This is a genomic window from Corynebacterium sp. NML180780, from assembly GCF_007786415.1.
Classification (GTDB): domain Bacteria; phylum Actinomycetota; class Actinomycetes; order Mycobacteriales; family Mycobacteriaceae; genus Corynebacterium; species Corynebacterium gottingense.
The window spans coordinates 1-57,671 of the sequence record NZ_VNKN01000014.1 but is presented as its reverse complement, the minus strand read 5'-3'; the positions used below and the strand labels follow the sequence as shown (position 1 = coordinate 57,671).

Sequence of the window (57,671 nt, the reverse complement as noted above, 5' to 3'; positions counted from 1 at the left end):
CACGACGGCGGCGCGTTCACCCCGGAGCACGGCTCGTACGAAGCCACGATCGAGCTCGAGCTTGTCGACGGCGAGTGGCGCATTTCCTCGCTTCCGTCCGGCGTGGTGCTGGAGCGCAGCGAGATGCGCGACGAGTACCAGCCCTACGACCTCTACTTCTTCGACCCCGCCGGCAACGAGCTCATCACGGATCGTCGCTGGGTCTACGCCCGCCGCGAGTCGCTGCCGAGCGCCCTGATCTCCCTGATCACGCAGGGGCCGTCGGACCGCCTCCAGCCCGCGGTGTCCAGCCCGAACGCGCTCGCCTCTGCGGAGGAGGAGGACGCGACGATCGCGTACACCGGCTTCAACGACGGCGCGTACCAGTTCACCGGCTTCGGCGGCATGGACGAACAGACGCGCAAGCAGTTCGCCGCGCAGGTGGTCTGGACGCTCGCCTCCGCCGGCGTGACCGGGCCCTATAACCTGCAGGCCGACGGGGAAGCGCTCTTCGACGGCGCCGACAAGCTCACCGTCGACGACTTCGCCGAGTTCAGCCCCCTCGTGGACCTCGTGGGCGACAGCACGCTCTATTCGCTTACCGACGGCCACGTGTCCCGCGTCAGCGGCGGCACCGCCAGCCAAGTCGACGGCCCGCTTGGGCAGGACGGCAACGTCATGACCGCCGACATCTACGGCGAGGACGCCTGGGCCGGCGTCTTCGGCGACGGACCCGAGGGCGAGGACGACGCGTTCCGCGTCGGCCGCTTCGGCGGAGGAGACGAAGAGGTAGTGAAGGGAAAGACGTTCTCCAGGCCCACCTTCGAGCCGAACGCGGCCGCCGTGTGGATCGTTGCGGAAGGCAAGAACGTACTGCGCACGTGGCGGTCCACCGCCACCGGCGAGTACACCACGAGCGAGATCACCGTCGACCTGCCGGAAGGCGTGGAAGGCAACATTTCGGTGCTACGCCTGTCGCGAAGCTCGGCGCGCGTCCTCATGATCATCGACGGCCACCTGTACACCGGCATCGTGCAGCGCGGGCAGACCGGCGATCGCTCCATCGTGAACGTGATGGAGTACGCCTCCGAGCTCGGCGGGTCGTTCATCACCGCCGAGTGGCAGCCGGACGGGTCGCTGCTGGCCGGCACCTCCAGCGCGGCCGCGCCGGTGCTGCGGGTGGAGCAGGACGGTTCCTCCACGACCACGCTATCCGCGGGCAACATTTCCGCGCCGGTGGTGGCCGTGGGCACTTCGCCGAACATGCTCTACGTCACCGACGCCAACGCGTTGCTGCAGATGCCCATCTCCGGTGCGGACAACCCGCTGTGGCGCGAGGTCCCGGGCCTGCTGGGCACCCGCGCGCTGCCGATTGTGGCCCGCCACTAGGCAGCGGTGCCTGGGGAGGGGGAAGACAATGCTTGGGGGCGTCGCCGACCTGATCCTGCCGCGCTACTGCGCCGGCTGCGGCGAGCCGGGCGCGGTCCTGTGCGGGCGTTGCCGCACCCTGCTGGCGGCGCCGCCGACCCGCGTGTTCCCCAACGTCGCCGTCCACGCGCCCGTCTTCGCGCTCGGCCCGTACGCGGACGCGCACCGCGGCGTCATCCTGGCGATGAAGGAGCGCAAGAACCTCGCGGTGCGCCGCCACGTCGGCGCCGTCATCGGGGCCGCGGTGGAATTCCTCGAGGTGCGCGGTGACCTCGCGGACGTGGACGTGCTCGTCCCCGCGCCGACGCGTGCCGCGAGCGCGCGAGAGCGCGGCGGCGACCCGGTGCAGGCCGTGTGCCAAGCGAGCGGGCGCGCGACGGTGCCCGCGCTGGAGTTGGACCCGCGCACCGCGGACCAATCCGAGCTGGACGAGGCGGGCCGTAGGGCCAATCTGGCGGGGGCAGTGCGGGTGACGGCTACCCCCGCTGGAAACGTGGTGGTCGTAGATGACGTGGTGACTACGGGGGCAACGCTGGGGGCGAGCGTGGCCGGGCTGCTGGCCCACGGGGTACGGGTCGTCGGCTGCCTCACGCTGGCCGAGGCGTGAATGAAAGTGCAGGCAAGGGTGGGTTCTGCGTGGTATACGTGCCACCGGCTGCGTGGCGCGGGCGCGTTCAGGAAATTGGGCGGGAGTTCTTTGGAAAAACAGACATATTGGTTATGACCAGTTGTATAGTGGACGTAGACCGAGTTCCTACTACTCAAGGGAGGACGCAGATGACTTCTGCAGACCAACACGACAGCCTGAGCCCCAACGCGCAGGTGACCATCACCGGCCGAAATGTCGATGTCCCTGAGCACTTCCAAGAGCGCGTGAACGCCAAGCTTGCCAAGGTGGAAAAGCTTGACCCGTCGCTTACCTTCTTCCACGTCGAGCTGCAGCACGAGCCCAACCCGCGCCGCGAGGCGCAGGCGCAGCGCGTGCAGATCACCGCAACCGGCAAGGGCCACCTCGCCCGCGCCGAGGCGAAGGAGGACAGCTTCTACGCCGCGCTCGAGTCCGCGCTGGGCAAGATGGAGCGCTCCCTGCGCAAGGTGAAGGTCCGTCGCCAGGTTGCCCGGTCCGGCCACCGCGCGCCGAAGTCCACCGGCCAGATCGCCGCTGAGCTGGCGCAGGAGGCCGAGGAGGCACGCAACAAGGCGGAGAATAACTACGACGTTGACCCGTACGCGGCCACCATTGAGGACGTGGAGCCGGGCCAGGTCGTGCGTCGCAAGGAGCACCCCGCCACCCCGATGAGCGTGGACGAGGCCCTCTCCGAGATGGAGCTGGTGGGCCACGACTTCTTCCTCTTTGTGGATGAGGAGTCCAAGCGCCCGTCCGTGGTGTACCGCCGCCACGCCTACGATTACGGCCTGATCGTCCTCGCGGACGCCGAGGCCTAAGCGCTGACGCCGGCTGTACCGCCCGCGCATCCCGAGTTCGCACGGGGTGCGCGGGCGGTTGTTGTGTGCGGTGGCGGAGGGGAGGGGGCTCGGGGGCGTCGATAAGCATGCGCCCTTGCGCTCACATCAACCTTTTACCGGACAGTCAGGCCGGTGGTTGCCAACAGCTGGAGGAATATGCGTACAATTGCCCGTTGGTACACCATAATGAACTCCACGTAGAACGCGTTTTTCGCATTCGCTACGCCAAGAACTGACTCAAGAAGGATTCGCACAACGTGTTTGGACTTTCCAAGTTGCTCCGCGCCGGTGAAGGGCGCACCGTCAAGCGCTTAGCCAAGATTGCTGACCAGGTCATGGCGCTGGAAGGGGAATACGAGGCCCTGACCGACGAGGAGCTCAAGGCGAAGACTGACGTGTTCAAGCAGCAGGTCGAAGAGGGCGCGTCGCTGGACGACATCCTCGTCGACGCGTTTGCCACCGCCCGCGAGGCGTCGTGGCGCGTGCTGGGGCAGAAGCACTACAAGGTGCAGATTATGGGTGGCGCGGCGCTGCACTTTGGCTCCGTCGCCGAGATGAAGACCGGTGAGGGCAAGACCCTGACCTCGGTGCTGCCCGCATACCTCAACGGCCTGTCCGGCAAGGGCGTGCACATCGTCACGGTCAACGATTACCTGGCCAAGCGTGACGCGGAAATGATGGGCCGTGTGCACCACTTCCTCGGCCTGGACGTGGGCGTGATCCTCTCCGAGATGCGCCCGGACGAGCGCAAGAAGGCCTACGCGGCCGCGATTACGTACGGCACCAACAACGAGCTGGGCTTTGACTACCTGCGCGACAACATGACGCGCTCCATGAACGACATGGTGCAGCGCGGCCACAACTACGCCATCGTGGATGAGGTCGACTCGATCCTCATCGATGAGGCGCGTACACCGTTGATTATTTCCGGCCCCGTCGACGGCTCGAGCCAGTACTACACCGTCTTCGCACAGCTGGCGCCGCGCATGCGCGAAGGGAAGCACTACGAGGTGGACCACCGCAAGCGCACCATCGGTATTACTGAGGACGGCGTGGAGTTCGTGGAGGACCAGCTGGGCATTACCAACCTCTACGCGCCGGAGCACTCGCAGCTGGTGAGCTACCTCAACAACGCCATCAAGGCGAAGGAGCTCTTCGAGCGCGACAAGGACTACATCGTCCGCCAGGGCGAGGTCATGATCGTGGACGGCTTCACCGGCCGCGTGCTGGCCGGCCGCCGCTACAACGAGGGCATGCACCAGGCCATTGAGGCCAAGGAGCAGGTGGAGATCAAGAACGAGAACCAGACGCTGGCTACCGTCACGCTCCAGAACTACTTCCGCCTGTACGACAAGCTGGCGGGCATGACCGGTACCGCCGAGACCGAGGCGGCCGAGCTGCACCAGATTTACAAGATGGACGTCGTGCAGATCCCGCCGAACCGTCCGAACCAGCGCCAGGACCGCGATGACCTGATCTACAAGACGCAGGAGGCCAAGTTCGCGGCCGTGGCCGAGGACATTGCAGAGCACTCGGAGAAGGGCCAGCCGGTGCTGGTGGGCACCACCTCGGTGGAGCGTTCCGAGTACCTGTCGCAGCTGCTTACCCGCAAGGGCGTGAAGCACAACGTGCTCAACGCGAAGCACCACGAGGAAGAGGGCCGCATCATCGCCGAGGCCGGCCTGCCGGGCCGCGTGACCGTGTCCACCAACATGGCCGGCCGCGGTACGGACATCGTGCTGGGCGGCAACCCGGAAATTCTGCTGGACGCGAAGCTGCAGGCGCAGGGCCTGGACCCGTTTGAGAACGAGGAGGGCTACCAGGAGGCGTGGGACGCACAGCTCCCGGCCGCAAAGGAGCGCTCCAAGCAGCTTGGTGATGAAGTCCGCGCCGCCGGCGGCCTCTACGTCATCGGCACCGAGCGCCACGAGTCGCGCCGCATTGACAACCAGCTGCGCGGCCGCTCCGGCCGCCAGGGTGACCCGGGCGAGACCCGCTTCTACCTCTCCATGCGCGACGAGCTCATGGTGCGCTTCATGGGCCAGTCCATGGAGAACATGATGAACCGCCTCAACGTGCCGGACGACGTGCCGATCGAGGCGAAGATGGTCTCCAACGCCGTGAAGGGCGCGCAGGCCCGCGTGGAGAACCAGAACTTTGAGATGCGCAAGAACGTGCTCAAGTACGACGAGGTGCTCAACGAGCAGCGCAAGGTGGTCTACCGCGAGCGCCAGGAAATCCTGGGCTCCAAGGACATCAAGGACCAGGTCCGCCGCATGATCGATGACACCGTCGGCGCCTACGTCGAGGGAGCCACCATGAACGGTTACGTGGAGGACTGGGACCTGCGCGAGCTGTGGAACGCGCTCGACTCCCTCTACGGCCCGACGGTGTCCTCCGAAGAGCTCGTCGAGGGCTCCACCTACGGCAGCCCGGGCGAGATCAGCGCCTCCGAGCTGCGCCAGGCGCTTATCGACGATGCGCAGGCCCAGTACGACAAGCTCGAGGAGAACGTCGCCGCGATCGGCGGGGATGACCAGATGCGCAACATCGAGCGTTCCGTGATCCTGCCGATCATCGACACCAAGTGGCGCGAGCACCTCTACGAGATGGACTACCTGAAGGAAGGCATCGGCCTGCGCGCGATGGCGCAGCGTGACCCGCTGGTGGAGTACCAGAAGGAAGGTGGCGACATGTTCGCCGCCATGAACGAGGCCGTCCAGGAGGAGACGGTGCGCCAGCTCTTCCTCATCCGCAAGCAGTTCGAGGGGCAGAACGGCACTGAGGGCTCCGGCGACGCACCGCAGGGTCAGCAGGCCTAAATTCCCGTACACTACCGGGAGTGAAGAAAGGAGAGAGGCAATGCAGGGACTGATTATTGATTACGCCGGCGTCCTGGACCAGGACCCGGAGGATGTCGCCCGCTGGCGCGAGCTCATCGCCGAGGTGAAGAAGCAGGAGATCTCCGTCGGCATCCTGTCCAACGAGGAGGCGGACAGCCCGATGGCGGAGGCCATCCGCGAGTGGGAGTTCCGCGGCGACGTGGACGCCGTCGTCCTCTCCGGCGAGGTCGGGGTGGGCAAGCCTGACCGCGCCGCGTTCCAGGCCGCGGCCGACGCCATCGACGTGATCATCAACGACTGCGTGATGATCGACGACGACATTGTCAACGTCCGCGCGGCCGTCGAGTTCGGCATGATCGGCATCCTGCACACCGCCTTCGAGCGCACCGCGGTGGAGATCCAGACCCTGTTCGGAGTTGAGGGCGAGTTCTAATGCGCGTCTACATCCCCGCCACCTTCGCCATGCTGGAACAGCTCAACGAGCAGGGCGTCCTGCACGCCCGCAACGGGTGGGGCTTCGCCGCCACCCCGGAGCTCACCGAGTTTTTCACCTCCGGTGACCAGGAGGAGATCGAGGCCATCGCGTTCGATGACGCGGCGCTCGCCTCGATCCGCTTGCTCGCCATCGGCGACGAGGAGCGTTTCCCGCACCGCCGCGTCGTCGTGTCCGCCGACGTTGACGCCACCGGCGAGCCGGACATGGGCGAGTCCGTGGTCAAGGTTGTCGGCCCCGTCGAGCTCAAGGACGTCGCCGCCGTCCACGTGGACGTGCGCGAGGCTGAGGACGCCACGAAGCGGGCCACCGAGCTCATCGACGCCGCCGATCTCGGCGACGAGGACGCCGAGCTGGCCGTGGGCGACGCCCAGGACAACTACATGGCGTTCTTCGACCCCAGCGAGCTACCGTTCCTCATCGAGCTGCTTTAGCTCCCACTCATTATTCGAGTGCAGCGCAGCCAACAGGTTGCGCACCGCCGCCGCTCGCCTGCCCACAGGCGAGTCGGCGGCGAAGTCGTCCCACGCGCACTCCGGGTCCGCGGGCGGTCCCAGGTGGGTGCAGCCGCGCGGGCAAGCGTCCGCGGCCTCGGACAGGTCCGGGAAGACGTCGATGATCTGCTCCGGCTGGACGTGCGCCAGCCCGAACGACCGGATGCCGGGGGTGTCGATGATCCAGCCGCCGCCCGGGCCGGTGAGCTCCAGGGCGACGGATTGGGTTGAGGTGTGGCGCCCCTTGCCCACGCCGGAGACGTCGCCGGTTTCGCGCTGGGCGTCCGGCACGATGCGGTTGACCAGGGTGGACTTGCCCACGCCGGAGTGGCCGATGAGGGCGGAGACGTGGGCGTCGAGAAGCTGCTTGAGCGTCGCCAGGTCGTCGTCCGTGCCCGTGCGGAGCACCTGCACGTCCAGGTCTGCGATCTCGCGCTCAAAGTCGGTGGGGTCGTCGAGGTCGGACTTGGTCACGCAGACCACGGGGCGCACCCCGCCGACGAACGCGGCAATGAGGGCGCGCTCGACAAAGCCGGTGCGCGGCGGAGGGTCGGCCGCGGCGACGACGATGAGCAGGAGCTCCGCGTTGGCCACGATGATCCGCTCGTAGGGGTCCGTGTCGTCGGCGGTGCGCCGCAGGACGGAGGTGCGGTCGGCGCGTTTGACGATGCGCGCGATCGTGTCCTTCTTGCCCGACGTATCGCCGACGACGCCGACGCGGTCGCCGACCTCCAGGCTCGTGCGCTTCAGCTGGCGGGCGCGGATGCAATTGACCACCGGGCCGTCATCGAGGACGACGCCCCAGCGGCCGCGGTCCTTGGTGACCACCATGCCGTAGACGGCGTCGTTGTGGCTGGGCCGGTCCTTCGAGCGGGGGCGCTTGCCCTTGCCGGGGCGGACGCGGACGTCGGACTCGTCGTAGTCGGAAAAGCGACGGCCCATTAGCCCTCCACCATCGCGGTCCACATGTCGGCGAACCCGGGCAGGGTCTTCGCGGTCGTGGCGATGTTTTCCACCTGCACGCCTTCCACGGCCAGGCCGAGGATGGCGCCGGCGGTGGCCATCCGGTGGTCCTCGTAGGAGTGCCAGGTACCGCCGTGCAGCGTGGCAGGGGAGATGCGCAGACCGTCCGACAGCTCCTCGCAGGAGCCGCCGAGCCGGTTGATCTCCGTGGTCAGTGCCTCGAGGCGGTTTGTCTCGTGGCCGCGCAGGTGTGCGATGCCGGTGAGCTCGGACGGGGTGGCCGCCAGGGCGGCCAGCGCCGCGACGGTCGGGGTGAGCTCGCCGATGTCGCTCATGTCCAGGCGGATGCCGCGCAGGTTGCCGCGCTGCGGGCCGCGCACCTGGAGGGTGTGGTCGGCGCCGGTGGCGTGCAGCTCGACCTCGCAGCCCATGCGCTCGAGGATGTCGCGGATCACGTCGCCCGGCTGCGTGGTCTGGATCGGCCAGTGCGGCACGGCGGCGACGCCGCCGGTGACGGCCGCGGCGGCGAGGAACGGGGTGGCGTTGGACAGGTCCGGCTCGATGACCCACCGGTTCGGCCGGATTGGTTGCGGCTCGACCTTCCAGGTGTGGGCGGTGGCGGTGGTGTGCACGTCGGCGTCGGCAAGCATGGCCACCGTCATCTCGATGTGGGGCATGGACGGCAAGGTGCCGCCGGAGTGGGTGATGGTCACGCCGCGGTCGAAGCGCGGCGCGGCCAGCAGGAGGCCGGAGACGAACTGGGAGGAACCGGACGCGTCGATGGTCACCGCGCCGCCGTCGGCGCGGCCGGTGCCGTGGACGGTGAAGGGGAGCGCGTCGCCCGCCACGGCGACGCCGAGGTGGCGGAGCGCGTCCAGGATGGTGCCCATGGGGCGGGCCTTGGCTTGCACGTCGCCGTCGAAAAGCACCGGGCCCTGCGCAAACGCGGCGACGGCGGGCACGAACCGCATGACGGTGCCCGCGAGGCCGCAGTCCACCTCTGCGCCGTGGAGTTCGCCGGGCGTGACGCGGATTTCCTCGCCGCTGTGGGTGAACGTGGTGCCCATCGCGGCGAGCGCGGATTCCATGAGTTCCGTGTCTCGCGAGCGCAGCGCGCCGACGACGGTGGACTCGCCGTTGGCGAGCGCGGCGAGGACGAGCGCGCGGTTGGTCATCGACTTCGACCCCGGCACCTGCTGCGTGTGCGAGATAGGGTCGGGCGAAAACGGTGCGGTCCACAGTTCAGTCATGCGGTCCATCATAATAGAGGCATGTGTGGACGTTTCGTGCTCTTCACCACCGGCGACGAGCTGCTTGACGCCGTCGGCACCCTGCCCGGGGCCGGCACCGTCGACGCTCCCGACGGCACGCCGCCCGCCCGCTACAACATCGCCCCGACCCAGCAGGTGCCGCTCGTGCGCTTCCAGGAGCAGGGGGCGCTTGTCGACGCCGCCCGCTGGGGCCTCCTCCCGTCCTGGAAAAAGGACGAAACGGGGCCGCCGTTGTTCAACGCCCGCGCCGAGACCGTGGCCGAAAAACCCTCGTTCCGCTCCGCCTTCAAGTCGCGCCGCGGACTGATGGTGCTGGACGGGTACTACGAGTGGAAGGGGGAGAAGGGCAGCAAGCAGCCCTACTTCGTCCGGCCCGAGTCCGGCCTGCTGTTCGCCGCGGCACTGTGGGAGACTGGTCTGGACCGGTTGTCCACCACGATGGTGACAACCGCGGCGGCCGAGAACATGGCGTGGCTGCACCACCGCCTACCGCTGTTCCTGGCCGCAGACGAGGTGGAGCAGTGGGTGTCCGGCACCCCGGAGGAGGCTGCGGAGCTGCTCGCGCCCTCGCGGGTGGCGGACACGCTGCGCTGGCGAGAGGCGGACCCGGCCGTGGGCAGCGTGCGCAACGAGTATGCGGAGCTGACCGGGGCCGGCGAGCTGACGGACGTGCCCGCGGAGTAGGGGCTTACTGCGCGGCGATGTCGGCGAAGTCCGCGCCGGTGAGGGCGGCGAGGTCCTGCGGGGCGAGCTCCGCGGAGAGTCCGCGTTGGCCCGCGGAGACGATGATGGTGGGGAAGGGGGAGACGGAGGCGTCGATAAGCACTGGCAAACGCTGCAGGGTACCGAGCGGCGAGATGCCCCCGACGACGTAGCCGGTCGCGTGCTGGGCTTTCTTGGGGTCCGCCATCGCCGCCTTCTTCCAGCCGAGTGCTTTGGCGGCGGCCTTGAGGGAGAGGTGGCCGGCGACGGGGACGCAGCACAGCGCCATCTCGCGCTCGTTGGTCTCGTTGCGGACAACGAGCGTCTTGAGCGCGGCGGCGGGGTCCACCCCGAGCTCGTCGACGGAGTGCTCGCCGAAGTGGTCCTGGCTGGCCGCATATTCCAAGATGGTGTGCTCGGTGCCTTCGAGCGCGGCGATCGCGCGCGTGCGTGCAGACATAATTGGTACTCCTTTTGGTTGCTCCCGCCCGATCGTACGCCCGGCGCGTTGCCCTACAATGGCGGGCATGCCCGAGACAGACCTGAAATCGCGCTTCACTGATGAAGCCATGCCCCTGCTTGACCAGCTCTATGGGGGTGCGCTACGGATGACGCGGAACCCACAGGACGCCGAGGACCTCGTGCAGGAGACGTACCTGAAGGCCTACAACGCGTTCGATCGGTTCAAGCCGGGCACGAACCTGAAGGCCTGGCTGTACCGGATTATGACCAACACGTATATCAATACGTACCGGAAAAAGCAGCGCCGACCGCTGGTGACCTCGGCGGATGACGTGACGGACAACCAGCTTTATACGTCCAGCTCGCACGAGTCGACGGGGCTGGAATCCGCCGAGGTGGAGGCGCTGAAGCTGATGCCCAATTCGCGGATTTCCCACGCGCTCAACGAGCTGAACGAGGACTACCGCATGGTCGTGTACTACGCGGACGTTGAGGGGCTGGCGTACAAGGAGATCGCCGAGGTCATGGACATTCCGCTCGGCACGGTGATGAGCCGGCTGCACCGTGGAAGAAAACAGTTGCGCGAGATGTTGAAAGACGTAGCGCGCGATCAGGGCATCGGACTGGATCACGCTGACATGCAGGACAGCGCCAAGAAAAGCGCCAAGAAAGCGGAGGAGAAGTGATGAGCACGCCCGGAAAGCACAACGACGCCGCTGGTCGGAGCCAGGACGGTGCAGGCGGATGCTCGGGGGACTGCAGCGACGTGCACCCGCTGCTGTGCGAGCTGTTCGATCCGGATACTCCACCCGCGCGTGTACTGGAAATTCGCGAGCAGATTGCGGCGTGCCCGCACTGCTTTGGCAGGCTTGAATCGGAGCAGGCCGTGCGCGATCTGGTCCGCGATTGTTGCGGGGAAGCGCGGGCGCCGGAGCCGCTGCGTGACCGGATCATCGCTTCCATCACGTCTGTGAGTTACACAGAAATTCGGTATAACTGACCATCAGCCAGTTTTTATTAATCCCGTGATCGCGCAGGTCACGGGATTTTTTGCGCCTAGATTTTGCTGAAATATGGGGGCATAGTAGTTCTTTGCTTAGAGCGTTCCACAGGTGCAAACGGGGGTGATTTTCGGGGGTGGCGATTGGTGAACAATTGCCGCCCCAGTCGGCTGAGGAAACCTAAGTATTTTTTGCCTAGGTGTTTCCTGATTGGTCTGTCTTAGGAAAACGTTCACTATTCGGAGGAATGTCCAAAAAGTCCAGGTTGCTGGGAGTGATAGCTGTGATTGCATGTATAACTATTCTTAGTAGGTATAATATGCAATCTTGTGGGCTGTTGAACAATTCTTATGGTTCTTAAATGTCGGCCGTATTTCGGGGGCGGTTGTAGAACAAATTACGTATGCACGTGACCACAAAGCCCAGCCAGACCCTGATAGCGTGTTGAACAATCAGTAAATAGAACGGGTAAAACGGTAAAAATTCGTAGCTGGATTTACACAGCTTCCCTCTGCATAGTCCTTGTGCATAAACTAAAGCCCGTAAACAATAGAACAGACACGCTGCGGACAGCGCACGGACACCATCCCCGCGACCCGCTGAACCGAGAAGAGGAACCAGTCATGAACGCCATCGCCCGCAAAGCACTTGCCGCCACTTGCGCGCTCGCAGTAATGGTTCCCGCCTTCCGGGTTCCCGCGGAGGCAAAGGTTGTTGACGACCCGAGCGTGGTCACCGTGACCGCCGACGAGGTCGGCCCCTTCTTCCACAACGTCGAGCTGGACAAGGGACGCATCTCCTCCTTTAAGTTCACCGACCCGGCTTCCGTCGGCGGCACCCAGGACTCTTCCTTCTACATCGACTTCCGCTTCGGCGGCCAGAAGCTTGAGATGAGCGGCGCGAACACAAAGGTGCAGACCCGCAAGGACGGCAAGGCTGACGTGATCACGATGCGCAACGAGGACCGCAACCTCGGCGTGCAGTTCACCCGCGAGTTCCGCATCGATGGCAACACGGCCACCGTCCGTACCGAAATCACGAACACCAGCGGCAGCGACTCCTACTACCAGCTGGACATGACCAACCAGATCAACACCGCGCGCGAGCTGCAGGGGTCGTACGAGGATGGCCGCTTCACGGTCGGCCCCGAGGCTCTGGGCTACGATACGGAGATCTCCTTCGATGGCGCGACCTACTCCGGCGCTGCGAGCTCCTTCAACGGCACGACCAACCCGGACGAGGTCGGCTTCGTCGACGAGTCCGGTGCCCAGTTCCAGCGAGGCCGCTGGTTCGACGACATCGCCGCCGGCCAGACCGTCGTTGCAGAGACCACGATGACGATGCGCACCCAGGACGGCGCCGAGGACACCGACGGCGACGGCCTCGCCAACGCGTGGGAGGAGCAGGGGCTCACGCTTAACGACGGCACCGAGCTCCCCCTTAACGCGTGGGGCGCAGATCCGAACCGCCCCGACATTTTCCTGCAGATGAACTGGATGCCGTCCGAATACGAGTCTCTCGGCTGCTTTGACAATCCGCAGCAGGCAGCCTGCGCGGACGCAAACACGAAGAGCTACCGCCCGAGCAACGACATCCTGCAGCAGCTTGTCGACCTTTTTGCGGACCACGACGTGAACCTGCACATCGACGCCGGCGAGTCCTACACCAACATCCCGAACTACTCGGAGCGCCACGGTGGCGTCTACGGCGACTATACGAAGTACTACTTCCAGAACGAGCCGCAGGGCGTCAAGCTCATGGACAACATCGATGAGATGCTGGGCGACCGCTCCGCAGTCTTCCGCAGCGGCATGGTCGGCGACCAGATGGACCCGAGCACCTACTCGGTGGGTGTCTCCACGGTTGGTGACAACGCGTTCTACGTGGCCAACCACGACCGGATGACCACTGACGAGCAGTTCCGCAACACCATCCTCCACGAGCTGGGCCACACCCTCGGCCTGGACCACAACGGCTCCACCAAGTTTGCCAACCAGGTCCCGGACTCCGACTACCTGCCCAACTACTACTCGGTGATGAACTACCTCTACCAGTTCAGCCACTTTGACTATTCCGACCACGAGTCCGTCTCCGGCGGCGAGCTGCCGCAGGAATGCTACAACCCGGGCGCAAACTGCTACACCGGTGACTACCGGGTCCCCGCCGACTGGGACAACCTGATCATCAACACCGGCCACATTGGCAAGCCCGTGGGCACCGTCGGCGTCAAGAGCACGAAGGTTGATGCCGCTGCCGCGAAGACTGCAGCCAAGTACCAGCAGGACCTGACCAAGGCGGAGAAGAACGAGGGCACCGTCGACGTCGAGGTGGCAAGCTCCAACCTCGAGGCGGGCAAGGCCGGCAAAGTCACCCTGAAGGTGAACAACAGGGGCGCGGACCTGAACCGCTACACCGTCCAGGTGGTCACCCCGCACGGCGACGCCTCCAAGGACATCGTCCTCGACGGCGCGCTGACCGACCGCGACGAGGCCACCGTCACCGTGCCGGTGACCGCTGGCGACGCAGCCATCATGCCGCTCGACGTGAAGGTCACCAACCAGAATGGCGAGACCGCCTTCGAAGATCGCTTCGCCGTTGACGTCAAGGCCGGCAAGGCATCCGCGAACCCTGCAGCGATGGCAGGCGCTACCAACGCGCCCGCAAAGACGACCAAGACCGCGAAGTCTCAGGAGGCTGCGACCGAGACCGTGACGGCAAATCCGACCGTCGAGGCGGCACCGTCCAAGGCGGCGCCGGCGAAGTCGGCACCGGCAAAGTCGAAGGAATCCACCAAGAACGACGACGGCGCAATGACCACGGTGGCGTCGCCGAAGACGCAGGACCAGCCGGAAAAGAAGGAGCTGCACACGGCTTCCGACGACAGCCGTACGGAAGGCGGCCCGAACATCGCCGCCATCATCGTGCCGATCATCGCGATCCTAGCCATTATCGGCGGCGCTGCCGCTGCCCTCGGCTCCGGGGTGCTCGGCTAAGCGTGTTCGGCTAAGCGAGACGGATTGTGCGGAAGGCCTGGCCATGTTGGCCAGGCCTTTGGCGTATCTACGCCAGGGTTTCTCGTGCGCGGAGGCGGAGTTTTCCGGGTTCTGGGGGGACTTGAGTTTGGGTGCGGTGAGGTGGCGTCTCTTGGTGAGGTGGCGTCTCTTGGTGAGGCGGCGCGCGGTCAGATGGAGCTAGCTCCGTTTGGGTGGTGGGTTGGGTGCCGACCTGGGGTTTTGTTGGTGTCGGCGGGCCAGATGGAGCTAGCTCCGTTTGATGCGTCCTTGCGGTTGGCGCGATCCTCACCGAGGTAGGCAGCGCGCCCGGACAGAGCAATCAGGCCAGCAACAAACCAAGCCAGCAACAAGCGCCGCCGACCCCGCGCATGACAACGCCCCCTCGCCGACATTGTGGGAAAGTCGGGGAGGGGGCGCTGCGCTGTTCTTAAGAGTTAGGACGCTTGCCGCGGTTTGCACTCTTCTTGCGACGGTCCTTGCGCTTACGACCACGCTTGCTCATGGGAGCCTCCTTAGTTCTGTTCGGTTCTGGGCGATCAAAGTTCAGGTACTCCACTTTATCGCTCGGACGTGCCTACAGGGAAATTGTCCCTGCTTCACGGGGATGTACGCCCGGGCGACGCGATGCGTGATGCGGAGTGGGGGAGTTCGCGTTACGCAGACAGGCGGGCGCGGTTGCGAGCCAGTGCCTTGTTGCGACGCTTGATGGCGCGACGCTCCTCCTCGGACAGGCCGCCCCACACGCCGGCGTCCTGGCCGGTTTCCAGGGCCCACTTCAGGCACTGGGAAGTGACGGGGCAGCGGTTGCAGACCATCTTAGCCTGGGCAATCTGGGACAGAGCCGGGCCGGAGTTACCGACAGGGAAGAACAGTTCCGGGTCCTCGTCGCGGCAAATTGCTTCGTGGCGCCAATCCATGATGAAATACTCCTTACATAAGCGTTGAACAGGTTTCGCGCACACCACTTCTTCGCCTCTTCGCGGGAGGCGAGCTGCAAACTAAGTTTGATTCCAGGTTCCGGGCGGTGTTCCCAGCGGTGGGATCCGGCTGCCGGTTTCCCTGGCGTTAACCCTGTGGTGTCTTGGGGTTAAGGGCTGTGTTACCAGCCCGTTGTTTTTGCTACCTGAGAATAATGGCACGAATTGCCAATGCGCGCTAGGGGTATAGGCCGAAATGTGACACTAATCATATGAATTTTTCCCCTCCGCGCAGTTCATATTGGGATTTCCAACGAATTTGGGAACGCGTCATCAACGGTTTGAACTGCGCAAATGGGAATTTTTGCGCACGCACACGCGGGTGGGAAGGTCAAATCAAGAAACTGTGATTCCGCCCCGGTTCTTCCGCGATGGCTGTGACGGTGCTGCTACTGCAGCCGGTGATGTCGCGGTGAAGTCGACCGCAAAGTGACGGTTAGACTAACAAGACGTGACTGAAAAGAAATCCCGTTCTCCTCGTCAACCACGCCCGCCAATGGACCTGGAAACGGCACGGCGTGCCTCCACGGTGGTTCCGCCCATCATGCGGTTCGGCGCCGTCGTCGTCCTCGTCCAATGCCTTGCCATATTTGTGTACGCGGGCAGCCTCCTCGTCGCCCAGGTCCGCGGGGTGCAGGACAGCTCGCTGGAATCCGATTCCGCAGCGACGCACTTCGTCCCCCTTGGCACTGCGGTCTTCCTGCTTATCATCTTCGGCTTTGTCGCGTTCGTGGCCATACGCACGCTGCAGGGCCGGCCGCGCAGCACGGGCGCAATCGTCCTGATCCAGGCGATCCTCATCGGTGTCGCCTTCTATATGGTGACCGGAGGCGCGGTCGCCCTGGGCATCGTTACCGGCATCTCCGCCGCACTCGTGTTGTTCACCGTGTTCCACCCGCAGACGGCGCAGTACAACGAAGCCCGTTACGAGCTGCGCAAAGCAGAGCGCTAATCGACGCCCCGGTGCCCGCGACTACTCGGCGCTGAGCGCGACGATCTCGTCGCCGCGCTTTTCCACCACGGTGGCGCCCGCGGAGTCGATGGAGATCGGCCCGTTGTAGTCGCCGCGGTCCACGGGGATGATCTTCTCCACGGAGTTTTTGTCCCAGTTGATGACCGCGACACCGGAATCCGAGGCGTAGAGGAGGCGGTCGTCGGCGGCAAAGCCGGTGCCCTTCGCGCCCTGGAACACGCCGGTGACGTTGAGCTCGGCGGGGTCCAGGAGCAGAAGGTAGTCGCCCACGTGGTACGTCATGTGGTGGGGGAGGTCGTGGACGGGGAGGATGCGGGTGGCGTCGTCAAGCTGCTCAGGCTCTGGCAGCTCCGGGACCTCCGAGACCTTGAGCTCCTTGCCGTCCTTGTTGTAGGAGCGTACTTCTGAAGACTGCGGGTCGTAGATCGCGGCGGCGTCCTGGGAGATACCGACGAGGTAGGCGCCCTCGGGGAGCTCGACGGAGCCGTTCATCTCCGGGGAGCGGGAGTCCTCCGGGGTGGCGTTTTGGAAGCGGAGGAACGTGCCGCCGTCGCACACCTCGGTGACGGCGAGGAGCTCGGTGCGGGTGAGCGCCGACGTGATCGGGCACTCGTTGGGCTGCATGTCGGGCTCCTGCGGGGCCTCGATGGTGCCGTACTCCACGGTGCGCACCAGGTCAGAGCGCCACAGCTCGACGTGCTGGGAACTGACGTACCCGACGCGGTCGTTGGAGGAGACGTTCGCCACCTGTTCGGGGCCTGGGGCGGAGCGTGTCGACGCGTACTCGCCGGTCTTCGCGTCAATCCCCACGACGTCGCCGCAGCCGCCATTGCCGCGGTAGTCCGCAACCACCTTGTCCCACGCTCCGGCGAGCGTGCACAGCTCTTTGTCGCGGGTATACGTCCAGGCGGTGTCGCCCTCCGGGGTGGTGGCGGTGATGGTGTGGTCGTTGTACGTGATGATGAGGCCGTTGACCACCAGCGGAGCCGAGTTGGGGGAGGAGTCGGGCAGGCGGAACGACTCGGTGAGCGACTCCGGCACGACCGCCAACTGGCCGTAGTCCTCCTGCTGCTCGGCAGCCGGGGTGAGCTCAGAGGAGCGAATCGGCGCGGTGAAGAACGCTGTGGCCAGGAGGCCTGCCGATACGGCGGTTATGACACCGGTGGCGATCAGATCGCCCCGGGTACGTCGCAACGGTCTATTCAACGCCGGTTCCTTCCCTGCTTTTTCTGGCTCTTTTCCGCTGGCCGTTTTGGCCGCGCCCCGAGAACTTTACGCGGGCGGCCCACGGTTGGTGCAGCCGAGTCCGGAATGTCCAGCGCCTCGAACAGTTCCGGGGAGGTGGAAAACCAGGTGGGCAGCTCCTTCTTGCCTAGCGAGAGCTCGGAATCGATGAGTTCCCACTTGTGTTGCTCGTCGAACCCGACCAGGGTGACCGCCGTGCCGGAGTGGCCGGCGCGCCCGGTGCGTCCGATGCGGTGGACGTACGTCATCGGGTCATCCGGGGTCTGGTAGTTCACCACGTGCGTGACGTCGTCGACGTCGATGCCCCGGGCCGCGACGTCTGTGGCCACGAGGATCTCCACCTCGCCGGTGCGGAACGCGTCGAGTGACTTCTGCCGCGCCTCCTGGCGAAGGTCACCGTGGACGGTGCCGACGGGGAAGCCGCGCTGCGCCAGGTCCTCGGCGACCTCGGCGGCGGTGCGCTTCGTCCGTGCGAAGATAATGGTGCGCCCGCGGTGCGGGGCCTGCAGGAGACGTGCGAGGACTTCCGGCTTGTCCATCCGGTGGGAGCGGAACACCACCTGTTTCGTGCTCGCATGGGTGGCCGACGCGTTCGGTGCCTCGGCGCGGATGTGCACGGGGGTGCGCATCATTGAGCGGGCGAGCGTGAGGATCGGCGCCGGCATCGTCGCGGAAAAGAGCATGGTTTGGATCTGTTGCGGCAGCGCCGACCAGAGCTTCTGGATGTCGGGAAGGAAGCCCATGTCCAGCATCTCGTCGGCCTCGTCGAGCACGAGGATGGCCACCTGGCTCAGCGAGAGGTCGCCGCGCTGCAGGAGGTCGAGCAGGCGTCCCGGGGTGCCGACGATGACGTCCACGCCGGCGTCGATAGCCGCGAGCTGCTCCTCGTACGGCGTGCCGCCGTAGATGGTGGCGACACGGACCGGGGTGTGTATGGAGGCGCGCTCGAGGTCCTCGCCGACCTGGGCGGCGAGCTCGCGCGTGGGCACGACGACGAGGGCGCGCGGCGTGCCGTCGAGTTCCGCAATCGCGGCGTCATCAAACACGCGGTCCAGCAGGGGGATGCCGAAGGCGTAGGTCTTGCCCATGCCGGTGCGGGCCTGCCCGATGAGGTCGCGCCCGTCGAGCGCGAGTGGGATGGCCAGCTCCTGGATGGAGAAGGTCCGCTCGATGCCCTGCTCTGCCAGCGCGTCGAGCAGCTCGGCGGCGACACCGAGTTCCTCGAATGTCGGGGCGGGGCGGTGTTCACTCTCAGCTGATCTAGGCACACGCTCATCTTAGCTTGGGGCCGTTACAATAGGGCCACCGCTTAACAACGAGCCGGTACAAGCAAAACTACTAGTGAAGGAACGTGACCCGCTTTTATGGACATCAAGTTTGGTCTGGCCGACACCGCGCGCGAACTCGTGATCAAGCTGCCGGAAGGGCAGGAGGACATCCTCAGCGTGGTTGAACAGGCGATTGAGTCCGGGCAGTCGACCCTGAAGGTGGTGGATGAGAAGGAGCGTACCTACCTCATCCGCACGGACCGGATCGCGTACGTGGAGCAGGGCTCGACCACCGCGCGCTCTGTCGGCTTCATGCGATAGATTGAGAGGTTATGACGACGAGGCAGAGCAACGCCGAGTGGCCCGACGCGAACGACCGGCGCGATGTGGACGCACCGGGTGCGGATGACGCAAACGCCAACGCGGAGGACTTCTTCGGTGAGTGGGATGGCGACGATGACGGCGGCGAAGGCCGCCTCGTCCGCTTTGCCCGCGAGTACGGGTGGCGTGCCTACGCAATCCCGGTCCTCGCGGTCCTGACGCTGCTCGTCGTAGTGAACATGTTCCAAAACCCGGGCTCTCCCGTGGTGGACGCTGCCGGTTCGGAGGGGCACTCCGAGCGCGGAATCGGCGCCGCGGGCCAGGATTCGAGCAGTGACGAGGGCGACGTCGAGCGCAAGCCCGCCGAACTGCCGGAGGGGGAGCAGAACGCGTTGGAGCTGCCGCCGGGCGGACCGATCGCGGAGGCCGGAGAGGGCACATACCGCGAGGTGGGCGCGCCGGGCGCCAACGGGGGCAATGGCGACGAGCTGACGCTGCGCTACGTCGTCGAGGTGGAAAATGGGGTGGATACCAACCTGTACGGCGGCGACCAAGCCGTCGCTGAAATGGTGGACGCGACGCTGCTGGATCCGCGCAGCTGGACCAACGACCCGCGCTTCCGCTTCGAGCACGTCTCCGGCGCTGACAACCCGGACGTGAAGATCCGCCTTACCTCGCTGAAGACCGCGCAGGAGATGTGCGGCATGGAGCTGGACATGGAGACGAGCTGCCGGACCAAGATCACGGGAGATGACACCGTCGTGCTCAATGAGGCCCGCTGGGTGCGCGGCGCAGCGCCGTTCGAGGGCGACCTGGGCCGCTACCGCCAGTACCTGATCAACCACGAGGTGGGGCACGCTCTTGGTTTCGCATCGCACGAGCCGTGCCCGGCGGATGGCGCCCTCGCGCCGGTGATGATGCAGCAGACCCTGAGCCTGAACAACGGCCAGCTGCACTCCTTTGACCCGGAAGAGGTCTACCCGGATAACCCGGACACGTGCCTGGCCAACCCGTGGCCCTACCCGCGCCCTGCGGCGAGCTAGGGGGCGCCTTGATTCCGGAGCACGTACTTTCCGCCTTCCAGTTGGAGGGGCGCGGCACGCCGACCTCGCCCGCGTGGGACAACGGCCTGCGCTTCGGCCACGTTGTCGTGGCTCGCGCGACGCAGACCGCCGCCTGGTCGGGCAAGGTGCGCGACAAGCTGGGCGATTCGCTCGGCGGCGTCCGCTTCGCGCGACCGGTGCGCTCCACCGACGGCCGCCTCGTGGTCAACGGGTTTTGCGCCAACGAGTTCGCGCCGGGGGAGCCGGCAGCGCGCGTCGATGAGGCGATCGCTGCGGCGTTGCTTATCGACGCCCCACTGACCCAGTTCAACGCCCCACCCGCACCCCGCGACGATGCATGGGCGGAGGCGGACCGCGCGGCCTGGCGAGGCTTCGACCTGGACCCCGCGGAGAACCAGCTGGTCACCGCACATATCGATTTCCTCGCCTGCTGCCTGTTTTCCGGCACGGATGCGCCGGTGGTGACGGAGCTGGTGCCCTCGGTGAGCCCGCGCCCCCGCGGGTATACCGCCGCGCTGACGATGGTGGACGGCCTGCTCGCCGGGGCGGTGGATGACGGCGTGGTGTCGCGCTGGGCGCACATCCCCGACGTGGGGTTCTTGGCGGAGCGGGCGCTCGAGTTCCGTGAAATCGCAGCCCGTACCGCGGGAGCGAACATAGGTTCGAGGGTTTCGTGGGTGCGTGAGGTCCTCGTGTCCGCCTAGCCTGGCAGACTAGGGCGCATGCCAACCCCACGCACCGACCCGATGACCCCCGCCGCGCGGATCCCCCGCGCGCGCCTTGTCCCGCGCCGCCGCACGACCGCGCAGCGCTCCTGGCCCGTTGCGCTTCCGGCGAGCGGGCTGTGGAAGGTCACCGGCGAGGCCGGCTCCGGCGTGTCCAGCTTCCTAGTGGATACGGCGGTGGCCGCGGCGCTTCGGCTGGCCGAGCAAGGCGGGGACGCCAGCGGCGTCGTCGTGGTCACGGACTCCAAGGAGGCGGCGGCCCGGCTGCGCGCAGAGATGTCCGACCGGCTCGCGCGCAGCGGGTTTGTCGCCAGCGAGCCGATGGTGCGCTCCGTCCATTCGCTCGCGTTCGCGGTGCTGCGGCAGCGCTTCGACGAGGAGATCCGCCTGATCTCCGGCGCCGAGCAGGACGCCGTGATCCGCGAGCTTCTTGCCGGCCAGGTGAAGGACGTACGCGGCACCTGGCCCGAGGAGCTGCGCCCCGCGATGGGCATGCTCGGCTTTGCCCGACAGCTGCGCGATGTGCTCCTGCGCGCGGTCGAGCGCGGGCTCACCGCCGACGAGCTGCGCGGACTCGGCGAGCGCTACGACGTGCCCATCTGGTGCGCCTCCGCCGACTTCCTGCGCGAGTACCAGCAGGTCATGGCGCTCACCCCGGCCACCAGATTCTCCGCGTCCGAGCTGGTCAGCGAGGTCCTGCGCGGGGAGGTGCCTAGGTGGGACGCAGTGCTTGTCGACGATGCCCAGCACCTCGCCCCCGCCCCCGCCGAATTCGTGCGGCGGCTCCTTTCCGGCGCAGACCTCGGCGTGGTCGGGGGAGACGTCGCCCAGTCCATCTTCCACTTCCGCGGCGCCTCCCCGCGCTTCTTCCACGACCTGGGCGGTCTCGACCACCAGGTGATCGACCTGGGGGAGTCGCGGCGCGACCCCGAGCGGCGCGTGGCCGTCACGCGGAGCGACGCCGCCCAGCACGCCGCGGTGGCGGACGCCCTGCGCCGCGCGCACTTGGAGGACGGGGTGGCCTACCGGGACATGGCCGTCGTGGTGCGCTCCACGCCGATGCTGGAGCCGGTGCGCCGCGCGCTGCTGCACGCCGGGGTGCCGGTGATGCTCAACCCCACCGACGTGGTGCTCGGGGAGCAGCGCATCGTCGCGGCCCTGCTCACCGGCCTGCGCGCGCTGGACCAGGAGCTCACCCCCGCGCAGTGGCGCGACTTCCTGCTCGGCCCCGTCGGCGGCGCCGACCCCGTCACCCTGCGCCGCCTGTTGCGCGGCCTGCGCCGCTGGGAACCCGAGGTGCGCGCGGAGGAGAGTCTGCGCCGCCTGCTGCTCAGCCCTGCGGAGCTGCCGGACTTCGGCCCCGTGCTCACGGACCGCGAGCTCTCGATCCTCACGCGCGTGCGGCGGGTGCTCGACGCCGCCAGGCGCGCGCAGGCGGACGGCGGCAGCGTGGAGGAGGTGCTCTGGGCGCTCTGGCACGCGACCGGGCTGTCGGACCACCTGCTCGCGGTCGCCCTGCGCGGCGGGGCGAGCGGCTCGCAGGCGGACCGGGACTTGGACGCGGTCATGGCGCTTTTCGACGCCGCCGGCGACTTCACCGAGCGCCGCGCAGCAGCAGGAGTGGACTCGTTCGTGGCGGACATCGACGCGCAGGAGCTGCCGACGGGCGTGCGCGACCGCCGCAGCGCGGCGCCCGACGCAGTGGCGCTGCTCACCGCGCACGGCGTGGCGGGCCGCGAGTTCGCGCGCGTCATCGTGGCCGGTGTGCAGGAGAACTCGTGGCCGAGCCTGGGAGAAACCGGCTCGCTCTTCCGCCAGGAGGACCTCATGGACCTGCTGGACAACGGGGTCGAGCCGAACGTGCCGATCTCGCGGACGGCCGAGCGCCTGGCCGAGGAGCGCCGCCTGTTCTGGGTGGCGGTCACGCGCGCGACGGATCGCGTTCTCGTCACCGCGGTGGACGATCAGGACGGTGACGAGCTGATCGTCCCCTCGCGGTTCATCGAGGAGTACTGTCGCGACTTCGACATCGAGGCCCAGGACGTGGAGCTCGCCCGAGAGACCAGCGGGGTCGGGGGCGACGCGGAGCCGGAGGCGCGGGTGCGCCTGCTCGCCCGGGACGAGATCGTCGCGGAGCTGCGCCGGGCGCTCGCCTCGCCCGAGAGCAGCGAGGCGGTGCGGGAGCAGGCGGTGCGCCAGCTGGTGCGGCTGGCCCGAGCCGGTGTGCCCGGGGCTGATCCTGGGCAGTGGTGGGGGATCGGAGGGGCGTCGGTAAGCACTGCCCTGGCGGAGGCGACGACGCTGTCACCGTCGCGCATCGAGCGGCTACTGCAGTGCCCGATGCGCGAGGTGCTTGAGCGGATGGTTGGGCTGGATGACAATCTGGCGATGATTTACGGGTCGATGGCGCACGCGTACCTGGAGGCGCTGGGGCGCGGCGTGGACGAGGCGGCGGCGCGCGCGGCGGCGGTGGCGGCGCGGCGCGACGCCGAGGATGGGCCGGCGTGGAAGGCGGAGCGCGACGTGGCGGACTTCGAGGCAATGCTGGAGCGGACCGCGCAGTGGCTGGAGGAATCCAGAAGCGCGTTTACCCAGGTTGGGGTGGAGATCCCGGTGAGCGTGGACGTGGACGATACGGTGCGCATCGCCGGGCGGCTGGACAGGCTCGAGCGCGAGGACTCCGGGAAGGTCCACATCGTGGACTTGAAGACGGGCAGCGCGGTGCCAACGAACGCCGACACGGCCGAGAACATGCAGCTCGCCGCCTACCAGCTGGCGCTGTCGCGGGGGCGGATCGACGGGAACGCCGTCACCACCGCGCGCGACGGCGACGAGCCGCTGGAGGTGGGCGGGGCCGTGCTGGTCTACCCGAATGCGGACAAAACGAAGCGCGCCACCCGCGAGCAGGCGCCGAAAACGCCCGAGGAGCTGGACGCACTCACACAGTTGTTGGAGCCGCTGCCGGCGGCGCTGGCGGGGCCCGAGCTGCGCGCCGTGGCCGGGCCGCATTGTGAGCGCTGCGCGGTGCGCGCCCTGTGCCCAGTACAACCGGAAGGAGAGGTGGTCACCCGTGTCGCAGACGACGCCTGATATGTCACCAACCGTGCTCTCGCGGTACCTGCAGCAAAAGTTCCCGCCCACCGAGCAACAGGCTGACGTGATCGGCGCGGCACCGGGCCCGCTGCTGGTGGTCGCCGGCGCTGGGGCCGGAAAGACGGAGACCATGGCCGCGCGCGTGGTGTGGCTCGTGGCCAACGGCTACGCCCGCCCCGACGAGATCCTGGGCCTGACGTTTACGCGCAAGGCGGCGCAGGAGCTGGGCAAACGCATCCGCGACCGGCTCGGCACGCTGGCCGCCAACCAGGACCTGGTGCGCCGCCTGGACCCGGGCGGGCAGCTCGCGGACGCGTTGCAGGTCATCGCCCCGACCGTAGCTACGTACGATGCGTACGCGGGGGACCTCGTCCGCGAGTTTGGGCTGCTCGTTCCTGTGGAACCGGACTCGCGGCTCATCACCGCGGCGGAACTGTACGCCATCGCCACGGAGGTGGTCACCGACTACCCCGGACGCATCATTTCCGCCGACGGGCGCAACCCGTCCGTGTCCACCGTGGTGGACGGGCTGCTGGCGCTGATGACCTCCATGGGCAACGAGCTGACCACGCCCGACGAGGTAGACCAGGAGGCGGTGGCGTTCCTCGCGGAAACCGAATCGCTGCCCTTGGCGCCGCGGGCGCGCACCGAATTCACCAAGAAGCTGCGCGGATGGCGCGCGACCCAGGAGGAACGCCGCGCATACCTGCCGCTGGCCCGGGCCCTGAACGAGGAGCTGCGGGCGCGCGGGGTCGTCACGTTTAATGAGCAGATGTCGGTTGCGGCCAAGCTGGCGCGCGACCACCAGAGCGTGGGCAAGGCGCAGCGCCAGCGCTTCCGTGTGGTCATGCTTGACGAGTACCAGGACACCTCACACGCCCAACGCGTGCTGCTGCGTAACCTGTTCGGGCAGGGCGCGGACCCAGACCTGACCGTGACCGCCGTCGGCGACCCGATGCAGGCCATCTACGGCTGGCGCGGGGCCACCGCCGCCAACCTCCAGGCCTTCGTCCACGATTTCCCGGCCGCGGGCGGCGCACCCGCGCCGAAGAAGCAGCTGACCACGTCCTGGCGCAACCCGCCTGAGGTCCTCGCGCTGGCGAACAGCATCTCCGACGCGGTCCTCGGGCGCGGGGACAACCGCGCCGTCGCGCCGTTGGCGGCCCGCCCCGGGGCGCAAGAAGGCGAGGTCGCACTCGGCTTCTTTGCCACCAACGACGAGGAACTCGCGTTCGTGGCGGACGATCTGGCCGCCCAATACGTACAATGCGCGCGAGACAACGCACCGTTTTCCGCCGCCGTGCTGGTGCGCAAGAACCGGCACTCCGCCGAGATGGCGGAGGCGCTCGCGGAGCGCGGCGTGCCCTTCGAAATCGTCGGCGTGGGCGGGCTGCTGGACATCCCTGAAGTCGCCGACACCCTCGCGGTGGCCACGATGCTGGTGCGGCCCGCGGACTCGGCAGCCGCGCTGCGCATCCTCGGCGGCCCCGCCGTCGGCCTGGGCCTGGCGGACCTCGCCGCGCTGGCCTCGCGTGCGGTGAACCTGCGCGCGACCGGGGCCAGCGCCGGCGCCGACCCCAGCGGGCCCGAGCACGCGGACCCGCAGACCGCGCAGGAGCGGCTGGCGGCCCAGCTGGACGAGCTCGTGGCCCGCGCCGCGGAACTCAATGCGTCTACCGATCGCCCCGCAGGCCTCGCCGACGCGGTGGCGGACCTGGGCGAGCCCGAGCGATACAGCGAGGAAGGACTGCGCCGCTTGCAGGACCTGGCGGCTAAGCTCCGCTCCCTGCGCACCAACAGCCTGGGCAAACGCCTGCCTGACCTGTTCGCGGACATCATCGACGTCTTTGGCATCCGCACCGAGGTCCTGGCCCGCCAGGGGATGGGCAACACCGCAGGCACCGTCCACCTGGACAGTCTGCTCTCCGCGGTCGCTGCCTACCCCGGCACCAGCGTGGAGGGGCTGCTGGATTATTTCGCGCTCGCCCGCGAGCACGAGGACGGCCTGGCACCCGGCAACGTGCCGACGCGCACGGACCGGGTGCAGATCCTCACAGCGCACAAGGCGAAAGGACTGGAGTGGGACACCGTCGCCGTCCTGCACGCAGACGCCAACACGTACGCGGCCAAGGCGGAGACATTCCTCACCTGGGTCCAGCGCGTGCCCGACGCGTCCTTTGGCAACCCCGAATACCTGCCGGACTTCGGTGAGGTAGAAAACCGCACCCAGTTTGAAAAGACCGCCGACGCCTGGCTCAAGCTCGTCCGCGCGGGCCTGGCGGAAGAATCGGCGCGCCTGTTCTACGTTGCCGTGACCCGCGCGGAGCGCAAGCTCCTCATCACCGGCTCGCGCCGCAAACCCGACGTGCGCCGCGACGCGAAGCCCTACGAGCACTTCGCCCCGCTGCGCCAGCTGGTCCCCGAGACGGTCGAGTGGGCCGAGGCAGCCGAGGCCGAGAAAACGCCCACCGAGGACGCCCCGACGCTTGTCGACGCCCCCGCCACCGGCACCTGGCCCGCCTACCAGCTCGCCCCGGGGGAGGTGGAGGCCGCGGGGCGGGTGCGTGGCGTCGAGAAGCTGCCCGAGCTCGCGGAGGGCGAACTCTTCTCGCTGTGGGAACGCGACGTCACCGCGCTCATCGAGGAACACGAGCGGGCGAAGTCCCCGGACACGCTGGTGGTCATGCCCGCGGAGCTGACGGCCTCGGACGTCGTCGCGCTGAAGGCGGACGAGGAGCAGTTCGCGCGCCGAGCGCGCAGGCCGGTCCCGTTCAAGCCGAACACCTACGCCAAGCGCGGCACCGCGTTCCACGAATGGCTGGAAGAGTTCTACGGGCAGCGCCCGCTGCTCACGGAGGACGAGCTGCCCGGCGGCGACGAGGCGGAGGTGGACGCCGCGACGCTGCGCCGACTCAAGGACTCCTTCGAGCGCAGCGAGTGGGCCGCCCGGACCCCGGCCCACGTGGAATACCCGTTTGAGCTGGCCCTGGGCACCTCCGTGGTGCGCGGCCGGATGGACGCCGTGTTCCGGGACGCGGGCGGCGCAGGGTGGGTCGTCGTGGATTGGAAGACCGGCGAAAAGCCGAAGCCGGCGCAGATGGAGGCAGCGAAACTGCAGTTGGCCGTCTACCAGGAAGCGTGGCGCCGGATCGCGGGCGATGGCGCCCCCGTGCGCGCGGTGTTCTTCTACGTGCGCACCGGCGAGACCTTCGCACCCGAGCACCTGCCGGGCGCGGACGAGCTGGAACAGCTCCTCGACGTTGACGGTGATAGTGTTTCGGATTCGGAGACAATTCCGTCCACCGACCCTGCCGTACCTGCGGCGGAGCGATAGAGCAGAAGGGAGCCCGATTCGATGCAGCTTCGCTACCCCTTTGCCTGGCGCGACCGGGTCCGCGACGACGAGGAGCGCGACGACATCCCAGTCCATACGCTCCTGGACGTCATCAATATCCCGACCGCGGAGCGCACGACGCCGTGGGTGCTCATTGCCCGCCGCTTTGGCTACGCGGCCGTGTTGGTCGTGGCCATGGCGCTCATCGTGTACCTGGACTCGAACGGCTACTCGGAGCCGCTGACGTTTGTGGACGCCCTGTATTACTCGGCCGTGTCGCTGTCCACCACCGGCTACGGCGACATCACGCCGGTGACGCAGGGGGCGCGGCTGGTCAACATCTTCGTGGTCACTCCGGCCCGCGTCGCCTTCCTGATGCTCTTGGTCGGCACGACCCTGTCCGTGCTTACGGAGGACTCCCGTAAGACACTCCAAATTCAGCAGTGGAGGAGAACTGTGCGTAATCACACCATCGTCGTCGGCTACGGCACGAAGGGGCGCTCCGCAGTGGACGCCCTGCTCGCCGGGGACACCGCGCCCACCAGCATCGTCGTCATCGATTCGGACCCGGTCACCCTGGGCCAGGCGGAGAAGCGCGGCCTGGTCACCGTCCACGGCGACGCTACCAAGTCCGACGTGCTGCGCGTCGCCGGCATCACCCGCGCCCGCTCCGTCGTGGTGGCCCCGAGCTCGGACGACACCGCGGTCCTGGTCACGCTGTCCGTGCGCGAGCTTGCCCCCAGCGCCATGATCGTGGCCAGTGCCCGCGAGAGCGAAAACCAGCACCTGCTCATGCAGTCCGGCGCGGACTCCGTGGTGGTCTCCGCGGAAACGACGGGCCGCCTGCTGGGACTCGCCACCGTCACCCCGCCGGTGGTGGAGATGATGGAAGACCTGCTCAGCCCCGACGAGGGCTTCGCCGTGGCGGAGCGCCCCATCGCAGACGACGAGGTCGGCTCCAACCCGCGCCACCTCGCCGACATCGTGCTCGGCGTCGTCCGCTCCGGCGAGCTCTACCGCATGGACGTGCCCGAGGCGGAAACCGTCGAGCCCGGCGACCGCCTGCTCTACGTGCGCATGACCCAGCCGCAGGAGTCGCCCGAGGCGCAGAAGCCGTCGGAGTAGCGCGCCCGTGCTCTTGCTTATCGACGCCACCTCGCACCTCCCCCTCACCGCCGAGGGCGCACCACTCCTGTTTCCGGAGCTTCCGGCGGGGATCGAGGTGACCACCCGGGTGCAGATCACGCCCGAGGTCACCGCCGCGCGACTGCGCTCCGCCAGCGCCGCCGACCTCGCCCCGCGCACCGGCCACGCGCGCAACCATGCGGACAACTACCTCGTCTCCCGGGCCGTCGGCCTGCTGGCTGCGCGGGAGCGTTACGCCTTCGACCCGACGGACGGCTCGCCGCTGACCTGGGGCGAGTCCGGGATCGTCGCCCGCGGCGCGTCCGGCACGCCGATCTTCCCGCGGATCGACCCGTGCGTGATCGGGGTCGTCGAGCACGCCGCCGGCGACCGCATCCTGCTGGGGGAAAACCGCCGCCGCCCGGGGTTCTTCACCTGCATCGCCGGCTACATGGACGTGGGCGAGAGCGCGGAGGACGCGTTCGCGCGCGAGGTCATGGAGGAGACGGGGCGGCGGGTCACCGACATCACGTATGTTGGGTCCCAGCCGTGGGCGCTGTCGGGCTCGCTGATGCTGGGCTTCCGCGCCCGCACCGTCAACGACGCCCAGGTGGGGGACACAGATGGAGAGCTCAGCCAGGTCATCTGGGCGACGCGCGAGGACCTGGGCGAGCTTACGCTCGCGCCCGAAGGCAGCATCGCCCGGCAGCTGATCGAGCGCTGGGCCGCAGGCGAGATCTAAGAGGGAAGGACAAAGGACGCACCGATGGCAGTGGACTTGAGTTTGTTGGATGAGGACCAGCGCGTGGCAGCCACCGCTCCGCGTGGCCCGGTGTGCATCCTCGCGGGTGCCGGCACGGGAAAGACGCGCACCATCACGTACCGCATTGCCAACCTGGTGGACCAGGGGATCGTGGCGCCCACGAAGGTGTTGGCGGTGACGTTCACGCAACGCGCCGCGGGCGAGATGCGCGACCGCCTGCGCACCATGGGGGTGGGCGGGGTGCAGGCCCGCACCTTCCACGCTGCGGCGCGCCGTCAGCTGCAGTACTTCTGGCCCCAGATCGCCGGTGACCTGCCGTGGAAGCTGCTGGACAACAAGTTCCCGCTCGTTGGCCGCGCGGCGCGCTCCGCCGGGCTGGATTCCGGCAAGGAAATGGTGCGCGACCTCCTCGGCGAGATCGAGTGGGCGAAGTCCAGCGTCATCGGCCCGGACGACTACGCCGAGCGCGTCGCGGGGACGAAGCGCACCCCGCCCGCGGACGCGGCGAAGGTGGCCCAGGTCTACCGCGCCTACGAGGAGTCGAAGACGTCGCCGGACGGCATGCTGCTCGACTTTGATGACCTCTTGCTGCACGTCGCGGGCGCGCTGGAGAACGCGCCCGCGGTGGCGGAGGAGTTCCGCGCCCAGTACCAGTCCTTCGTGGTGGACGAGTATCAGGACGTCACGCCGCTGCAGCAGCGCGTCCTGGAGGGGTGGCTGGGCCAGCGCGACGACCTCACCGTCGTCGGCGACGCCAACCAGACCATTTACTCGTTTACTGGCGCGACCCCGGAATACTTGTTGAACTTTTCGCGGACGTACGAGCACGCGACCGTCGTGAAGCTGCAGCGCGACTACCGCTCGACCCCGGAGATCACGGACTTGGCCAACACCGTGATTGGCAAGGCGAAGGGGCGCGAGGCGGGCACCCGACTCGAGCTGCAGGGCATGCGCGAGCACGGCCCGCAGCCCACGTTCACCGCGTACGATGACGAGCCGACCGAGGCGCGCGAGGTAGCCATCCAGATCAGGGAGCTTCTCGACGCCGGCGTGCCCGCCCGAGAAATCGCCGTCCTCTACCGCATCAACGCGCAGTCGGCGGCGTTCGAAGCGGCGCTCGCGGACGCGGGCATCATGTACCAGGTCCGCGGCGGGGAGGGCTTCTTCCAGCGCGGCGAGATCCGTGAGGCGATCCGCGCGCTCGTTGCTGCATCGCGCCGCGGAGACCTGCCGGACGATCCGGTGACGGTGGCCCGCGCCGCCCTCGGCCCCCTGGGGCTGACGCCGACCGAGCCGGAGGGCGCGAAGGCGCGCGAACGCTGGCAGACCCTCGGCGCGCTGGTGGACCTCATCGAGGAAATCGTCCGCAGCCACGAGGCGGAGACCCTGCCGGAGGTGCTGATGTCGCTGCGCCGCCGCGCGGACGCGAAGCAGCCGCCGTCGGTGGACGGCGTCACCCTGGCCAGCCTGCACGCTGCGAAGGGCCTGGAGTGGGACGCGGTATTCCTGGTCGGTCTGGTGGAGAACACGCTGCCGATCTCGCACGCGATCAAAGCGGGCGATGACCAGGTTGAAGAGGAGCGCCGCCTGTTCTACGTCGGCGTGACGCGCGCCCGCGAGCACCTGCGTCTGTCCTGGTCCTTCGCCAGGCAGGAGGGCGGGCGCAAGTCGCGCAGCCGCTCGCGCTTCCTCGACGGCATCGCCCCCGAGCTGGAGGTGGAGAAGGCCCCCGAGCGGCTGAAGCGCAACCGCCGCTGCCGCGTGTGCAACAACCTGCTGTTCACCCCCGCGGAGAAGACGCTGGGACGCCACGAGGACTGCGAGCCCAGCTACGACGAAGCCGTCTTCGGCGCCCTCAAGCGCTGGCGCAGGGACCAGGCGCGCGAGGCCGGCAAGCCCGCCTACATCGTGTTCACGGACGCCACGCTGCTTTCCATCGCGGAGGCCATGCCCGCCGACGAGCACGAGCTCCTCGGCATCTCCGGCGTCGGCCCCGCCAAGATTGAGCAGTACGGCCAGGGCGTGCTGGACACGCTCGCGGAGTTCCGGTGACGCGCGTGAGCGAGCAGCCCTACCGCGTCATCCGCTCGGCCCGCCGCACCCGGTCGGTGCAGGCACGCCTGGTCGGCGGCGTCGTGGAGATCCGCATCCCCGCGCGGTTCTCGCAGGCGCAAGAGGACCAGACGGTGGAGGAGATGCTCGCGCGCGTGGCGAAGAAGACGCAGGCGAGCGCGCTCAACGACGCCACCCTCACCGCCCGCGCCACGCAGCTGAACGACACCGTGCTCGACGGCCGCGCCCGCGTCGGCTCCATCCGCTGGGTGAACAACCAGCAGACGCGCTGGGGGTCGTGCACCACGACCACCGGCGACATCCGGATCAGCTCCCGCCTCAAAGACGTCCCCGACTACGTGCTCGACGCCGTGATCGTCCACGAGCTGGTGCACACGTTTATCGCCGGGCACTCCGCCGAGTTCTGGGAGTGGGCGGATCGGGCGCCGCGGGCGGAGCGGGCGAAGGGCTACTTGGAGGCCTACCAGCGCTTCGGGTGAGCGCTACTCGCCGCAACCGTGGACTTCCTTGCCCGCGGCGAAGTTGTCCATGGCGGTGACGGCGTCTTGCAGCGAGCCTACGCTCGCCACGGTCATGTCGCCGGGGTCGACGGTGCGGACCGCGTCGCAGTTGCCCTCCGGGGCGAGGAACAGCTCGACGTGCTGGTCGCGCGCTGCGGCGAGCTTGTGCTGGATCCCGCCGATCGGACCGACCTCGCCGTCCTCCGCGATAGTGCCGGTGCCGGCGACGAACTTGCCGTGGTTGAGCTCACCGGGGCTCAGTTTGTCTATCACGGCCAGCGAGAAGATCATGCCGGCGCTGGGGCCGCCGACGTCGTTGAGGTTGTAGTTGACCGTCACGTCGCCGCCGGGCTCCGAGGTCATGAGGACGCCCACCATCGGGGTGCCCTTGTCCTCGGGGCTCTCGCCGAGGCGGACGCGGACGTCCATCGGGGCGCGGTCACGCTCGATGCTCACGGTGATCTCGTCGCCGGGGGAGTGGGCGTGAACCTTTTCCTGCACCTCGCTGGGCTCGGTGACGGGGGCACCGTCGATGTGGGTGATCACGTCCTCTGCTTCTAGCACACCGGACGCGGGGGAGTCATCCACCAGGTCGTGGATCAGCACGCGGGTCGGTTTGCCCAGGTAGCGCATGGCGGCCACAGTCGCGTTGCCCTCCGAAGCGGCGAACTCGGCCTGGTTGTATTGGCGCATCTGCTCCTCGTCCACGTCAGGCGGGATGATCTGCTCCACCGGCACGATCGCGTCGTCTGTGCCGATCCACCGGCCGACCGCCTGCGCGAGCGACATGTTGGTGCGCACGGACACGGTGGTCATGTTGAGGTTGCCCGAGACGGGGTCCGTCTCAGTGCCCTCGATGTCAATCACCGGCTCTCCCTCGACCTCACCGAGGGTGTTGAACATCGGGCCGGGGCCCTCCGCCGCGTACGGCACGGCCAGGGAAATGTTGGTGCCGGGGACGTGGGTGATGGACATCATGGCGGCGAGTGCTGCCACGGGGATCGCTCCCCACACCACGGTTGACCAACGCCTGTTGAGCTTGGTCTCCTGCTCGGATGCGTCCGGCTGGGGCTGCGCCCCGACTTCCTGTTCTTCCACGCAGCGCATCTTAGCGCAGCCGTTTTCGCTCATCGTGTTCGCTCTCAGCGTCCCGGTCTGCGCAAAAAGTGCTCGCGCGTAAGAGTCGGCGCTATGTATCGTGGCAGGTATGAATAACGGATTTGGATTTTCCTTTCCCAACAATGATGACGACGAAGATAAGAACAAGCGCGGCGACAACAACGGTGGCGACGCGTCGAACCCCTTCGCCGCCTTCGGGTTTGGTGGCGGACAGCAGGGCGGCGGGCTCGGCGACATGCTGAACCAGTTCGGCCAGATGCTGTCCGGCATGGGCAATTCGTTTAACCAGGCGAGCCAGTCGGGTGACTCGGCCGTGAACTTTGACATGGCGCTGCGTATGGCCCGCCAGCGCGTTGGTGACAAGGCGGCGGTCTCCGCCGGTGATAAGAAGGCGGTGGAGGAGTCACTCGGGCTGGTCAACCACTGGCTGAGCGAGTCCACCACGCTGCCCGCCGCGGACTCCCAGGCGCGCGCGTGGAACGCGGACGACTGGCTGGTAGAGACCATGCCGATGTGGAAGCGCCTGGTCAACCCGGTCGCGGAGCACATGAACCGCGCGCAGCTGGACAACATGCCGGCAGAGGCCCGCGAGATGATGGGCCCGCTGGCCGGGGTGATGAACTCCATGAATTCCATGAACTTTGGCATGAAGCTGGGCCACGCGCTGGGGGATCTGGCACAGCAGGCGCTCACCGGCACGGACTTCGGCCTGCCGGTCGCACCCCGCGGCGTGGCGTCGGTGCTGCCCAAGAACGTGACCCGGATTTCCAAGGACCTCTCGGTGCCCGGGCAGGAGGTGCTGGTCTACATCGCTGCACGCGAGGCCGCGCGCCAGCGCCTGTTCCAGCACGTGCCGTGGCTGGTCGAGCGGATCGTGGCCTCGGTGGAGGAGTACGCCGCAGGCCTGGAGATCGACACCTCCAACATCGACGAGGCCACCCGGAGCCTCAATCTGGAATCGGGCGACCCGCAGCAGATCCAGGAGGCGCTGCAGAACCTGCAGAACATGGACCTCTCCCCGCGGGTCGGCTCCCGCAACGCCGGGGCAACCTCGCGGTTGGAGACGCTGCTCGCGCTGGTGGAGGGCTGGGTCGACGTGGTCGTCGACGCGTCGCTGGCGGAGCGAATCCCGTCCTCGGCGCAGCTCGCTGAGGCCTGGGCGCGCCGCCGCGCCACCGGTGGTTCGGCAGAGCAGGCGTTCGCCAACATCGTCGGCATTGAGCTGGGTGCCCCGAAGGTGCGCGAAGCTGCGGAGCTGTGGCGCCGCGTGGATAATGCCGTGGGCGTGCAGCGCCGCGATCAGGTGTGGAACCACCCGGACTTCCTGCCGGACGCGGAGCACTTGGACAACCCCGCCGCGTTTATCGACGGGCTTCTGGACGACACCACCGACGCGGACTTCGACGCCGAGTTCAGCAAGCTCGAGGAGGAGCTGCGCAACAACCCGAAGCTCAAGCGCGAGGACGGCGACGGGAAGGACGACGGCAGCGAAGACGGCACCGAGCTCTAGACCTTCGGCCGCGCTCGTACCAGGGCGGGGTGAGCGACTGCACAGCGCTCACCCCGCCCTTTTGCCTGCTTTTCTCCTGCAAAGCGCAATAAAATAGATGGTGAAGCCACGCTGCTTGCAAGGAGAACACGCCATGACCGCCGCCGCCCGGGCCGAGAACCTTTTTAAGCAATACGGCGACGCAGATACCGCTGTTGTTGCGCTTGACCACGTCACGGTCGAGTTCCACCGCAACGAGTTCACCGCCATCATGGGGCCATCCGGGTCCGGCAAGTCCACGCTCATGCACGCAATGGCGGGGCTGGACACGGTCACCTCTGGTGAAGCCTACATCGGCCAGACCTGCCTGACCAACCTGCGTGACCGGGAGATGACGCAGCTGCGTCGCGATCGCCTGGGTTTTATCTTCCAGTCCTTCAACCTGGTGCCCACGCTCACCGCGCGGGAAAACATCACGCTTCCCCTTGATATTGCGGGGCGTGACGTGGATGAACGATGGCTCGAGGAGATCACCATCCGGTTAGGTCTGGCGCAGCGCCTCAACCACCGCCCGGCGGAACTCTCCGGTGGGCAGCAGCAGCGTGTCGCGTGCGCGCGAGCGCTGGTATCGCGCCCAGAGATCATTTTCGGTGACGAGCCGACCGGCAACCTGGATTCGAACGCCACGGCTGAGGTGCTCGACATTTTGCGGACGGCGGTGGACAAAGACGAGCAGACCGTGGTCATTGTCACGCACGATGCGAAGGCTGCGTCCTACGCTGACCGAGTGCTCTTCCTCGCCGATGGCCGGATCGCGCGGGAGCTTCGCGACCCGACGATGGAGGATATTCACACCGTCATGGCGGAAATAGAGGGCTGACATGGCACGCAACGCAATGCGCACCGTTTCGCTGCGCACCATCGCGCAACACAGGCTTCGGCTCGGGCTCACCGTGCTCGCGGTCATTTTGGGAACGGCGTTTGTCTCCGGTTCGTTCATGTTCAGCACCTCCCTGTCGAACACTTTCGACGCGGCGATCAACAACGTCTACCGCGGCGTGGACGTCGGCGTAGGGGACGGCGTAGGGGACCAGGACGGGGATGGCCCTCCACTCGACGCGAGCATGCGCGACCGGCTTGCGCAGGACTCGCTGGTGCGCGAGGTCAACGTGCTGAGCCCGCAACCCGTGGTGATTGCAAACGAGGACGCTGTGGCCTATCAAACACAGGGCGATACCTCGGAGGTGATCGCGTACTACCCACCGGAGCAGACTGTGGGCGAGGAGAACGCGCTTGTACAAGGTCACGCACCACGCGGCACGGGCGAAGTCCTGGTAAGCGAATCTGCTGTTGAGGACTACGGTATTGGGCTCGGTGATCGGCTTATGCTGGTGCACCCGGAGCATCGCGACACGGTCACCGTCGTGGGGGTGTCCGCACCCGCGTCGCAGCTTGGCGACGACATCACGATCAGCATGTCCGCGCCGGCCTTCCTCGACGTGTACGGCGACCCTGTGCAGCTGAAGCTCTCCGCTGCCGAAGGCACCACGGCAGAGGACCTTGCGCAGCACCTCAGCAGCACTTACGACGTGGAAGCAGAGACGGGCGAGGCGCTTGCGGACGCGGCTCGCGAGGAGATGGCGTTCGCGCTGACAGCGATCCGCTACCTGCTCATTGCCTTCGGCCTGATTGCGTTGCTGGTCGGTACGTTCATCATCGCCAACACGTTCTCTATGATCGTCGCCCAGCGCACCAAGGAGTTTGCGCTGCTGCGTGCGCTGGGGGCCTCGCAGCCGCAGGTCGTCGGCTCGGTGGTGGTGGAATCCGCCATAGTGGGTATCTTCGGCTCGCTGGTTGGTGTTGCTACCGGTATTGGGCTGGTCGCGCTGATCAAAGCAGTCATGGGCACCCAGGGCATGCCGTTTGAGCCTGGCCTTGGGCTTAGCCCCGCGGCCATCATTGTTCCGCTGGTGCTTGGCGTGCTGGTCACGACGCTCTCCGCCTATGCCCCGGCTCGGCGTGCGGGCTCGGTGCAGCCAGTCGAAGCGATGCGTGGTACCGACGCAGATGCGCCCGCTTCGTTGCGTCGCAGGACGATCGCAGGGGTGGTGCTCGCCGTCGTTGGCATTGTGGCGGCAAGCGCCGGGGCGATTATCGACGCCTCGACGACCCCCCGCGTCACCGCCGTCGGTATTGGTGCAGCGTGTCTGATTGTTGGTGTGTACTTGGCGGGCCCGGCACTGTCTTCGGTGGTCGTCCCTGGTCTTGGCAAGGTCGTTGGTGCGCCCTTCGGCGCGATTGGTTCCCTCGCGGGGACAAATACGCACCGTAACCCGCGACGCACTGCCGCGACCGCGTTCGCGCTGATCCTGGGCGTTGCGTTGGTAACGGTCATCGGCATGCTGGGGGCGACGATGAAGGCCTCACTGCAGGACGATATCGCCGACCACATCAGCGCTGACTACGTGCTCACAGGCCCCGTCAACGGTAACTTCCCGGCGCCGAACGACACTGTCGCCATGACCGAGGGTGTTGACGGCATCGATGCGCGTGTGACTGTCGGCGCGGTCCCGGCCACCGTCGGCGGGCAGTCTTCGTTGGAGGAACAAGCCCAGCTGACCATGACGGTCGATGCCGATCCCACCCAGGTGTTCGCCCTCGAGTTGAAAGACGGAGACCACGACATTGCCGGAGGGTTCCTTGCAGACGAGGAGTTGGCCACCGAGCAAGGCTGGAAGGTAGGCCGGGAATACGAGGTCGCAGGTCCGGTCCCCGGGATGACAGCGCAGGCGACGCTGCGGGGGATTTACGAGCCGACTGAGGTTGCGACGCGGATCCTGCTCGACGCCGAGGTTGCCAACCAGGTCGCACCACCCGAGGCGCAGCTTGTGCGCATGGTCGGCATCGTGGCTGAGGACGGCGCGGACCGTGACGCGATGCGTGCGGACCTCGAGGCCGCGGTGCGTGACGCGGTGGTGCTCCAGGTGATGACGGGCGACGAGTATGCCGCGCAGCTGGCTGGCACGATCGACCAGATGCTCGCCGTGCTTTACGGGCTGCTCGCGCTGGCCGTGATCATCGCGGTGCTGGGCATCATCAACACGCTGACGCTTGGTGTGATTGAGCGGCGCAAAGAGATCGGCATGCTGCGTGCGGTGGGTACGCAACGTCGACAGGTGCGCACGATGATCACGCTGGAATCGGTGCAGATCGCTGTCTTCGGCGCGTTCGCCGGGGTGGTGCTGGGCCTTGGTTTGGGTGTGGCGTTTATCGCCACGTTGGCAGACGAGGGGTTTGACAGTCCCCAGGTGCCCTGGGCACTTGTGGGCGTGATGCTCGTTGGTTCGGCGTGTGTGGGCGTGATCGCGGCGCTGTGGCCCTCGCAGCACGCGGCGAAAACCCCGCCGCTTGACGCTATCGCTGTGTCGTAGTCGCAGCTGCCGACGTGCGCGTCGTGGACGCGGGGGAGCCCGTGGCGGTCTCGCCCTCGGCCTCCACGTCAGCCAGGCCCAGCTTCTCGATGCGCTCGCGCGGATCCTCCTGCTCAGACGACACCAGCTGCTGCATCACTTGGCCGCGCTGATTGTCCACCACCGTGATGATCGCGGAGGTGCCCAGCGTGGACCAACCGACGATGCGCTCGCCGTCATCTTCCACGATCCGCGAGGACCGCAGCTCCGTGAGCAGCTGCGTCGTCGACGCCGCCTTCGCCTCGGAATCGAAGAATTGGAACTGTCCGATCTCTGCGCCGGAGCAGTCGTAGGAGCCGCTCACCCCAGTTGCCGAGCACGTATCCAGCTGCGCGAACAGCGACTCCGGCGCCAGCCCCGCGAAGGATTCGGTCACTTCCTGCACCGTCTTGTCTTTCGCAGAAGTGCTTGTCGACGCCCGCGTGCCCGATTCCTTCGACGTGCTCGACGCTGAACTCCCAGCGCTCTCAGTGCTCTCCGCCGTGGAACTCGTCGCGCTGCTGGATGGCGCCTCGCTCTGGGACGTCTCGGTCTCTTCCGGTGCCGGAGCTGCTGTAGTGCTCGTCTCGTCGTCCCCGTTCCCGCACGCGGTCAGTGCGAGCGAGGCGGCGAGGAGAGCGGGGACGAGTGTGCGGCGGTGCGTCACGGGTAGGCTCCTTATTTCCTGTGCGTATGGGTAACGATAGTACGTGAGCGCTCGACCTAGGTCAGCTCATCGGGGTCCTGCGCGAGGCTGTAGCGCAGCGCGGCGATGACGTTCGGGGCGACGTTGGGCCCGCCGCGCAGCTCGATCTCGTCCTGGGCAAACATGCCGCGTTCCTCCAGTTCTTCTTCGGTAAGCCGCATCTGCAGGAGGGTCTGCTCGATGTCGTCGTCGCGCAGCACTCCGGAGAAGAGGCGCGCGGGGCGCGGTTGGGAGTCCGGCCCGGCGGAGGTGTCGCGGAAGATGATCTCCTGGGCGAGGACGACGCCCTCGACCTGCTCAGGCCAGGCGACGCGCGCGACGTAGTCGGCCAGCTCATCGCTACCCGGACGGATGTGCTCCGGAAGCTCCTGCACAACCAGGGTGAGGGGGGAGGGGTCGGCGTCGTCGGTGAGTTGAGACAGCTCGTCGATAAGCAACTGCGAGGGGACCAGCGCAAAGAGTGAGGGCGGTGCGTCCCAGCCCTCCGCGTGGACGAACTCCACAGCTTCCGTCATGGCTTTGTTCAGGGCCTGCTGTGAGCTGAAGTGACGCTGCACGGGAACCTTTCTGGCTGTCGAATCGTTGAAACTTTAAGCTAGAAGCTTAATACGCACGTAAAGACTATTTCGAAGGAGCAGGATTGGCTACCCGCGTCAACCAGCCTCAACCCAACGCGAAAAAGTCGAACCGTACGCTGCTGACGGCGGTCATCGTCGTCGGCGCAATTTTTACCCTCGTGCCCATGCTGGTCGGTCTGTACACCGACTTCCTGTGGTTCGGGGAACTCGACTTCCGCGGTGTGTTTAACCGGGTGATTGTTGCCCGCATTGTTTTGTTCGTCATTTTTGCGCTGATTGGCGGCGGTGTCGCGTACGCGGCGGCCCTGCTGGCCTGGCGGGGGAGACCGGCGAATGCGCCCACGGCGGATCCGTTCTCGCCGTCCGTGCAGTACCGCGAGACGATTCAGCAGGGCATTCGTTCGCTGCTCTTCGTCGTGCCGCTGGTCGTCGCCGTCCTGTCGGGTCTGGCGGGGCAGCGCATGTGGCGCACGTTCCTGCTGTGGTTTAACGGCTCCGATTTCGGAGTGTCCGACCCGCAGTACGGCAAGGACCTCGGCTTTTACGCGTTCGCGCTGCCGGGGCTTTCCGCCATCGTGGGCACGCTGAGCATGCTGCTTATCGTCGCGTTTCTCATCGCCCTCGTTGCGCACTACCTGCTGGGCGGGATCCGCATTGGCAACCGTGCGTCGGGGCAGCGCGGCTTCGTCTCCAAGGCGGCGCGCGTGCAGCTGGCGTTTACTGCCGGTCTGTGGATGCTGCTCAAGGCCGTGAGCTACTGGCTGGAGCGCTACTTCCTGCTCTACGGGCAGAACGACATTTTCACGGGCGCGTCCTATACCTCTATTAACGCGATGCTGCCCGCCAAGATGATCCTCACCGTTATCGCGGTCATCGTCGCCGCGGCGTTCTTCGCGTCGGTGGTGTACAAGGATTTCCGCATCCCGGTGCTGGCCACGGTGCTCATGCTGGTGTCCTCGCTGGTGATCGGCAACGTCTGGCCGGCCCTGCTTGAGCAGTTCTCGGTCAAGCCGAACCGCCAGGCCAAGGAGCGCGAGTACATCGGCCGCAACATCGAGTCCACCCGTTTCGCCTACGGGCTGACGGATGACACGGTGACGTACGAGGACAACTGGGGCTCGGACAACGTCTCCAACAACGAGGTGGCGGACGATTGGTCCACCATCAGCAACATCCGCCTGCTGGACCCGGACGTGCTTTCGCCCACGTTCACCCAGAACCAGCAGCTGCGCAACTTCTACGGCTTCCCGGACCAGCTGGCCATGGACCGCTACCAGGTCGACGGCGAGATGCGCGACTTTGTCGTCGCCGCGCGCGAGATGGATCCGAACGCCCTGCGCGAGAACCAGCGCGACTGGATCAACCGCCACACGGTGTACACGCACGGCAACGGGTTCGTGGCCGCGCAGGCGAACACCGTGGACGAGGCAGCACAGGACGCCGGCTCGACCCGCGGTGGTCTGCCCATTTTTACGGTCTCGGACCTGCAGTCCAACGCGAAGGCGGCGGAGAAGAAGGACGCCGAGGAGCTGGGCATCCGCGTGGACGAGCCCCGCATTTATTACGGCCCCGTGATCTCCAGCGCGGAGGATGGGCTGGACTACGCCATCGTGGGCGACAACGGGCAGGGCCCGGTGGAGTATGACACGGACAACTCCACCTACACCTACGAGGGTGAGGGCGGCGTGAACATTGGCAACTGGTTCAACCGCGCCGCGTACGCGGTGAAGTACCAGGAGCTGAACATGATTCTGTCGGACCGCGTGGGCGGCAACTCCAAGCTGCTCTACGACCGCGACCCGCGCGAGCGCGTGGAGAAGGTCGCGCCGTGGCTGACCACGGACTCCAAGACCTACCCCGCAGTGATTGACGGGCGAGTGAAGTGGATCGTGGACGGCTACACCACGCTGTCGCAGCTGCCGTACTCCACGAACACGTCGTTGCAGGACACCACGCAGGACGCGTTGAACCCGGACGGGACCACGCAACGCCTGGTGAACAACAACCTGGGCTACATCCGTAACTCAGTGAAGGCGACGGTGGACGCGTACGACGGCTCTGTTGACCTCTACCAATTCGACGAAGAAGATCCCGTGCTCAAGGCCTGGATGGGCGTGTTCCCGGATACGGTGCGTCCGCACAGCGAGATCAGCGATGATCTACGCGAGCACCTCCGCTACCCGGAGGACCTGTTCAAGGTGCAGCGCGAACTGCTGGCCCGCTACCACGTGGACGACCCGGGCGTGTTCTTCAACAACGACGCCTTCTGGTCCGTGCCCAACGACCCGACCGCGCCGGAGGGCCGTCAGGAGCTGAACCAGCCGCCGTACTACGTGGTGGCCGCTGACCCGGAGACCAATGAGTCCTCCTTCCAGCTGATCACCCCGTACCGCGGCCTGAACCGCGAGTTCCTGTCGGCGCACATGTCGGTGTCCTCGAACCCGGAGACGTACGGCAAGATCACGGTCCGCGTCCTGCCCACGAATACGCAGACCCAGGGCCCGAAGCAGGCGCAGGACGCGCTGATGTCCTCCGACCAGGTCGCGCGTGACCGCACGCTGTGGGAGGGTTCGAACGACCTGAAGAACGGTAACCTGCTCACCCTGCCGGTGGGCGGCGGCGAGATCCTCTACGTCGAGCCGATCTACTCTCAGCGCAAGGACCAGGAGTCCGCGTTCCCGAAGCTGCTGCGTGTGCTCGTGTTCTACCGCGGCCAGGTTGGCTACGCGCCGACGGTGTCGCAGGCCCTGAAGCAGGTGGGCATTGATTCCCAGGCGGCGCAGGACATCGAGCTTGTCGACGAAGGCGCGTCCGACAACCAGGACGCCGAGGCCTCCGCCGAGCAGCCGAAGGAAGGCGACAGCGAGGCGCCTGCCCCGGGCAACAAGGACGAGGCGATGCAGGGCATTAACGACGCCCTGCGCAACCTTGAGGGCGCCCGCGACGGCTCCTTCGAGGAGTACGGCCGAGCCCTCGACGAGCTGGACCGCGCTGTGGAGGCGTACCAGAGCGCGCAGTAGGCGCTTACCCTAGTGGGTTGCGGACCAGGAGCCGGTCGATCTGTTCACGCAGATCCTCCGGTGCCGGGCGAAGAAAATCGCCGGGCTTCTCCTGGTCCGCTTCGTCGTTCTCGGGGCCCGGCCCGCCCGGATCCACCATGGCCGCCTCCGTGAGGTCGAGCATCCTGCCCAGGCGTGCCAGGTTGAGTTGGTATGCGCCATCCAGCGCCGGCTCCTCCACCTCGCGGATCCAGCCGGTCTCTTTGAACAGTGGGATGTGCGTGGCGACGATGTTTGTTCTTGCGAACCCGCCCTTCGCCCCCGGAGGCCCGAGCCGGGTAATGAGTCCGGTGCGGCCGGGGCGGATCGTTCCGTCGAGTTCGAGCGTCGGCTCGTCGGAATCGTCGGCGAGGAAAGCGAGGGTGCCGAGGATGTTCCGCTCCTTTGGTAGGAGCGAGGGGATCTCAACACAGTAGATTGCGGCTCGAAGTAATTCTCCCAAGGGCGCCTCCTGACGTCGTGTGACTGGATGGAGCGCAATTGTATCGCCCGGCCCGGACACGGCACCGGGTCGGTTCGAACTGGTGAACGAACCTGAGCGTGGTGGGCGTGCGTTGGGCAAGCCGTATGAATCTCACGATTATGGGTTCTGCCCAGGGGATTTGGCCTTTGGTAAAGTGATCAGTATAGTTACTTCACGTTGCCGATACGGCAGCAGGTGAAAAGAAAATATCACCCGACGCGGGGTGGAGCAGCTCGGTAGCTCGCTGGGCTCATAACCCAGAGGTCGTTGGTTCGAATCCAGCCCCCGCTACTAGGATAAGGCCCCTACCAGTGCAAATGCTGGTAGGGGCCTTCTTCATTTTGTGAGCGGATCACCATTTGGTGCACTAGCTGGTGCACTAGGGTCAAAATCCTGCACCAAACGGAACTGCGACGCTCCAACGAAGCGGCGCAGGTTTTCGGGGCATTGCTTAGTGATTGCGAGGTCGGCGGCAACGAAGGAACGCCACGGGAGCCGGCAGTTCGGGGGGTCTGCCTATCTCGGGGGGTGAGACTGCTCAACCGTGGCGTTCGGGAGAAAGCTTATTGAGGGCGGCAAGTCCGTCAGCGCAGTAGCCAGGACACTCAACGTCTCGCGGCCGACGATCTATCGCGCTCTCAAGCGCATCGAAGCCGACGCTTAGGCACAGGCTGCGTCGCTAGCGCTCGCACCCGGCGAGAAGGCATCAGGCTGCGCTAGCGACGCTCGGCACACATGAGTGCTGCACTGCTGGGATACGCCTGCGACCGGCAGAGCCGGGCCGAATTCGGGATTGACCATGTACACCCCGTATTCGTGCAAAGGAGCACTGCCATGTCCACTCATTCCCACACGCTTGCATCCCACGGTGAGATCCTCGCGAACCTCCCCGGCATCCTCGGCTTCTACCCGAACAACTCGCTGATCCTCGCGTTCTTCGTCGACGACGAGGGGGTCGACACCGTCCGCCTCGGCCCGGTCGCGCGGTTCGACCTGGACGAAGCTGTTGCAAAGCTCACCGAGAGCCGCGAGCGGTTCGCAGCGTGGGTCCACCACCTCGAACTCGACGCTGTTATCGCGTACATGATCAGCGATGGCATTGCGCAGCCGGTCTTCGAGGAGACGGCAACGTATCTCACCAGCGGGGCAGTGCACCTACCGCCGCTGCTCGGGGTGGTGCAGGTGCCTGAGATCGTCACCGGGGCTGCGTGGTGGTCCGTGTATCAGCATCCGCTCATCGACGAGCCGCGCCACGGCGTTGTCGGCGAGGTCGCCGCATCGGCGGCGCTGCGGCAGATGCTAGAGCACACCGGCGAGCTGCCGGAGCCGAGCAAAGACGACATCGAGGCACGGTTGAACAGCACCGATCACGGCATCGACGCTGCCGAGCACGCCGACATCATCGAAGACGCGCTGGCGTATATCCCGCCCATGTTCGCAGACGTGCTGCAGCGTGAGTATGAGCAGGCGGCGGCAGGGATGACCCAGCCGAGCGCTCGCGCTGTTCGGTCTGCGCTGAAATGCTTCACCACGCCGCGCTTGCGGGACACGCTGCTTGCAGCGCTGCTCGATGAGCCGCAGGCGGGCCTTGCGTTTATAGAGAAGGTTATGCGTGCCGTCCCGACCAGCTGGCCAGGGATGCGCTCGCAGCTCACGGCCACTGTTGCCGTGCTCGCTCACGCCACAGGCCAGCCGGGGCTGGCTGGCGTGGCTGCGCAGCGAGCCACCGAGATCGGGCCAGACGAGAACTTCCCGTCGCTGGTGGCGAAGCTGACCGACATCGGCCAAGGCGAGCGGATGGTTGAACTCGTTCGCGAGGGCGCTGAGAAGACCCGAACGATCTTGTTCGCCGAGTAATCCCACACACCCCGTTGCAGCGATGCAACGGGGTTTCTGTTTCTCGTCGGCCGTGGCTTGCGACGACAGACACCTCAACGAGGCAAGGGAGCGACCCCTAGACAGCAGAGCTGTCTCCAACAGACGGATTGACCACCAATCCGAACAAGGAGGCACCTGATGGGCGACTTCATCCACACCGACCTGGAACTGCTCTACCAGCTCGCCGACGGCATCGACGGCGAGGACGCCGATCCGGGCGCAGCACAAGAACTGCGCGACCTAGAGGCGGCAGGCACACCGCTGCCCTGGGCAGTGCTGTAGCGACAGCGCAACCGCCCCGCAGCAGCAAAGCAGCTGCTTAAGTACCCAAATTGCACGGCAAATCACACCCACTCAGATAAGGAGAACCATCATGTCCAACCCCTTCAACAACGGCACCATCGTCGGCAACGCAGCTCGCGCACCGAAGCTGTTCGAGCACGCAAACGGCGGTGCGACGGTGAAGCTCAGCGTCTATGCGCGCAACACCTTCAAGAACAAGTCCACCGGCAAGGTCGAGTCCGAGATTGTCGAACTCACTGGCTACGTGGCTGACGCCAAGAACCTCGGCGTCTTCGGCTGCATCGGCGCTGGTGATCGCGTTGCGGTGAGCTACTCGCTGAAGACTGACAACTACACCGATAAGGACGGCAACAAGCACTATCCGCTGGTAGCGCGCATCGACACTGTGCAGCTGATCGACTCCAAGAAGGAGTCTGAGGCACGAGCAGCACGCCGCGAGAACAGCGCAGATAACGCTGCTGCTAATGACTCTGAAGAAGTGCCGTTCTAGTTGCAGCAACACCCCGCAGGGAAACCTGCGGGGTTATTTTTTCAGCACAGACCACGCATAACGCCGTCGCCGTCCAGTACGGGAGCGCTGATACTCCTGCTCCAGACGCTCTGTCTCTACACAGTGCATTACATGAGCCATTACATGCGCTGTTTTACTGCACTGTGTACTAGCCATTCCATTACGCACTACGCTGGCGCACTTCAAGTTCATTGAAATCTTCTCAGACATTAGTGGTTCTCCTTCAAGTGAAGAATGCTTTAACTGGCCCCACCTTACCGGCATTCCTCTCAAACTTGGCCTCTGTTCGCTATGAGCGTTGGGGCACAGCGCCTAAGGCGCATACGGAAGCTGGGTTAACATTTACTCATGTCTGTTTCTGAGCTGTCCACCAGTACCCAGAACTATTTGAAAGCTATCTGGGGGCTAAAGGAATGGTCATCCGAGCCCGTTACCGCCACACTTATAGCGAAACAGCTGGGACTCAAGCTCTCCTCGGTCTCCGATGCAGTGCGCAAAATGTCGAAGCAAGGGCTCGTGTCACACACGCCCTATGGCTCTGTGGAGTTAACCGAACTTGGCAGGCAGTACGCATTGGTCATGGTGCGCCGCCACCGATTGCTTGAGTCTTTTTTGGTTCAAGCATTGGATTATACGTGGGACGAGGTCCATGATGAAGCCGAAAATCTTGAACACGCGGTGTCTGACATGCTCATAGAGCGCGTGGATAAGTTCCTCAATTACCCCACTAGGGATCCACACGGCGACCCTATCCCTACGGTTGATGGACAGGTCACTATCCCCAGTGTGCACCGTCTCACCGACAGCGGCGCACAACCGCAGGTGACCGTGGAACGCATTTCTGATTCCGACCCACAACTGCTGGCCTTCCTCAAAGAGCAAGGCATCGTCATTGGGGCTGTTCTTACCACGCGCGAAGGAACGCCCTTTTCAGAATCGCTCGAAGTACAGGTAGCCGACAGTACTCAGTGGGTAGTACTTGGGCGCCCAGCTACGGACGCAGTGTTTGTAGCACACCACAGCCTGTAGTCTTTCCCTTTCTCATTAATCCTGTCCCTACCTGCCCTTTTAAAAACTACGGTGCGGCGTAGTTTGCAACTACGGTAGTACGTAGTTAATCTTTTCGATCATCACCTATCCCACTTATGGCTAAGGCCAGGATGAGCAGGATTGTCATGTCAGACTCACCAGATTTGGTGTACTTTTCTAGCGTTTCTGAAAACACAAAAAGATTCGTCGAACGCTTAGATAGACCCGCAGTGCGCATTCCACTGCGGCCCAAGAAAACCGGAATGATCCAGGTTTCACACCCGTACGTACTCATCGTTCCAACCTACGGCGGTGGCTCGCTCAAACGCGCAGTCCCCAAACAGGTCATCGACTTCCTCAATGACCCAATCAACCGTTCCTTTATCCGGGGCGTGATTACCTCAGGCAATACCAACTTCGGAAGCGCTTACTGCGTCGCCGGCCGCATCATTTCCGCTAAGTGCCACGTTCCAGAGCTGTATCACTTCGAGCTACTCGGCACGCAGAAGGACGTTGCCGCTGTAAAGCAGGGCCTTCACAAGTTTTGGGAGCAGCAAAGCAACTAACAATTACACCCCATTGATTTCCCACAAAATGAAGACCACATCCGCAACACACAGATTGGAAACCACAATGCCGCCACTTAAGGCCACCCCCACACAGCCCATTGGCCCTACGCCCCGCACCGCTTCAGCAGACGATGCCGGCGGTGTCGGTAAGCGCAAGAGCTACCATGCACTCAACGCGCAGCTGAACCTATTCGACGATTCGGGAAGAATCCAGTTCGACAAGGACATTGAGGCAACACAAGACTTTTTAGCGCACCATGTCACTCCCCGCATGCATCAGTTTGAATCCACCAAGCAGCGCTTGGAGTGGTTGGTTGATAACGAATACTACGAGCGGGAATTCCTTGAGCTTTATGATGACGATTTTCTGTGCACTATGTACGACAGAGCCCACCGAGCCAAGCATCAGTTCCGCACTTTCCTCGGCGCATTTAAGTTCTTTACTTCATACGCACTGAAAACCTTTGATGGCTCGCGATTTCTGGAAGGCTACGAAGAACGCGTCGCCACCACAGCTTTGTACCTTGCACAGGGCGATGAGGAGCTTGCGGAGAAGCTGGTGGATGACATCATGACCGGACGCTTCCAGCCCGCCACCCCTACTTTTCTCAACGCAGGAAAAGCCCAGCGTGGCGAAATGGTCTCCTGCTTCCTCCTTCGCATCGAAGACAATTTGGAAAGCATTGGCCGCAGCGTGAACTCTGCACTGCAGCTTTCAAAACGCGGCGGTGGTGTGGCCTTGTTACTGAGCAATCTGCGCGAATCCGGAGCCCCAATCAAAAAGATTGAGAACCAAGCTTCCGGCGTAGTCCCAGTCATGAAAATTCTGGAAGATAGCTTCAGCTATGCCAACCAATTGGGCGCTCGACAGGGCGCTGGAGCCGTCTACCTACATGCGCACCATCCAGATATTCTTCGTTTCCTGGATACCAAGCGGGAAAATGCCGATGAGAAAGTCCGCATTAAGACTCTTTCGCTGGGAGTTGTTATTCCAGATATAACCTTCCAGCTGGCCAAAGAGAACAAGGATATGCATCTTTTTAGCCCGTATGACATCGCTCGCGAGTACGGCGTAGCCATGTCTGACATGTCTATCACCGAGTATTACGACGAGCTGGTTTCCAATCCGCGAATTTCTCATACGACTATCAAGGCCCGCGAGTTTTTCACCACGCTGGCTGAGCTTCAGTTTGAATCTGGATACCCCTACATACTCTTTGAGGATACGGTCAACCGCGCTAATCCCCTCAAAGGACATATCAATATGTCCAATCTGTGTAGTGAGATCCTCCAGGTCAACACGCCATCCACCTACGGCGCCTCAGGTAACTACACCACCGTTGGCCAGGACATTTCCTGCAATCTAGGGTCGCTCAACATCGCTAAAGCTTTTGAATCACCGGACTTTGGGGAAACTGTTGAAACCGCGGTGCGCGCTCTCACGAAGGTCTCAGACCTAACAAATATCGAAGCTGTTCCTTCCATCGCTCACGGTAATGCATCCATGCATGCCATCGGGTTGGGCCAAATGAATCTCCACGGTTTCCTGGCTTCCAAGCGTATTCCTTATGGCTGCGCCGAAGCACTGGACTTTACAAATATCTATTTCCTGACCGTGACCTATCATGCGCTCCGTGCATCCCATGCGCTAGCGGTTGAGAAAGGTCAACGATTCACTGGCTTTGAAGAATCCACCTATGCCACTGGCGTCTACTTCGACAAGTACATCGACCAAGACTGGGCGCCGGCCACTGACCACGTAAAACAGCTATTCCATGAGGCTGGCGTGCAGATTCCTCAACGCGAGGATTGGCTATGGCTCAAGAACCAAGTGATGCAAGACGGCATCTACAACGCCTACTTGCAGGCAGTTCCACCCACTGGATCAATTTCCTACATCAATGACTCCACCGCGTCCATACACCCGATTGCCTCCAAGATTGAAATACGCAAGGAAGGCCGCTTGGGGCGCGTGTACTACCCCGCACCGGAAATGACCAACGACAACTTGGAGTATTTCGATGACTCCTACACCGTGGGGTACAAAAAAATCATCGACACCTACGCTATGGCCACCCAACACGTGGACCAAGGGCTTTCCCTGACTTTGTTCTTCACCGCTGACACCACTACGCGGGACATCAACAAGGCACAAATCTATGCCTGGAAAGCCGGAATCAAGACCTTGTACTACATCCGTTTACGCCAACCTGCACTCCAGGGAACCGAGGTCGAAGGCTGCGTTTCCTGTGCTCTGTAGGAACACGGTCCTTCCTTCATTCACAACCATCCATCAAGAAAGAAAGAAGCTATGTCTTCAACATCAAACACTGCTGAGCTAACCAGCATCTCAGTTACGCCGCCAAGTTACCGGCATGACCCTTCAGCCCGCATCCGCGCCATCAATTGGAATCGGGTGAGCGATGAGAAGGATCTTGAAGTGTGGAACCGCCTCACCGCCAACTTTTGGTTGCCAGAAAAGGTTCCACTTTCAAACGATCTCCCGGCGTGGCAGAGGATGACACCGGAGGAACGCAACCTCACCATGCGGGTGTTCACGGGACTCACCACCCTGGACACCGTCCAGGCCACTGTGGGCGAAATCTGTCAGATCCAAGATGCCCGCACCGAGCACGAGGAGGCCGTGTATACCAACATCGCCTTCATGCAATCAGTCCATGCCCGTTCTTACTCTTCAGTGTTTTCTACTTTGAGCAGTACGAAAGAAATTGATGAGGCATACCGCTGGGCGGTGAATAATGACCTTCTCCAGGCACGCGCCAAAAAAGTGCTCACTCATTATTTTGGACCCGATCCACTCAAGCGCAAAGTGTCATCGACGCTGCTTTCCTCGCTGCTTCTCTACGCGGGTTTCTATCTTCCCCTGCATTTTTCCGTCCACGCCACCCTGACAAATACGGCAGACATGATTCGCCTCATTCTGCGTGACAAGGCAGTGCACGGTTACTACTCAGGCTACAAGTACCAGCGCGGACTGGAAACGTCTGCTCCACAACGGCAACAGGAGATGCATGATTTCACTATTTCCTTGCTCGAAGAGCTTTATGCCCTAGAGCTGGATTATTCCGGCGAGCTATATGAGCCGTTGGGGCTCATGGATGATGTAGCTGTATTCGTTCGCTATAACGCCAATAAGGCGCTCATGAATTTGGGCTACCCGGACTACTTCCCACCTGAAGAAACGGAAGTGAACCCGGAAATCCTCGCTGCCCTAGCACCTGGAGCAGATGAAAACCATGACTTCTTCTCCGGCTCCGGTTCCTCCTATGTCATTGGCACCGCTGAAGAAACGAGTGATGATGACTGGGATTTCTAAACCGTTTCCACGACCAGACCAAGGAAGCTGGCTTGAGACCATCGCGCTGTTTGAAGCCATCCGCGAAGGAAACCAACCAGCAGCCATGCGGCTTTTGGATACGTCCGCCGCACGGGAGGCCGTCCTCGGGGGACTGTTAGGACTCATCGAACTGTACTTCCGCCATGAAGAAGACAAAGTGGATAACTTTCTTACTGCCGCCCACGCCGCCGGGCCACCGCCTGCCTTTGGCTGCAAGCCTTTTCTCCCTTGATCGCACGTACCTACGCCCAACTAAGAAGAAAGGACTTCCTATGACCACCCCACGCATTAGTGTTATCGTCGGCAGCCTGCGCCGCGGCTCATTTGCGCGCAAGATTGCACACGAAGTGCTCACAATGATCCCTGAAAACTACCAGGCAGACATCGTTGAAATCCGTGACTTGCCGCTCTATGACTTCGACTACGATGACCCCTCGGTCACGGACAAGCCCATTCCAGCTGAGTACACCACTTTCCGCGACACCATCAAGAACTCGAGCGGCGTCCTCTTTGTTACCCCGGAAAATAACCGTACTATCCCTGCCTGTCTCAAGAATGCAGTGGACATCGGTTCCAAGCCCAACTCGGATGTGGCTTGGAAGAACCTTCCCGCAGGTATCATCAGTCACTCTGTAGGCCGCATGGGCGGCTACAGTTCACAGAAGAACCTCCGGCTCGCCCTGTCCTACTTCGATATGCCGCTTCCTGGTCAGCCCGAGGTATTCCTTGGCCAATCCCCCACCCTCTTCGAAGACTCCGGCCATCTCAATGAAGGCACCGCAGGCTTTGTCAAAGACTACGTTATACGCTTCCTGCAGTTGGTCGACATGACATTAACAGCCAAGCACAGCTAGCGACGGCGACTAACCCTAGCCACCGCCCTCTACGAAGTACTTGAAGGCTTCTAAAGGGCCTTCTCAAAGACACAAACCCCGGATTCACACTCATCCTTGAGTTACCTGAATCTGAACCCAGGACGCTTCAAAAAACACCGCTCTAATTCTTCGATTTTCGCTGAATTAGAGCGGTTTTAGCGCTGTCGCTGGACACTGACCCTGGCGACATCCTGTTAGGCCGCTACAGGGCCATACAGGGCAGGGGAGACCCCCATCTACGGCTTGCCGCCGTCGGGGGACTCCTTGTCACCGTCGGGAGACTCCTTGCCACCGTCGGGGGACTCCTTGTCACCGTCGTGGTCGCGCTGTTGCTCCTGCTGGCGGCGCTTAGCGATGCGTTCCAGCGCGCGACGCAGTACTGCAGCGCTTTCCTCCTGAGTACGGTCGATGACGATCTCGCGGTACCGTTGCTTCATCTCTGGGTTGCTGTCAATCTCGACCCGCAAAAAGTCCTGATCAACATGCGAAATCTCCTGCAACGACTGCGTTGCTTCCTCGATGATGATCTTCGCTTCCTGCTCTGCTTCCTCGCGCGTTACTGCAGCGTCACGTGTGGCCTCATCATGTTCTTCACTGCCGAATTCTTCGGCAAGGTCAAGCAGCTCATCTGCCTGAGCTTCAGCGAGACCCAGCGTCTGCTCAGCTTCTTTGCGTGCGTCACTGCGGATCTGCTCGGCTTCTTGCTCGGCCTTTTCGCGTGCTTCGCTGCGGAGCTGTTCAGCTTCCTGCTCTACACGCTTGAGCTTGGCTTCGGCGGCGCTCTCAACCTCCTTGGCACGGTCCAGCAACTCTTCCGCCTGTGCCTCGGCAAGACCCAACTCCTGTTCAGCATCCTTCTGTGCATCACCACGAATCTTTTCGGCGTCCTGCTCGGCCTTCTCGCGTGCTTCTTTGAGTACGCGCTCGGCAACCTCGCGAGCCTGCTGTTCAGCATTTTCCTGCACACGCTGGGCTTCTTCACGGGCCTGCTGCGCCCGTTCGAGTTCTTCTGCAGCTTGCTTGCGGTCTTTCGCTGCAGCATCGACATCTCGCTGTACGGAGCTGTGCTTCCGTTCCACCTCGTCCTCACGGTTCGCAAGGTCGCGCTCCCGGTCCTGCTGTTCGACGTAACGGTCAAGATTCAGCGACTCATTGTGACGTTCAGACACATCTAGCTCTACCGGGTAACCCAACGCGTACATGTGCTCTCGAAGTCCACGCTGCGCGTCGATGAACTTCTGGTTCCCGGAGATTTGTTTGCCCTTCTTCGGGCCAGATATGTACCGCACCGACTCATCAGTGTTGTACGCGATGCCGGGCCGGCAGCGGAGCTTGTCGGGATCATCCGGCTTCGGCGAGAACGTATCAGCCTGGAACTGGATGTGTGGCGTTGATTCGTCGAAGTTCATATCCCCACCGGCTACGGCATCGATGCCGCCGGGGATGAAGTTCTCGGCGAGCCAACGCATCGACTCTTCGAGATACTGCTTCGCTGCTTCGTCGTCGCGTGCTACCAGCCGAGGCCGTTTCACTTCGCGACCGTCTACCTCACTTGTGTAATAGTCCGGGATTTCTTTACACATCGACTTCGGTAGATGCACGACGAAGAGTGACGTTTCAAAACTGTTCTTCTGCACGCGCACGCCGTCCATCCTGGCGTCTTGGTACGCCAAGACTTCCTCGACGGACGCAGCGCGTCGGAACGTGCCGTTGCCGTCGTTGACGAACGGAACGTTCAAATGTGCATCGGCCACCACGATGTTTGAGTTCATCGCGGCCTGATGCGCGAGATCCTGCGGATCTAATTCTCGCATCGCCTCCTTGAGGAGTCGCTTGCGATCTCCACGTGTGTCTCCGCCGCAGTTGTCACGGCGGAGATGGCGCAGATTGAACGCTGCGCGTCCCTTCTGCGCTGTAGATGTCTTCGACATATCTGCGTTCCTTGTGTTGAGGTGTGCGCGTACACGGAGCCTCTGTCTTCGACCCCTCCATGTACCCGCGCACATGACGAACTTGAGTTTCCTGGGGACTCCGCGAATGTTCTGGAGCCTCTGCTTCGCCCCTCCAAAACATTCTACCCCAACAAACTCAAGTTCTTTAGGCCCCCTAAAGACCTCAGTCTAGCCACCTCGCAAGCTCGGAGAACTGAGGTCTTGAGGGGGCGCCTGCAGCGGGCAATCGCTCGCGGAAAAACCCTCCCTATTCGGTCGGCTTTTTCCGCTTCGCCCTTTCGAGAAACACTGCGTGACCTGCGAAGATCGCTGTGGCGATCTCCTTGGCCCCGCAGCAGTGCAGTGGGCTACGCGGCGCTGGCGCCCCGCTTTAGCCCCTGCCGATAGCCTCGTTCGCTGCGCTTTCGAGGCTATATAACCGACACAATAATTTTGTGGCGGTCTTCGAGTGGCACGCTATTCGCGGCCAATTTTGTCCGTCGCACATGGTGCGCGACATTTTCCCTGCTCGCGCAGTGAAAACAGGGCTTTTGGAAAAAGTCCCGGCGTCGCACCCCCTTATACTGGTTTTGGTTTTCAGCGTCGATTTTCGACCCTGACACACAAAACACGCCTTCGCTGCAGGTCAGGGACCCAAATGGCGGTCTTCGACCCACCGCTTTTTGTCCGCAACCGGTCTTCGAGTGACCCATTTTCATATCGCGCGATATATCACGCTGCGACGATCTGTAGACCCGTCGTTGCCCAGGCACGGCCAAGGGCACGACGATGGCTGCTCACACACGAAAACCCCACCCTTGCGAGCGGGGTTTGTGCTCTCGATACGAGCCACGGCAGTACACCGTGGCACCCTTCGGCTGTACACGTAAGCGGTGACTGCGTGTACAGCCTGACGGCTAGTTCTGTACGTCCTCGGGCGGACGGTCAGGACCGTCGTCGCCCTCGTTGCTGCTCGGCGACGGAGCACCGTCTTTTGGTTTCGCCGCCTTGTCGTCGTCGGTGGATGCAGGCTTGTTGCCGTTGAGTATCGTCTCGAACTCTTTGGCATACCCGTGCATCTTTGCTAGCCGTTCCTTCGCCGCCTTGTGTGCACGGCGGGCTTCATTCACGGCATCTTTGGCCCGCTGCTCTTCGAGCTTCGCGGCCTCGTAGTCGTCTTGAAACGACATGTGATCTTCTCCTTGGTTGGGTCTTTGTGTTCGGCTGGATCACCCACACGCGGCGGACCACGTGTGGGTTGTAGAACGCTCACCTCGCATCAGTCCTTGCATCCAGCCCAGGACGCAGCAGGGCCAGCTGAGTCAGACAAGACGGGCACTTCAACACCGCCCTTGCAGGGCAGTACCACAGCCTTGAACGCATCCATCACGGTGCGTTTGATGTCCTCTGCGCGGTCGCGTGGCACTGAGAGCACAATCTCGTCGTGGACGAAGATGCGCACCATCTCCAGCACCTCTTGAGGCAAGTTCAGCACGCCTTCGAGGAAGACGTCTCGGGCCGTGCCTTGGCCGTATGCGGCAGGTGCTTGGGTGTACGCCGTGTCGCGTCCGACAGTCACCCGGCGACCGAAGCCCGTGGCGATCCAGCCGAGAGCCTCGGCGTGCTTGCGCAAGTGATCTTTGAACGCTTCGAGTTGCGGGAACTCGAAGTGCAAACGGTCCAGCTGCTCCTTCGCCTCGACCTCGGAGATGCCAGCGTGGGATGCAAAACTCTTTGGCCCCATGCCGTAGTTCGCGGCGTGGCCGAGCGCCTTCGCGTCGGACCTGCGAGACGCATCGCCGAAGACGCGAATAGCCATCTCCGTGTGCGCGTCACGGCCAGGGGCGAAGAGTGCAGCGTAGGCAGCATCTCCGCTACCCGCTGCCATGCAGCGCGCGTCGATCTGCGACAGATCCACCGAGATCAGCTCCTCGTCGGCGCTATCGGCCACGATCATCTCGCGCTGGCGGATGAGCCGCTCATCACGCGAACCGAACACCGTCATGCCGGGGTTCGTTGTGCTCAACCGGCCCGTGGCCTGACTCGACGTGATGTGTGGATACACCCGCTCACCGCGCAGATATTTCTTAATCGTTGCCGCTGGGGTGGAGGACTGCAGCACTGTTATCAGCTTCTCGGCCAGCTCGACAACCTCAGACACGTCAGCGTGGTCCGCCGCGACCTGTTTGAACGCTGGCGCACTGATGCTGATCGCGCCCTTAGCAGTGAGCGGAACAGCAACGCCGAACCTGTCGAGGTAGTCGGCGATAGCTTGTTTGCCCTTATCGGTCATCCAGGGCTTTTTCCCCTTATCAGGGATACCAACAGTGCTCACGAGCCAGGCGCGGATCTCAGACACAACGGCTGCTTCCTCTGCGAGAAACTCGTCGACCTTGGCTGTATCGACGCGCACACCGTGCGACTCGACAACGCTTAGCGCGTGTATTTTCTCGTGCTCACCGCGCAGGTAGTCCTCGCCAACAGCCTCGATCGTGGCAGGCACAAGCTTCTCGTAGACCGCTACGTTGGCACGCACGTCCTGCAGCGCGTATTCGACGTACTCGGGGTTGTCCACCGGAATCTTGTCGAACCCGCCGTGCTGCTTCGCCAGCACCTTGAGAGCAGACTCGCTACCTGCCAGCAGTTTGCCGTCGACGCCACACCTGCGGGCAACAGCATCGAGGTTGTACTTGAGGTTACGATCACCGCCAGCAGCCAGGCGGGACATGACAAGGGTGTCGCGCACCTTGCCGGCCTTGATCAGCGCACCGACGTCGAGGCCGTAGAGGCGCTGCAGAACGGGCAGATCATACTGCACGATGTTGTGGCCGACGATAGTGTCTGCACTCTCTAGCAGCGGGATAAGTTCACCAGCAATGTCGGTGGTGGTGACAGGCTCGGCACCGTTGACAGAGTAGGCGGCAAGACGCACGAAGCCAGGATCATCGGTGACGTGCTGGTCATCTGCGCTGTCAGTCTCAGTGTCAAACACGACGATGGTGCTGTCAGCCGGTGCTGCAGGCTCATCGACTGTTTCTGCAGGTGGTGGCGTTTGCGGGGTCTGGGGAGGTCCACCACCGTTTCCGCCGTCACCACCACTGCCGTCAGCCCCATCATCATCGTCAGGATCGACACATACAACCTGGAATCGCTTCGTGTGGTTGACCGTTCCGGCGCTTCGTAGCACATAGCCGTCGAAGGGCCGGTCCTGAAAACGGGTGTACAGACGACCAAGGCGCTGGGCCTTCGCGTTCTCCACCGCCCAGAGATCCGAGGGCAGGGGTACAAATCCACCGGAGAGGCTTTGCTTTTCAATGGCCCTCTGCGCTTCGAAGGCGAGGAACGGCTTGTCGCCGAAGACGCTGTGTAGCCACGCTACATGAGCAAGATCCTCTAACTCGCTCTCGTCGGAGGCCTTACGCCACTCGCGTACGCCCTCCATCAGATCGCTGCGGCCTGCAAAGGCCAAGATACCGCCGACAGTGAAATACCACTCTTCGAAGCCACCGGTGTCATAGCCGGTAGGAGGTGCGGGCTTGCCAGCAACAATCCACGCGCGGATCAATGTATGCGCTGCTTCGAGGAGCTTTTTACGGTTCTGGCGTACCCAATCCAGAAGCCTTGGGTACTTAAAATCATCCCTTGCCTCAGGGTTGACCAAATCCGTATGCAGTTTAATGGGATTCGTACGACGCGACATGTCTTTGCGCGATGCGACGTTCTTGCCGATAGCGATGACACAGGCACCATTCGGCACAGACCTATGCTCCGATTTACCCAGAGTACGGCCAGCGTAGTCCACGGCAGAGATCATGGAGGCCAATGCCTCACTCTCCAAACCACTACTAGCCTCGTCAAAGATCAACAGGGTACGGCCCGCCAAAAGCGCTGAGAAGATCACCTTGTCCATCTCTTCGTCACTGAAGGGAATCCTTTGTGGCGGGGCGGCGCGACCCGTTACGATGATGCTGGCGACATCGACCAGCTTGTTTTTGCCCGTACCCTGCTTATTTGCCGAAACAAGACTCAGGGGTACCGTGTCACAAACAGCCCGGGTAAGCAGAGTTAGCACGACACTTACACCACGGGTGCGATCAGCCTCCGAGGCAAAAGGGAAGTCACAGAACGGTTCCAACAACGTCTCAAGCGCTTCCTGGGCATCGTCGGAAGTAGGAGCGTCGGGTACGTGGAATCCTTCAAGGTCTTCTGAAAGGTCTACATACCGACGTGTCTCAGCGTTGTAACCAGGCTCGCAGATAATATTTCCACTCTCGGAGAGAATAGGGGTCTCTACGATGCCCTCGATGGAAGGGTATTTCGATACGCGATTCTTGTTGAAGATCACGGAGGCTTCTGTCTTGCCGAGCGGCCTTACCACTACTTTCTTGGCCATGTGCTGCTCGACCCGGATGGCCTGGGCAGCGATATCAATGGAATAAGGAACATCAACGGCGTCAAGGTGTTTGCGGCCGTCCCTACTATCCAAAGCCACGAGCTTTTCGTTGGAGCGAAACAGCCTCGTGCCCGCGTACTTGTCGTAGACAGCCTGAGCCACAGTGTCGTAGAAGATCTCTGGCTCAAGCTCTGAAGCGTCCTGGGTTTGGTTCCGCTTCTTTTACGGCCCTGTGTTGATGGGCTCGGTGAGATAATACTCGGTTTCTACTTCTTGTGGGGTGGCGTAGTCCAACGCCTCGTGAAGACGTTTGGTGTTCCACCAGTGCACCCACCGCAGGGTGGCTAGCTCGACTTCTCCTACTGATGTCCACGGGCCCTGGG

At 64.3% G+C, this 57,671-nt stretch carries 49 protein-coding genes and 1 tRNA gene (1 of these 50 running past the window's edge); 35 read left to right on the top strand and 15 right to left on the bottom strand.

What is annotated here, in order from left to right; all coding sequences use genetic code 11:
* The 6 genes from FPP74_RS10170 to FPP74_RS10145 all read left to right on the top strand — a co-directional run.
* On the top strand, positions 1–1,368 hold the 3' portion of the coding sequence (locus FPP74_RS10170) for an LpqB family beta-propeller domain-containing protein (protein WP_144718314.1). 378 nt of this gene lie to the left of the window's left edge; the window shows 1,368 of its 1,746 coding nt (coding positions 379–1,746); its start codon lies off the left edge, out of view; its stop codon occupies positions 1,366–1,368.
* A 28-nt stretch (positions 1,369–1,396) separates the two neighbouring features.
* Entirely contained in the window at positions 1,397–2,014 is a 618-nt protein-coding gene (locus FPP74_RS10165; protein WP_095555480.1) for a ComF family protein, read from the top strand.
* A 170-nt stretch (positions 2,015–2,184) separates the two neighbouring features.
* The gene (gene hpf / locus FPP74_RS10160; RefSeq protein ID WP_095536395.1) at positions 2,185–2,853 is read left to right on the top strand and encodes a ribosome hibernation-promoting factor, HPF/YfiA family; all 669 of its coding nucleotides are present in this window, start codon (positions 2,185–2,187) and stop codon (positions 2,851–2,853) included.
* 278 nt (positions 2,854–3,131) lie between these two features.
* Positions 3,132–5,696 carry a preprotein translocase subunit SecA gene (gene secA, locus FPP74_RS10155; RefSeq protein ID WP_144718311.1) on the top strand — a complete coding sequence of 855 codons (2,565 nt, stop codon included), beginning with the start codon at positions 3,132–3,134 and terminating at the stop codon, positions 5,694–5,696.
* A 40-nt stretch (positions 5,697–5,736) separates the two neighbouring features.
* Complete coding sequence (locus FPP74_RS10150) at positions 5,737–6,150, top strand: HAD family hydrolase (RefSeq protein WP_095536393.1); 414 nt, start codon at positions 5,737–5,739, stop codon at positions 6,148–6,150.
* The gene (locus FPP74_RS10145; RefSeq protein ID WP_144718309.1) at positions 6,150–6,644 is read left to right on the top strand and encodes a hypothetical protein; all 495 of its coding nucleotides are present in this window, start codon (positions 6,150–6,152) and stop codon (positions 6,642–6,644) included. Before FPP74_RS10150 ends, FPP74_RS10145 begins: the two co-directional genes overlap by 1 nt.
* Here FPP74_RS10145 and rsgA read toward each other — a convergent pair.
* Both rsgA and aroA read right to left on the bottom strand, forming a co-directional pair.
* Positions 6,618–7,646, bottom strand: a complete 1,029-nt coding sequence (gene rsgA, locus FPP74_RS10140; protein ID WP_095536391.1) for a ribosome small subunit-dependent GTPase A — start codon at positions 7,644–7,646, stop codon at positions 6,618–6,620. The genes FPP74_RS10145 and rsgA overlap by 27 nt on opposite strands.
* A complete protein-coding gene (gene aroA, locus FPP74_RS10135; protein WP_255456133.1) occupies positions 7,646–8,926 on the bottom strand; it encodes a 3-phosphoshikimate 1-carboxyvinyltransferase in 1,281 nt (426 codons plus the stop codon). The genes rsgA and aroA overlap by 1 nt, the downstream gene beginning before the upstream one ends.
* A gap of 12 nt (positions 8,927–8,938) precedes the next feature.
* On the opposite strand from aroA, the gene FPP74_RS10130 reads away from it, so the two are divergent.
* On the top strand, positions 8,939–9,622 hold the full coding sequence (locus tag FPP74_RS10130; protein WP_095555483.1) for an SOS response-associated peptidase: 684 nt from the start codon (positions 8,939–8,941) through the stop codon (positions 9,620–9,622).
* Positions 9,623–9,626: 4 nt separating this feature from the next.
* On the opposite strand, the gene FPP74_RS10125 is transcribed toward FPP74_RS10130, so the two are convergent.
* A complete protein-coding gene (locus FPP74_RS10125; protein ID WP_095537115.1) occupies positions 9,627–10,100 on the bottom strand; it encodes an aminoacyl-tRNA deacylase in 474 nt (157 codons plus the stop codon).
* A 67-nt stretch (positions 10,101–10,167) separates the two neighbouring features.
* Between FPP74_RS10125 and FPP74_RS10120 the strand changes: the two genes are divergently transcribed.
* The 3 genes from FPP74_RS10120 (at position 10,168) to FPP74_RS10110 (ending at position 14,096) form a co-directional block, all read left to right on the top strand.
* The gene (locus tag FPP74_RS10120; protein ID WP_095278795.1) at positions 10,168–10,788 is read left to right on the top strand and encodes a sigma-70 family RNA polymerase sigma factor; all 621 of its coding nucleotides are present in this window, start codon (positions 10,168–10,170) and stop codon (positions 10,786–10,788) included.
* Complete coding sequence (locus FPP74_RS10115) at positions 10,788–11,102, top strand: mycothiol system anti-sigma-R factor (protein ID WP_143340196.1); 315 nt, start codon at positions 10,788–10,790, stop codon at positions 11,100–11,102. Before FPP74_RS10120 ends, FPP74_RS10115 begins: the two co-directional genes overlap by 1 nt.
* 624 nt (positions 11,103–11,726) lie before the next feature.
* On the top strand, positions 11,727–14,096 hold the full coding sequence (locus FPP74_RS10110) for a hypothetical protein (protein WP_144718305.1): 2,370 nt from the start codon (positions 11,727–11,729) through the stop codon (positions 14,094–14,096).
* 448 nt (positions 14,097–14,544) lie between these two features.
* Here the strand turns inward: FPP74_RS10110 and FPP74_RS12545 are convergent, their stop codons facing one another.
* Together FPP74_RS12545 and FPP74_RS10105 are read right to left on the bottom strand one after the other, a co-directional pair.
* The gene (locus FPP74_RS12545; RefSeq protein ID WP_095066802.1) at positions 14,545–14,619 is read right to left on the bottom strand and encodes a 50S ribosomal protein bL37; all 75 of its coding nucleotides are present in this window, start codon (positions 14,617–14,619) and stop codon (positions 14,545–14,547) included.
* 151 nt (positions 14,620–14,770) lie between these two features.
* On the bottom strand, positions 14,771–15,034 hold the full coding sequence (locus FPP74_RS10105; protein WP_095278793.1) for a WhiB family transcriptional regulator: 264 nt from the start codon (positions 15,032–15,034) through the stop codon (positions 14,771–14,773).
* A gap of 511 nt (positions 15,035–15,545) precedes the next feature.
* Between FPP74_RS10105 and FPP74_RS10100 the strand changes: the two genes are divergently transcribed.
* Complete coding sequence (locus FPP74_RS10100) at positions 15,546–16,046, top strand: hypothetical protein (RefSeq protein WP_255456128.1); 501 nt, start codon at positions 15,546–15,548, stop codon at positions 16,044–16,046.
* Between the two features lie 21 nt (positions 16,047–16,067).
* On the opposite strand, the gene FPP74_RS10095 is transcribed toward FPP74_RS10100, so the two are convergent.
* Both FPP74_RS10095 and FPP74_RS10090 read right to left on the bottom strand, forming a co-directional pair.
* Positions 16,068–17,273 carry a hypothetical protein gene (locus FPP74_RS10095; RefSeq protein WP_144718302.1) on the bottom strand — a complete coding sequence of 402 codons (1,206 nt, stop codon included), beginning with the start codon at positions 17,271–17,273 and terminating at the stop codon, positions 16,068–16,070.
* Complete coding sequence (locus FPP74_RS10090) at positions 17,270–18,580, bottom strand: DEAD/DEAH box helicase (protein WP_144718300.1); 1,311 nt, start codon at positions 18,578–18,580, stop codon at positions 17,270–17,272. The genes FPP74_RS10095 and FPP74_RS10090 overlap by 4 nt, the downstream gene beginning before the upstream one ends.
* A gap of 96 nt (positions 18,581–18,676) precedes the next feature.
* Between FPP74_RS10090 and FPP74_RS10085 the strand changes: the two genes are divergently transcribed.
* Genes FPP74_RS10085 through FPP74_RS10045 form a run of 9 tightly spaced genes read left to right on the top strand, consistent with a single transcriptional unit; the run spans position 18,677 to position 31,557 of the window.
* A complete protein-coding gene (locus FPP74_RS10085; protein ID WP_095278790.1) occupies positions 18,677–18,901 on the top strand; it encodes a DUF3107 domain-containing protein in 225 nt (74 codons plus the stop codon).
* An 11-nt stretch (positions 18,902–18,912) separates the two neighbouring features.
* Positions 18,913–19,944, top strand: coding sequence for a DUF3152 domain-containing protein (locus tag FPP74_RS10080; protein WP_144718298.1), 1,032 nt, complete (start codon positions 18,913–18,915; stop codon positions 19,942–19,944).
* An 8-nt stretch (positions 19,945–19,952) separates the two neighbouring features.
* Complete coding sequence (locus tag FPP74_RS10075; RefSeq protein WP_095536383.1) at positions 19,953–20,669, top strand: hypothetical protein; 717 nt, start codon at positions 19,953–19,955, stop codon at positions 20,667–20,669.
* Positions 20,670–20,687: 18 nt separating this feature from the next.
* Positions 20,688–23,780, top strand: coding sequence for an ATP-dependent DNA helicase (locus FPP74_RS10070; protein WP_255456127.1), 3,093 nt, complete (start codon positions 20,688–20,690; stop codon positions 23,778–23,780).
* Between the two features lies 1 nt (position 23,781).
* Positions 23,782–27,117 carry an ATP-dependent helicase gene (locus FPP74_RS10065; protein WP_144718343.1) on the top strand — a complete coding sequence of 1,112 codons (3,336 nt, stop codon included), beginning with the start codon at positions 23,782–23,784 and terminating at the stop codon, positions 27,115–27,117.
* Positions 27,118–27,138: 21 nt separating this feature from the next.
* Positions 27,139–28,242, top strand: a complete 1,104-nt coding sequence (locus FPP74_RS10060) for a TrkA family potassium uptake protein (protein ID WP_095536380.1) — start codon at positions 27,139–27,141, stop codon at positions 28,240–28,242.
* Positions 28,243–28,249: 7 nt separating this feature from the next.
* Positions 28,250–28,984, top strand: a complete 735-nt coding sequence (locus FPP74_RS10055; RefSeq protein ID WP_255456126.1) for an NAD(+) diphosphatase — start codon at positions 28,250–28,252, stop codon at positions 28,982–28,984.
* A 24-nt stretch (positions 28,985–29,008) separates the two neighbouring features.
* On the top strand, positions 29,009–31,057 hold the full coding sequence (locus FPP74_RS10050) for an ATP-dependent DNA helicase UvrD2 (protein ID WP_144718296.1): 2,049 nt from the start codon (positions 29,009–29,011) through the stop codon (positions 31,055–31,057).
* Between the two features lie 5 nt (positions 31,058–31,062).
* Positions 31,063–31,557, top strand: a complete 495-nt coding sequence (locus FPP74_RS10045) for a M48 family metallopeptidase (RefSeq protein WP_144718293.1) — start codon at positions 31,063–31,065, stop codon at positions 31,555–31,557.
* 3 nt (positions 31,558–31,560) lie between these two features.
* Here FPP74_RS10045 and FPP74_RS10040 read toward each other — a convergent pair whose 3' ends face one another.
* Positions 31,561–32,676, bottom strand: a complete 1,116-nt coding sequence (locus FPP74_RS10040; protein ID WP_370511805.1) for a PDZ domain-containing protein — start codon at positions 32,674–32,676, stop codon at positions 31,561–31,563.
* Positions 32,677–32,785: 109 nt separating this feature from the next.
* On the opposite strand from FPP74_RS10040, the gene FPP74_RS10035 reads away from it, so the two are divergent.
* The 3 genes from FPP74_RS10035 (at position 32,786) to FPP74_RS10025 (ending at position 37,617) form a co-directional block, all read left to right on the top strand.
* On the top strand, positions 32,786–34,207 hold the full coding sequence (locus tag FPP74_RS10035; RefSeq protein WP_095278783.1) for a zinc-dependent metalloprotease: 1,422 nt from the start codon (positions 32,786–32,788) through the stop codon (positions 34,205–34,207).
* A gap of 133 nt (positions 34,208–34,340) precedes the next feature.
* Complete coding sequence (locus FPP74_RS10030; RefSeq protein ID WP_144718291.1) at positions 34,341–35,066, top strand: ABC transporter ATP-binding protein; 726 nt, start codon at positions 34,341–34,343, stop codon at positions 35,064–35,066.
* Between the two features lies 1 nt (position 35,067).
* Positions 35,068–37,617 carry an ABC transporter permease gene (locus FPP74_RS10025; RefSeq protein ID WP_144718289.1) on the top strand — a complete coding sequence of 850 codons (2,550 nt, stop codon included), beginning with the start codon at positions 35,068–35,070 and terminating at the stop codon, positions 37,615–37,617.
* Here FPP74_RS10025 and FPP74_RS10020 read toward each other — a convergent pair.
* Positions 37,601–38,302 (bottom strand): hypothetical protein, encoded by a 702-nt coding sequence (locus FPP74_RS10020; protein ID WP_255456125.1) that lies wholly within the window; start codon positions 38,300–38,302, stop codon positions 37,601–37,603. The two genes, FPP74_RS10025 and FPP74_RS10020, sit on opposite strands and share 17 nt — an antisense overlap.
* Positions 38,303–38,358: 56 nt before the next feature.
* Positions 38,359–38,856 carry a PPA1309 family protein gene (locus FPP74_RS10015; protein WP_144718337.1) on the bottom strand — a complete coding sequence of 166 codons (498 nt, stop codon included), beginning with the start codon at positions 38,854–38,856 and terminating at the stop codon, positions 38,359–38,361.
* A gap of 179 nt (positions 38,857–39,035) precedes the next feature.
* On the opposite strand from FPP74_RS10015, the gene FPP74_RS10010 reads away from it, so the two are divergent.
* Positions 39,036–41,939, top strand: a complete 2,904-nt coding sequence (locus tag FPP74_RS10010) for a UPF0182 family protein (protein WP_370511806.1) — start codon at positions 39,036–39,038, stop codon at positions 41,937–41,939.
* Positions 41,940–41,943: 4 nt separating this feature from the next.
* Here FPP74_RS10010 and FPP74_RS10005 read toward each other — a convergent pair whose 3' ends face one another.
* Positions 41,944–42,420, bottom strand: coding sequence for a hypothetical protein (locus FPP74_RS10005; RefSeq protein ID WP_095536373.1), 477 nt, complete (start codon positions 42,418–42,420; stop codon positions 41,944–41,946).
* A 238-nt stretch (positions 42,421–42,658) separates the two neighbouring features.
* Between FPP74_RS10005 and FPP74_RS10000 the strand changes: the two genes are divergently transcribed.
* From FPP74_RS10000 to FPP74_RS09950, 11 genes are all read left to right on the top strand, one after another.
* Positions 42,659–42,732: transfer RNA gene (locus FPP74_RS10000), tRNA-Met, on the top strand.
* A 253-nt stretch (positions 42,733–42,985) separates the two neighbouring features.
* Positions 42,986–43,105 carry a helix-turn-helix domain-containing protein gene (locus FPP74_RS12540; protein ID WP_083583987.1) on the top strand — a complete coding sequence of 40 codons (120 nt, stop codon included), beginning with the start codon at positions 42,986–42,988 and terminating at the stop codon, positions 43,103–43,105.
* Positions 43,106–43,275: 170 nt separating this feature from the next.
* Positions 43,276–44,298 (top strand): DUF4192 domain-containing protein, encoded by a 1,023-nt coding sequence (locus FPP74_RS09990; protein ID WP_144718283.1) that lies wholly within the window; start codon positions 43,276–43,278, stop codon positions 44,296–44,298.
* Positions 44,299–44,457: 159 nt separating this feature from the next.
* Positions 44,458–44,601, top strand: a complete 144-nt coding sequence (locus FPP74_RS12290) for a hypothetical protein (protein ID WP_186439431.1) — start codon at positions 44,458–44,460, stop codon at positions 44,599–44,601.
* A 91-nt stretch (positions 44,602–44,692) separates the two neighbouring features.
* Positions 44,693–45,112 (top strand): single-stranded DNA-binding protein, encoded by a 420-nt coding sequence (locus tag FPP74_RS09985; RefSeq protein ID WP_144718281.1) that lies wholly within the window; start codon positions 44,693–44,695, stop codon positions 45,110–45,112.
* Between the two features lie 369 nt (positions 45,113–45,481).
* Positions 45,482–46,162 (top strand): metal-dependent transcriptional regulator, encoded by a 681-nt coding sequence (locus FPP74_RS12490; RefSeq protein WP_144718279.1) that lies wholly within the window; start codon positions 45,482–45,484, stop codon positions 46,160–46,162.
* A 116-nt stretch (positions 46,163–46,278) separates the two neighbouring features.
* Positions 46,279–46,728, top strand: coding sequence for a class Ib ribonucleoside-diphosphate reductase assembly flavoprotein NrdI (gene nrdI / locus FPP74_RS09970; protein ID WP_052093126.1), 450 nt, complete (start codon positions 46,279–46,281; stop codon positions 46,726–46,728).
* Positions 46,729–46,795: 67 nt separating this feature from the next.
* Positions 46,796–48,991, top strand: a complete 2,196-nt coding sequence (gene nrdE, locus FPP74_RS09965; protein WP_034666261.1) for a class 1b ribonucleoside-diphosphate reductase subunit alpha — start codon at positions 46,796–46,798, stop codon at positions 48,989–48,991.
* Positions 48,992–49,042: 51 nt separating this feature from the next.
* Positions 49,043–50,068, top strand: a complete 1,026-nt coding sequence (nrdF, locus tag FPP74_RS09960) for a class 1b ribonucleoside-diphosphate reductase subunit beta (RefSeq protein ID WP_034666259.1) — start codon at positions 49,043–49,045, stop codon at positions 50,066–50,068.
* Entirely contained in the window at positions 50,049–50,321 is a 273-nt protein-coding gene (locus tag FPP74_RS09955) for a hypothetical protein (RefSeq protein ID WP_133065267.1), read from the top strand. Before nrdF ends, FPP74_RS09955 begins: the two co-directional genes overlap by 20 nt.
* Before the next feature lie 40 nt (positions 50,322–50,361).
* On the top strand, positions 50,362–50,943 hold the full coding sequence (locus FPP74_RS09950; protein WP_022862715.1) for an NADPH-dependent FMN reductase: 582 nt from the start codon (positions 50,362–50,364) through the stop codon (positions 50,941–50,943).
* A 257-nt stretch (positions 50,944–51,200) separates the two neighbouring features.
* On the opposite strand, the gene FPP74_RS09945 is transcribed toward FPP74_RS09950, so the two are convergent.
* From FPP74_RS09945 to FPP74_RS09930, 4 genes are all read right to left on the bottom strand, one after another.
* On the bottom strand, positions 51,201–52,895 hold the full coding sequence (locus tag FPP74_RS09945) for a hypothetical protein (protein ID WP_222428220.1): 1,695 nt from the start codon (positions 52,893–52,895) through the stop codon (positions 51,201–51,203).
* Between the two features lie 917 nt (positions 52,896–53,812).
* Positions 53,813–54,085: a hypothetical protein gene (locus FPP74_RS09940; protein WP_095279026.1), complete on the bottom strand. Its 273-nt coding sequence runs from the start codon at positions 54,083–54,085 to the stop codon at positions 53,813–53,815.
* An 89-nt stretch (positions 54,086–54,174) separates the two neighbouring features.
* Positions 54,175–57,450, bottom strand: a complete 3,276-nt coding sequence (locus FPP74_RS09935) for a DNA polymerase (RefSeq protein WP_255456123.1) — start codon at positions 57,448–57,450, stop codon at positions 54,175–54,177.
* A 60-nt stretch (positions 57,451–57,510) separates the two neighbouring features.
* Positions 57,511–57,671, bottom strand: a 161-nt coding sequence (locus tag FPP74_RS09930) for an integrase core domain-containing protein (RefSeq protein ID WP_144717423.1), incomplete at its 5' end; no start/stop codon positions are given.

Coding starts and splice junctions, on each gene's coding strand:
- FPP74_RS10165 (WP_095555480.1), top strand. CDS start 1,397: ATGCTTGGGGGCGTCGCCGACCTGATCCTGCCGCGCTACTGCGCCGGC.
- hpf (WP_095536395.1), top strand. CDS start 2,185: ATGACTTCTGCAGACCAACACGACAGCCTGAGCCCCAACGCGCAGGTG.
- FPP74_RS10150 (WP_095536393.1), top strand. CDS start 5,737: ATGCAGGGACTGATTATTGATTACGCCGGCGTCCTGGACCAGGACCCG.
- FPP74_RS10145 (WP_144718309.1), top strand. CDS start 6,150: ATGCGCGTCTACATCCCCGCCACCTTCGCCATGCTGGAACAGCTCAAC.
- rsgA (WP_095536391.1), bottom strand. CDS start 7,646: ATGGGCCGTCGCTTTTCCGACTACGACGAGTCCGACGTCCGCGTCCGC.
- aroA (WP_255456133.1), bottom strand. CDS start 8,926: ATGGACCGCATGACTGAACTGTGGACCGCACCGTTTTCGCCCGACCCT.
- FPP74_RS10130 (WP_095555483.1), top strand. CDS start 8,939: ATGTGTGGACGTTTCGTGCTCTTCACCACCGGCGACGAGCTGCTTGAC.
- FPP74_RS10125 (WP_095537115.1), bottom strand. CDS start 10,100: ATGTCTGCACGCACGCGCGCGATCGCCGCGCTCGAAGGCACCGAGCAC.
- FPP74_RS10120 (WP_095278795.1), top strand. CDS start 10,168: ATGCCCGAGACAGACCTGAAATCGCGCTTCACTGATGAAGCCATGCCC.
- FPP74_RS10115 (WP_143340196.1), top strand. CDS start 10,788: ATGAGCACGCCCGGAAAGCACAACGACGCCGCTGGTCGGAGCCAGGAC.
- FPP74_RS10110 (WP_144718305.1), top strand. CDS start 11,727: ATGAACGCCATCGCCCGCAAAGCACTTGCCGCCACTTGCGCGCTCGCA.
- FPP74_RS10105 (WP_095278793.1), bottom strand. CDS start 15,034: ATGGATTGGCGCCACGAAGCAATTTGCCGCGACGAGGACCCGGAACTG.
- FPP74_RS10085 (WP_095278790.1), top strand. CDS start 18,677: ATGGACATCAAGTTTGGTCTGGCCGACACCGCGCGCGAACTCGTGATC.
- FPP74_RS10080 (WP_144718298.1), top strand. CDS start 18,913: ATGACGACGAGGCAGAGCAACGCCGAGTGGCCCGACGCGAACGACCGG.
- FPP74_RS10070 (WP_255456127.1), top strand. CDS start 20,688: ATGCCAACCCCACGCACCGACCCGATGACCCCCGCCGCGCGGATCCCC.
- FPP74_RS10065 (WP_144718343.1), top strand. CDS start 23,782: ATGTCACCAACCGTGCTCTCGCGGTACCTGCAGCAAAAGTTCCCGCCC.
- FPP74_RS10060 (WP_095536380.1), top strand. CDS start 27,139: ATGCAGCTTCGCTACCCCTTTGCCTGGCGCGACCGGGTCCGCGACGAC.
- FPP74_RS10050 (WP_144718296.1), top strand. CDS start 29,009: ATGGCAGTGGACTTGAGTTTGTTGGATGAGGACCAGCGCGTGGCAGCC.
- FPP74_RS10035 (WP_095278783.1), top strand. CDS start 32,786: ATGAATAACGGATTTGGATTTTCCTTTCCCAACAATGATGACGACGAA.
- FPP74_RS10030 (WP_144718291.1), top strand. CDS start 34,341: ATGACCGCCGCCGCCCGGGCCGAGAACCTTTTTAAGCAATACGGCGAC.
- FPP74_RS10025 (WP_144718289.1), top strand. CDS start 35,068: ATGGCACGCAACGCAATGCGCACCGTTTCGCTGCGCACCATCGCGCAA.
- FPP74_RS10015 (WP_144718337.1), bottom strand. CDS start 38,856: ATGACGGAAGCTGTGGAGTTCGTCCACGCGGAGGGCTGGGACGCACCG.
- FPP74_RS09990 (WP_144718283.1), top strand. CDS start 43,276: ATGTCCACTCATTCCCACACGCTTGCATCCCACGGTGAGATCCTCGCG.
- FPP74_RS12290 (WP_186439431.1), top strand. CDS start 44,458: ATGGGCGACTTCATCCACACCGACCTGGAACTGCTCTACCAGCTCGCC.
- FPP74_RS09985 (WP_144718281.1), top strand. CDS start 44,693: ATGTCCAACCCCTTCAACAACGGCACCATCGTCGGCAACGCAGCTCGC.
- FPP74_RS12490 (WP_144718279.1), top strand. CDS start 45,482: ATGTCTGTTTCTGAGCTGTCCACCAGTACCCAGAACTATTTGAAAGCT.
- nrdI (WP_052093126.1), top strand. CDS start 46,279: ATGGCTAAGGCCAGGATGAGCAGGATTGTCATGTCAGACTCACCAGAT.
- nrdE (WP_034666261.1), top strand. CDS start 46,796: ATGCCGCCACTTAAGGCCACCCCCACACAGCCCATTGGCCCTACGCCC.
- nrdF (WP_034666259.1), top strand. CDS start 49,043: ATGTCTTCAACATCAAACACTGCTGAGCTAACCAGCATCTCAGTTACG.
- FPP74_RS09955 (WP_133065267.1), top strand. CDS start 50,049: ATGATGACTGGGATTTCTAAACCGTTTCCACGACCAGACCAAGGAAGC.
- FPP74_RS09950 (WP_022862715.1), top strand. CDS start 50,362: ATGACCACCCCACGCATTAGTGTTATCGTCGGCAGCCTGCGCCGCGGC.
- FPP74_RS09945 (WP_222428220.1), bottom strand. CDS start 52,895: ATGTCGAAGACATCTACAGCGCAGAAGGGACGCGCAGCGTTCAATCTG.
- FPP74_RS09940 (WP_095279026.1), bottom strand. CDS start 54,085: ATGTCGTTTCAAGACGACTACGAGGCCGCGAAGCTCGAAGAGCAGCGG.